The sequence below is a fragment of the Amycolatopsis sp. NPDC003731 genome (assembly GCF_053586895.1).
This window is the reverse complement of record NZ_JBSFNC010000024.1, coordinates 1-55,956: the sequence shown is the minus strand read 5'-3', so window position 1 is coordinate 55,956 and position 55,956 is coordinate 1. Positions and strand designations below refer to the sequence as shown.

Annotated in this window: 52 protein-coding genes and 2 pseudogenes (1 of these 54 only partly in view); 26 read left to right on the top strand and 28 right to left on the bottom strand. The window is 71.7% G+C overall.

Annotated elements, in window-relative coordinates:
- The 6 genes from ACWDN5_RS13070 to ACWDN5_RS13045 form a co-directional block, all read right to left on the bottom strand.
- A protein-coding gene (locus ACWDN5_RS13070) for an ABC transporter permease (RefSeq protein WP_310972325.1) crosses the window boundary here: on the bottom strand, nt 1-273 show its 5' end (the start). Its footprint begins 531 nt before the window's first position; only the first 273 of its 804 coding nucleotides appear in the window; the start codon lies at nt 271-273; its stop codon lies beyond the left edge, outside the window.
- Nucleotides 273-1,229, bottom strand: a complete 957-nt coding sequence (locus ACWDN5_RS13065) for an ABC transporter ATP-binding protein (RefSeq protein WP_310972323.1) — start codon at nt 1,227-1,229, stop codon at nt 273-275. Before ACWDN5_RS13065 ends, ACWDN5_RS13070 begins: the two co-directional genes overlap by 1 nt.
- Nucleotides 1,230-1,259: 30 nt before the next feature.
- Nucleotides 1,260-4,553, bottom strand: a complete 3,294-nt coding sequence (locus ACWDN5_RS13060; RefSeq protein WP_449676433.1) for a phosphodiester glycosidase family protein — start codon at nt 4,551-4,553, stop codon at nt 1,260-1,262.
- A 105-nt stretch (nt 4,554-4,658) separates the two neighbouring features.
- On the bottom strand, nt 4,659-5,372 hold the full coding sequence (locus ACWDN5_RS13055) for a maleylpyruvate isomerase family mycothiol-dependent enzyme (protein WP_449676432.1): 714 nt from the start codon (nt 5,370-5,372) through the stop codon (nt 4,659-4,661).
- A gap of 57 nt (nt 5,373-5,429) precedes the next feature.
- Nucleotides 5,430-5,840 (bottom strand): nucleoside-diphosphate kinase, encoded by a 411-nt coding sequence (gene ndk / locus ACWDN5_RS13050; RefSeq protein WP_310972320.1) that lies wholly within the window; start codon nt 5,838-5,840, stop codon nt 5,430-5,432.
- A gap of 58 nt (nt 5,841-5,898) precedes the next feature.
- The gene (locus ACWDN5_RS13045; protein WP_449676431.1) at nt 5,899-7,446 is read right to left on the bottom strand and encodes an alkaline phosphatase D family protein; all 1,548 of its coding nucleotides are present in this window, start codon (nt 7,444-7,446) and stop codon (nt 5,899-5,901) included.
- 124 nt (nt 7,447-7,570) lie between these two features.
- Between ACWDN5_RS13045 and ACWDN5_RS13040 the strand changes: the two are divergent.
- Nucleotides 7,571-7,939 (top strand): annotated as a pseudogene (locus ACWDN5_RS13040) (penicillin acylase family protein); the annotation flags it as partial.
- A 128-nt stretch (nt 7,940-8,067) separates the two neighbouring features.
- Nucleotides 8,068-9,927: a penicillin acylase family protein gene (locus ACWDN5_RS13035; RefSeq protein WP_449676430.1), complete on the top strand. Its 1,860-nt coding sequence runs from the start codon at nt 8,068-8,070 to the stop codon at nt 9,925-9,927.
- A gap of 21 nt (nt 9,928-9,948) precedes the next feature.
- Here ACWDN5_RS13035 and ACWDN5_RS13030 read toward each other — a convergent pair whose 3' ends face one another.
- Nucleotides 9,949-10,518 (bottom strand): TetR family transcriptional regulator, encoded by a 570-nt coding sequence (locus ACWDN5_RS13030; protein ID WP_449676429.1) that lies wholly within the window; start codon nt 10,516-10,518, stop codon nt 9,949-9,951.
- 89 nt (nt 10,519-10,607) lie between these two features.
- Here ACWDN5_RS13030 and ACWDN5_RS13025 point away from each other — a divergent pair, with 89 nt between their 5' ends.
- Genes ACWDN5_RS13025 through ACWDN5_RS13015 form a run of 3 tightly spaced genes read left to right on the top strand, consistent with a single transcriptional unit; the run spans nt 10,608 to nt 12,647 of the window.
- On the top strand, nt 10,608-11,519 hold the full coding sequence (locus tag ACWDN5_RS13025; protein ID WP_449676428.1) for an SDR family oxidoreductase: 912 nt from the start codon (nt 10,608-10,610) through the stop codon (nt 11,517-11,519).
- A gap of 7 nt (nt 11,520-11,526) precedes the next feature.
- Complete coding sequence (locus ACWDN5_RS13020) at nt 11,527-12,348, top strand: hypothetical protein (RefSeq protein WP_449676427.1); 822 nt, start codon at nt 11,527-11,529, stop codon at nt 12,346-12,348.
- Nucleotides 12,345-12,647 (top strand): ArsR/SmtB family transcription factor, encoded by a 303-nt coding sequence (locus ACWDN5_RS13015; protein ID WP_310972310.1) that lies wholly within the window; start codon nt 12,345-12,347, stop codon nt 12,645-12,647. Before ACWDN5_RS13020 ends, ACWDN5_RS13015 begins: the two co-directional genes overlap by 4 nt.
- Before the next feature lie 3 nt (nt 12,648-12,650).
- Here the strand turns inward: ACWDN5_RS13015 and ACWDN5_RS13010 are convergent, their stop codons facing one another.
- Together ACWDN5_RS13010 and folC are read right to left on the bottom strand one after the other, a co-directional pair.
- On the bottom strand, nt 12,651-13,007 hold the full coding sequence (locus ACWDN5_RS13010; protein ID WP_310972671.1) for a DUF4233 domain-containing protein: 357 nt from the start codon (nt 13,005-13,007) through the stop codon (nt 12,651-12,653).
- Between the two features lie 38 nt (nt 13,008-13,045).
- Entirely contained in the window at nt 13,046-14,701 is a 1,656-nt protein-coding gene (folC, locus tag ACWDN5_RS13005; protein ID WP_449676426.1) for a bifunctional tetrahydrofolate synthase/dihydrofolate synthase, read from the bottom strand.
- Nucleotides 14,702-14,774: 73 nt separating this feature from the next.
- On the opposite strand from folC, the gene ACWDN5_RS13000 reads away from it, so the two are divergent.
- Together ACWDN5_RS13000 and ACWDN5_RS12995 are read left to right on the top strand one after the other, a co-directional pair.
- Complete coding sequence (locus ACWDN5_RS13000) at nt 14,775-15,410, top strand: class I SAM-dependent methyltransferase (RefSeq protein ID WP_449676425.1); 636 nt, start codon at nt 14,775-14,777, stop codon at nt 15,408-15,410.
- 73 nt (nt 15,411-15,483) lie between these two features.
- Nucleotides 15,484-16,356 carry an SGNH/GDSL hydrolase family protein gene (locus ACWDN5_RS12995; RefSeq protein ID WP_449676424.1) on the top strand — a complete coding sequence of 291 codons (873 nt, stop codon included), beginning with the start codon at nt 15,484-15,486 and terminating at the stop codon, nt 16,354-16,356.
- On the opposite strand, the gene ACWDN5_RS12990 is transcribed toward ACWDN5_RS12995, so the two are convergent.
- Complete coding sequence (locus ACWDN5_RS12990; protein WP_449676422.1) at nt 16,340-17,116, bottom strand: alpha/beta fold hydrolase; 777 nt, start codon at nt 17,114-17,116, stop codon at nt 16,340-16,342. The two genes, ACWDN5_RS12995 and ACWDN5_RS12990, sit on opposite strands and share 17 nt — an antisense overlap.
- A gap of 3 nt (nt 17,117-17,119) precedes the next feature.
- Nucleotides 17,120-17,881: an alpha/beta fold hydrolase gene (locus ACWDN5_RS12985; protein ID WP_449676420.1), complete on the bottom strand. Its 762-nt coding sequence runs from the start codon at nt 17,879-17,881 to the stop codon at nt 17,120-17,122.
- 70 nt (nt 17,882-17,951) lie between these two features.
- Here ACWDN5_RS12985 and ACWDN5_RS12980 point away from each other — a divergent pair, with 70 nt between their 5' ends.
- Nucleotides 17,952-18,851: a LysR family transcriptional regulator gene (locus tag ACWDN5_RS12980; RefSeq protein WP_449676418.1), complete on the top strand. Its 900-nt coding sequence runs from the start codon at nt 17,952-17,954 to the stop codon at nt 18,849-18,851.
- Between the two features lie 82 nt (nt 18,852-18,933).
- Here the strand turns inward: ACWDN5_RS12980 and ACWDN5_RS12975 are convergent, their stop codons facing one another.
- A complete protein-coding gene (locus ACWDN5_RS12975; RefSeq protein WP_449676417.1) occupies nt 18,934-21,555 on the bottom strand; it encodes a valine--tRNA ligase in 2,622 nt (873 codons plus the stop codon).
- Between the two features lie 56 nt (nt 21,556-21,611).
- Between ACWDN5_RS12975 and ACWDN5_RS12970 the strand changes: the two genes are divergently transcribed.
- The 5 genes from ACWDN5_RS12970 to ACWDN5_RS12950 all read left to right on the top strand — a co-directional run bounded on the left by ACWDN5_RS12970 (nt 21,612) and on the right by ACWDN5_RS12950 (nt 27,154).
- Nucleotides 21,612-21,905, top strand: a complete 294-nt coding sequence (locus ACWDN5_RS12970) for a hypothetical protein (RefSeq protein ID WP_449676416.1) — start codon at nt 21,612-21,614, stop codon at nt 21,903-21,905.
- A 50-nt stretch (nt 21,906-21,955) separates the two neighbouring features.
- On the top strand, nt 21,956-22,954 hold the full coding sequence (locus ACWDN5_RS12965) for a hypothetical protein (RefSeq protein WP_449676414.1): 999 nt from the start codon (nt 21,956-21,958) through the stop codon (nt 22,952-22,954).
- A 46-nt stretch (nt 22,955-23,000) separates the two neighbouring features.
- On the top strand, nt 23,001-23,438 hold the full coding sequence (locus ACWDN5_RS12960; RefSeq protein WP_449676412.1) for a MarR family winged helix-turn-helix transcriptional regulator: 438 nt from the start codon (nt 23,001-23,003) through the stop codon (nt 23,436-23,438).
- 65 nt (nt 23,439-23,503) lie between these two features.
- Nucleotides 23,504-24,805, top strand: a complete 1,302-nt coding sequence (locus ACWDN5_RS12955; protein ID WP_449676410.1) for an MFS transporter — start codon at nt 23,504-23,506, stop codon at nt 24,803-24,805.
- Nucleotides 24,806-24,847: 42 nt separating this feature from the next.
- Nucleotides 24,848-27,154 carry an FdhF/YdeP family oxidoreductase gene (locus ACWDN5_RS12950; protein ID WP_449676408.1) on the top strand — a complete coding sequence of 769 codons (2,307 nt, stop codon included), beginning with the start codon at nt 24,848-24,850 and terminating at the stop codon, nt 27,152-27,154.
- On the opposite strand, the gene ACWDN5_RS12945 is transcribed toward ACWDN5_RS12950, so the two are convergent.
- The 5 genes from ACWDN5_RS12945 to ACWDN5_RS12925 form a co-directional block, all read right to left on the bottom strand.
- Complete coding sequence (locus tag ACWDN5_RS12945; protein ID WP_449676406.1) at nt 27,155-27,679, bottom strand: hypothetical protein; 525 nt, start codon at nt 27,677-27,679, stop codon at nt 27,155-27,157.
- 343 nt (nt 27,680-28,022) lie between these two features.
- Nucleotides 28,023-29,444, bottom strand: a complete 1,422-nt coding sequence (locus tag ACWDN5_RS12940; RefSeq protein WP_449676405.1) for an LCP family protein — start codon at nt 29,442-29,444, stop codon at nt 28,023-28,025.
- Between the two features lie 50 nt (nt 29,445-29,494).
- Nucleotides 29,495-30,247 carry an SDR family NAD(P)-dependent oxidoreductase gene (locus tag ACWDN5_RS12935; RefSeq protein ID WP_310972288.1) on the bottom strand — a complete coding sequence of 251 codons (753 nt, stop codon included), beginning with the start codon at nt 30,245-30,247 and terminating at the stop codon, nt 29,495-29,497.
- Nucleotides 30,244-30,369, bottom strand: coding sequence for an MFS transporter small subunit (locus ACWDN5_RS12930; RefSeq protein WP_279629564.1), 126 nt, complete (start codon nt 30,367-30,369; stop codon nt 30,244-30,246). The genes ACWDN5_RS12935 and ACWDN5_RS12930 overlap by 4 nt, the downstream gene beginning before the upstream one ends.
- The gene (locus ACWDN5_RS12925; RefSeq protein ID WP_310972287.1) at nt 30,369-31,718 is read right to left on the bottom strand and encodes an L-lactate MFS transporter; all 1,350 of its coding nucleotides are present in this window, start codon (nt 31,716-31,718) and stop codon (nt 30,369-30,371) included. The genes ACWDN5_RS12930 and ACWDN5_RS12925 overlap by 1 nt, the downstream gene beginning before the upstream one ends.
- Before the next feature lie 102 nt (nt 31,719-31,820).
- On the opposite strand from ACWDN5_RS12925, the gene fdhD reads away from it, so the two are divergent.
- Nucleotides 31,821-32,645, top strand: coding sequence for a formate dehydrogenase accessory sulfurtransferase FdhD (fdhD, locus tag ACWDN5_RS12920; RefSeq protein ID WP_449676404.1), 825 nt, complete (start codon nt 31,821-31,823; stop codon nt 32,643-32,645).
- 163 nt (nt 32,646-32,808) lie between these two features.
- Here the strand turns inward: fdhD and ACWDN5_RS12915 are convergent, their stop codons facing one another.
- The gene (locus ACWDN5_RS12915; protein ID WP_310972283.1) at nt 32,809-34,248 is read right to left on the bottom strand and encodes a carotenoid oxygenase family protein; all 1,440 of its coding nucleotides are present in this window, start codon (nt 34,246-34,248) and stop codon (nt 32,809-32,811) included.
- Between the two features lie 62 nt (nt 34,249-34,310).
- Here ACWDN5_RS12915 and ACWDN5_RS12910 point away from each other — a divergent pair, with 62 nt between their 5' ends.
- Both ACWDN5_RS12910 and ACWDN5_RS12905 read left to right on the top strand, forming a co-directional pair.
- A complete protein-coding gene (locus ACWDN5_RS12910; protein ID WP_449676402.1) occupies nt 34,311-35,018 on the top strand; it encodes a TetR/AcrR family transcriptional regulator in 708 nt (235 codons plus the stop codon).
- Nucleotides 35,019-35,095: 77 nt separating this feature from the next.
- On the top strand, nt 35,096-36,049 hold the full coding sequence (locus tag ACWDN5_RS12905; protein WP_449676401.1) for an alpha/beta hydrolase: 954 nt from the start codon (nt 35,096-35,098) through the stop codon (nt 36,047-36,049).
- Nucleotides 36,050-36,124: 75 nt separating this feature from the next.
- Here ACWDN5_RS12905 and ACWDN5_RS12900 read toward each other — a convergent pair whose 3' ends face one another.
- From ACWDN5_RS12900 to ACWDN5_RS12870, 7 genes are all read right to left on the bottom strand, one after another.
- Nucleotides 36,125-37,045 (bottom strand): anti-sigma factor RsbA family regulatory protein, encoded by a 921-nt coding sequence (locus ACWDN5_RS12900; RefSeq protein ID WP_449676400.1) that lies wholly within the window; start codon nt 37,043-37,045, stop codon nt 36,125-36,127.
- A 53-nt stretch (nt 37,046-37,098) separates the two neighbouring features.
- Entirely contained in the window at nt 37,099-37,509 is a 411-nt protein-coding gene (locus ACWDN5_RS12895; RefSeq protein ID WP_310972279.1) for a hypothetical protein, read from the bottom strand.
- Nucleotides 37,510-37,561: 52 nt separating this feature from the next.
- Complete coding sequence (clpX, locus tag ACWDN5_RS12890) at nt 37,562-38,857, bottom strand: ATP-dependent Clp protease ATP-binding subunit ClpX (protein ID WP_004562779.1); 1,296 nt, start codon at nt 38,855-38,857, stop codon at nt 37,562-37,564.
- A 228-nt stretch (nt 38,858-39,085) separates the two neighbouring features.
- Complete coding sequence (locus ACWDN5_RS12885) at nt 39,086-39,739, bottom strand: ATP-dependent Clp protease proteolytic subunit (protein WP_091316263.1); 654 nt, start codon at nt 39,737-39,739, stop codon at nt 39,086-39,088.
- Nucleotides 39,740-39,764: 25 nt separating this feature from the next.
- Nucleotides 39,765-40,370, bottom strand: coding sequence for a ClpP family protease (locus ACWDN5_RS12880; RefSeq protein ID WP_091320319.1), 606 nt, complete (start codon nt 40,368-40,370; stop codon nt 39,765-39,767).
- A 138-nt stretch (nt 40,371-40,508) separates the two neighbouring features.
- Entirely contained in the window at nt 40,509-41,888 is a 1,380-nt protein-coding gene (gene tig / locus ACWDN5_RS12875) for a trigger factor (protein WP_310972272.1), read from the bottom strand.
- Between the two features lie 128 nt (nt 41,889-42,016).
- Complete coding sequence (locus ACWDN5_RS12870) at nt 42,017-42,607, bottom strand: TetR family transcriptional regulator (RefSeq protein ID WP_310972270.1); 591 nt, start codon at nt 42,605-42,607, stop codon at nt 42,017-42,019.
- A gap of 138 nt (nt 42,608-42,745) precedes the next feature.
- Here ACWDN5_RS12870 and ACWDN5_RS12865 point away from each other — a divergent pair, with 138 nt between their 5' ends.
- Nucleotides 42,746-44,839, top strand: coding sequence for a fatty acid desaturase (locus ACWDN5_RS12865; protein WP_310972269.1), 2,094 nt, complete (start codon nt 42,746-42,748; stop codon nt 44,837-44,839).
- A 20-nt stretch (nt 44,840-44,859) separates the two neighbouring features.
- Here ACWDN5_RS12865 and ACWDN5_RS12860 read toward each other — a convergent pair whose 3' ends face one another.
- Entirely contained in the window at nt 44,860-45,402 is a 543-nt protein-coding gene (locus tag ACWDN5_RS12860) for a hypothetical protein (protein ID WP_449676398.1), read from the bottom strand.
- Between the two features lie 187 nt (nt 45,403-45,589).
- On the opposite strand from ACWDN5_RS12860, the gene ACWDN5_RS12855 reads away from it, so the two are divergent.
- The 3 genes from ACWDN5_RS12855 (at nt 45,590) to ACWDN5_RS12845 (ending at nt 49,661) form a co-directional block, all read left to right on the top strand.
- On the top strand, nt 45,590-47,125 hold the full coding sequence (locus tag ACWDN5_RS12855; protein ID WP_449676397.1) for a sensor histidine kinase: 1,536 nt from the start codon (nt 45,590-45,592) through the stop codon (nt 47,123-47,125).
- Between the two features lie 4 nt (nt 47,126-47,129).
- Nucleotides 47,130-48,998: an ArnT family glycosyltransferase gene (locus ACWDN5_RS12850; protein ID WP_449676396.1), complete on the top strand. Its 1,869-nt coding sequence runs from the start codon at nt 47,130-47,132 to the stop codon at nt 48,996-48,998.
- A gap of 108 nt (nt 48,999-49,106) precedes the next feature.
- Nucleotides 49,107-49,661, top strand: coding sequence for a GNAT family N-acetyltransferase (locus ACWDN5_RS12845; protein ID WP_449676394.1), 555 nt, complete (start codon nt 49,107-49,109; stop codon nt 49,659-49,661).
- Here ACWDN5_RS12845 and ACWDN5_RS12840 read toward each other — a convergent pair.
- Nucleotides 49,609-50,787 carry a hypothetical protein gene (locus ACWDN5_RS12840; RefSeq protein WP_449676392.1) on the bottom strand — a complete coding sequence of 393 codons (1,179 nt, stop codon included), beginning with the start codon at nt 50,785-50,787 and terminating at the stop codon, nt 49,609-49,611. The genes ACWDN5_RS12845 and ACWDN5_RS12840 overlap by 53 nt on opposite strands.
- Nucleotides 50,784-51,854 carry a helix-turn-helix domain-containing protein gene (locus ACWDN5_RS12835; RefSeq protein WP_449676390.1) on the bottom strand — a complete coding sequence of 357 codons (1,071 nt, stop codon included), beginning with the start codon at nt 51,852-51,854 and terminating at the stop codon, nt 50,784-50,786. Before ACWDN5_RS12835 ends, ACWDN5_RS12840 begins: the two co-directional genes overlap by 4 nt.
- 235 nt (nt 51,855-52,089) lie before the next feature.
- Between ACWDN5_RS12835 and ACWDN5_RS12830 the strand changes: the two genes are divergently transcribed.
- The 6 genes and pseudogenes from ACWDN5_RS12830 to ACWDN5_RS12805 all read left to right on the top strand — a co-directional run.
- On the top strand, nt 52,090-52,710 hold the full coding sequence (locus ACWDN5_RS12830; protein ID WP_310972258.1) for a hypothetical protein: 621 nt from the start codon (nt 52,090-52,092) through the stop codon (nt 52,708-52,710).
- A gap of 11 nt (nt 52,711-52,721) precedes the next feature.
- Complete coding sequence (locus ACWDN5_RS12825; protein WP_449676388.1) at nt 52,722-53,393, top strand: Crp/Fnr family transcriptional regulator; 672 nt, start codon at nt 52,722-52,724, stop codon at nt 53,391-53,393.
- An 80-nt stretch (nt 53,394-53,473) separates the two neighbouring features.
- Nucleotides 53,474-53,746, top strand: a complete 273-nt coding sequence (locus ACWDN5_RS12820; protein WP_449676387.1) for a hypothetical protein — start codon at nt 53,474-53,476, stop codon at nt 53,744-53,746.
- On the top strand, nt 53,743-54,366 hold the full coding sequence (locus ACWDN5_RS12815) for a hypothetical protein (protein WP_449676385.1): 624 nt from the start codon (nt 53,743-53,745) through the stop codon (nt 54,364-54,366). Before ACWDN5_RS12820 ends, ACWDN5_RS12815 begins: the two co-directional genes overlap by 4 nt.
- Before the next feature lie 92 nt (nt 54,367-54,458).
- Nucleotides 54,459-55,715 (top strand): glycosyltransferase, encoded by a 1,257-nt coding sequence (locus ACWDN5_RS12810; RefSeq protein ID WP_449676383.1) that lies wholly within the window; start codon nt 54,459-54,461, stop codon nt 55,713-55,715.
- Nucleotides 55,715-55,956, top strand: a pseudogene (locus tag ACWDN5_RS12805) (glycosyl transferase); the annotation flags it as partial. The gene ACWDN5_RS12810 and the pseudogene ACWDN5_RS12805, both read left to right, overlap by 1 nt.

The following is a 55,956-nucleotide window of genomic DNA, read 5'->3' as shown; positions in this document are numbered from 1 at the left end:
GTAGCTCGACTCGCCGAACGCCTGCTGCGCGGCCCCGGCGGCCAGCAGCGCCGGGGCGATGTACTGCAGGTACGACAGGCCGCCGGTGACCTCGCCCGGCCGCACCTGCGAGCCGAAGCCGAGCCCCATGGCGGCCAGGAAGAGCACCGGCTGCAGGCCGGTGGAGTACAAAGTGGACAGCCAGTGCCGGCGGTACCACGTCCAGCGCCCCTCGACCTGCAGCCAGGCGCCGTGCCACTTGCCGACCACCCGGCCGGTCGAGATCGTCGCCATCAGTCCACCAGGGTCCGGCCGGTGAGCCGGAGGAAGACGTCCTCCAGCGAACTGCGGCGCACCAGGCTCGACAGCGGCCGCACGCCACGGGAATGCGCTCGCTCCAACGCGTCCTCGCCGTCGTCGCTGTACAGCAGGACTCGGTCCGGCAGCACCTCCACGCGCTCCGCCAGGCCCTCCACCTGCTGGGCCGCCGACACCTGCTCCCCCGACGCGAACCGCAGCTCGACGACCTCGCGGGTCGAATACCGCCGGATCAGGTCGGCCGGCGAGCCCTCCGCGGCGATGCGGCCGTGGTCCATCACCACCAGCCTGTCGCACAGCTGCTCGGCTTCGTCCATGTAGTGCGTCGTCACGATCAGCGTCGTGCCCTGGGCCTTGAGCCGGAACAGCCGATCCCACAGCAGGTGGCGGGCCTGCGGGTCGAGGCCCGTCGTCGGCTCGTCGAGCAGCAGCAGCTCCGGGTCGTTGACCAGCGAGCGGGCGATCGTCAACCGCCGCTTCATGCCGCCCGACAGCGGGTCGACCTTGTCGCCGGCGCGGTCCGTGAGCTGCGCGAACTCCAGCAGTTCCGCGGCCTTTTCCCGCGCCGCCGCGCGCGACAGGCCGAAGTAGCGGCCGTAGACCAGCAGGTTCTCCCGGACCGTCAGCTCGACGTCCAGGTTGTCCTGCTGCGGCACCACGCCGAGGCGCGCGCGGATCCGCGGCCCGGCCACCTCCGGGTCGAGGCCGAGCACGCGGAGCTCGCCGTCCGTGCGGGGTGACACGCAGGCGATCATCCGCATGGTCGACGACTTGCCCGCGCCGTTCGGGCCGAGGAAGCCGAACGCCTCCCCGCGCCGCACCTCGACGTCGATCCCGCGCACGGCTTCGAACTCGCCGAAGCGCTTCACCAGTGCCTTGGCCTGCACCAGTGCCGGTTCCCGGTCCTCCGCATCGTCCACGCTTCGCACCATAGGACCGACCACCGACAAAAACCGAACGGATTAGCCCCGGACGGTCACCACCAGCGTCTGCGAGACGCCGTTGACCTGCACGGACAGCCGTGCGACACCCGGCCGCAACGCGGTCAGGACGCCCGAAGCCGGGTCGAACGCGACGACGCCCCGGCCGACCTGCCAGTCCGCGCTCACCGGGTAGGACACCGGCATGTCCCGCGTCCCCTGCCGCACCGAAGCCCGGACGACCGCGCGTTCGCCGCGGGCCATCGACGACGGCCCGGTCAGCGAAAGGGCGTCGACGTTCGGGCGCGTCTCGAACCACACCGGCTCGGCGCGGTCGGCCGGGTCCACGCGCAGCAGCGTCCAGCCGACGAACCCGCCGTCGCCCGGCGCGGCCGCGGGCGCCTTGCCCGAATTGCCGTTGACCAGGTACGGCACCCCGTCGACCCGCGACAGCGAGAACACGCCGGCGTGCGAGGCCACCGCGGCGGCCGGCTTGCCGGAAGCCTGCTCGAACCCGGTCAGCCACTGGGTCAGCAGGGTGGCCTCCTTCCGGTCGCCCAGCTGCGAGTTCCCGGTCGGGCTCGGGTCCTTCACCGGGTGGTGCATGGCGACGACGACCCCGCGGACCGACCGGTCGCGCGCCGCGGAGTCGAGCGCCGACCGCAGCATCCGGACCTGGTCGAACCCGCCGGCCCGCAGCGAGCCGCGCGAAGAATCGAGCAGCACCAGCCGGATGCCGCGGACGTCGACGACCTGGTGCGTCGCGCCGAAGGCCGCCTGGAAGTTCGCGAGGCCGTTGCCGCCTTCGGCCTCGTGGTTGCCCGGCACGTAGTACCAGGGCACCAGCTCGCCGAGCTCCTCGGCGATCACTTGCCGGGCCAGCACGAAGTCCGGTGCCGTGCCGCGGTCGACGAAGTCTCCGTTGATCAGCACCAGGTCCGGTTTCGCCGCGACGGCTTCGCGCAGCGCCCGGCGGGCCTGGGCGACCAGCGGCCCCGCCGGGTCGTCCGCGGTGAACTGGGCGTCGCTGACCACCGCGACCCGCAGGCCGCCGGTCAGGACGCCGTCGGTGACCAGCGCGGGGTCGTGCGGGGCGGGATCGGCGGGTACGGCCGTCGTCGGCGCCACCTCGAAGGTCAGGTCGTCGAACACCAGCCGGCCTTCGTACTGCTGGTCCGGCACGTTCTCGACGGCGTAGAAGCGCGCCAGGCGCTGGCCCGCGGGGAGCCCGGCCGGGATCGTGGCGGTGACGTACTTCCAGCCCGTCCAGTCGACGCTCAGCGAAAGATCCACAATGGACGCCACGTTCGCGGCGTCGCGCAGTTCGGCCCGCAGCCACGCACCCTTGCCGTCGCCGTCGACCCACAGCCCGATCTTCTGCGTGCCCGGTGGCACCGCCGGCGGCGACGACGGCGTCACGTAGGCCGCGCGCGTCGCGGTCGTGCCGGTCAGCCGGTAGTCCAGCGCGAGACCGGCGCCGCCGTCGCGGCCGGGTGCCGCGGACAGCGCCGCGCCGACGACCGCCGGGAACACCGTGGCCGCCCAGCCCGCCGGGCCGTCCAGCGGCGACGCCACCTGGGCCACGGTGCCGACCGACGCGGCCAGGTGCGTGGTCAGACCGGCCGCGGACGCCGTGATCGCCGAAGCGCCGGAGGACGTCAGCGCGGTCACCGCGTAGCCGTCCCCGGAGGGCTCGACCCGCACCACCGAGTTGTCGTAGTCGAGCTTGACGTCGTCGGGCTCCAGCCAGGTGCCGTAGCCGTCGGCGTCGTAGCCGTAGACCTTGAACGTGCTCCGCGCGCCCGCGCCCGACAGCGCGACCTGCTCGGTGCTCGTGCCGAGCCGGACCGGCCGGCCCAGCACCGAAAGCGCCGTCTTCCCGGACGCGCGCCCGGACCGCGCGACGACGTCGACAGCCCCCGCGTCGTGCCCGGTGACGACCCCGCGCGTCACGGTCGCCCGCCGGGGATCCGACGTGCTCCAGCGCGGCTCGGCGGCCACCGCGGCGCCCGTTTCGTCGTGGCCGTCGGCGACCAGGTGCCTGCTCAGGCCCGCCAGCACGCGGTTCGCGCCGTCCGCCGCCACGGCGGGCGCCGGGGCGAAGCCGGTGAGCCGGCCGCTGCCCGGCACGGTCGCGAAGCCGATCCCGTTGGGCACCAGGCGTTCCCCGCCGTCGGACGGCGAATTCCGGACGCTCGGCGCCGCTTCGCCCTCGTTGCGCGCGAGGAGCGTCGACGACCCGCCGCCGTCGAGGTTGATCGCGTCGTCGGCACCGAGGCTCTTCATGTGCCGCGCGAGTTCGAGCTCGGTCATCCCGCGGCTGTCGGCCTGCCGTCCGTCCACGGTGGCCAGCCACAGCTTCCGGCCGTCGGCGGAGAAGCCGACCGCGGTCCGCGGGTGCATGGCGACGTCGTCGACCGGCTGGACGACGCCGTCGCGGAGGAGGACTTCGTTGCCGCCCACGGCGACCGCGATCTTCCCGGCGTCCGAGCGCGGGACGTAGGTGACGCCGACCGCGTCCCCCGGCTGCAGCGCGGCGAGCGCGTCGGCCCCGGCTTCGCGGGCCAGCAGCACCGTCGTCCCCGCCGCGATCGGGCCGGGCGCCGGCTGCTCGCGCACGGCGGTGACCACGCCATCGCGGAGTTCGGCTTCCCGCACCCGGGACGCCCCCGCCACCGAGGTCGCGCGCCCGGAAGCACCCCACAACGGCGTGTAGACGCCGATCGCGTCGGTGCCGAGGACCGGGCTGTTGAAGTTGGTCGCCTTCACCGCGCCGCCGGGCAGCGTCACGGTGGCTTCGAGGAAGACCGACGCGAGCTGGGCTTTGCCCTCGTCGGTGATCGACGCGGTGAGGTTGTGCCCGGCGGCGGGTGCGGTCTGCAGCTGCCCGCGGTCGATGCCGACACCGATCGGCGCGCCGGTGGCGCTGATGTCGAAGAAGTCGCCGTTGACGCCGGCCACCGCGCCCGCCCGCGCGACCTGCTGCGACAGCGGCGTGCGCGCGGAGACCGTGCCGGGGCTCAGGTACGTCGGCCGGAGCACCTTGCTGCCCAGGTCGACGGCGAGGGTGTCGCCGCGGATCCAGCCGGCCGGGTCGAACCGGTCGAACTGGGTGAGGTTCAGGCCGGGCGCGACTTCGGTGGTCGCGCTGCCGGTGACCAGGCCGTCGTCGGGGTCCGCGGCGGCGAAGGCGCTCGGACCTTCGTGGGCCGACGACCCGGCGGGCGCGGCCTCGACCGGCGGCGGGCCGAGCGGCGCTTCGAGGCGGTCCGCGGGGACGGCGAAAGCCGTCGCGAACAGGGCAGCGAGCGGCAACAGGATGCGTGACTTCTTCACCGGGTACCCCAGTATCGAGTGAGAGCGATCCGGGCCAGCACAGCGCAGCGGCACGGCCGGCGGAAGACTTCCCGGTGAACGCCGCCTGAATGGTCTAGAACACCATCACGGGGTCAGCGGTGCGGTGAGGAGCGCCTCCGCGGCAGCGCCGGTGGCGCGCGGGTCCGGCCCGGTGCGTTTCCACAGGCGCAGCAGCAGAGCACGCGCGGGCGCCTCGACGGTCGCGCCGCCCGCAACGGCCGCTCCCAGCGCGGGCGGCTCGCCGGGGTGCACGGTCCAGACGTCACCGGTGTCGGTGGCGCGCACGGTGACCGGCCCGGGCAGCCGGGGCACGGCGTGCCAGCGCGTCACGCGGGGCAGCATCGCCGTGAAGACCTCGTCGACGCCGTCCGCGGCCACGGCCGGGTCGAGCGCGGGATCGCCGCCGAGATCGGCGAGGTGGACGGCGGTTTCGTGCACCTGGCGGCGGAACCAGAACGCCTTCGTCTTGCCGGTGCCGCCGAAGTGCCAGCACGGGTCCGCGGGGTCGGCGGCCTCGAGCTCGCCGAGCAGGAGCCGCGCGCTTTCGGCGTACCAGGGCACGAGGTCGGTTTCCGGGCCGGCGGTGAAGTCCTGCGGGTGCACCTCGCCGGTGCGGACGACGGTGGCGGCCCAGCGGTGCACGTTGCCCAGGTGCGTCGCGAGGTCGGCGACGGTCCAGCCGGCGCAGTCGGACACCGCGGCGGCCGGGTCGGCCGTGCGCAGCGCCTCGGCGAACCCGCCGGTCAGCCCGGCCAGCACCGGGACGTAGTCGCGCGGCCGGAAGGGCATCGTCGTCATGGGGGGGGCTCCGAAGCGGAAACCGGGGCCACGCGGACGTGGCCCCGGTTCAGGCGATCACAGGTCGGGGAACCAGAGCTTCAGCTCGCGCTCGGCCGACTCGGGCGAGTCCGAGCCGTGGACCAAGTTGTACTGGGTCTCCAGCGCGAAGTCGCCGCGGATGGTGCCCGGGGTGGCCTTCTCGACCGGGTCGGTGCCGCCGGCCAGCTGGCGGAACGCGGCGATGGCGCGGGGGCCCTCGACGGCGAGCGCGACCAGCGGGCCCGAAGTGATGAACTCCAGCAGGTCGCCGAAGAACGAACGCTCCTTGTGCTCGGCGTAGTGCTCCTCGGCCAGCGCCTGCGGAACGGTCCGCAGCTCGAGCGCGGCGAGCTTGAGGCCCTTGCGCTCGATCCGCGAGATGACTTCGCCGACGAGGCCGCGCGCGACGCCATCGGGCTTGACCAGGACCAGCGTGCGTTCAGTCACGACGGTGTTTCTCCTTGGTGCGGTGTGTTTCGGTGCGGGCGAGCCTAGCCGACCCTGCTCAACGGCCTTGCGGGTGCAGTGTCTTCGACCACAGCGACGCCCCGGTGGCGTCCCGGAGGTCGACCGTGAGGTCGCCGCTCGCGCCGTCGACGTTCAGCTCGCCGAAGTGCTGGAAGCCGTCGATCGGAGCCGTGTTCGCCGTCGGCGGGGCGTGCACGAAGACCGCCTGCGGGCCGAACGTCGGGTCCAGGGTGTTCGGCCCGAACGCTCCCGCGTTCAGCGGGCCGGACACGAACTCCCAGAACGGATCGAAGTCCTGGAAGGCCGCCCGGTCGGGTGAATAGTGGTGGGCCGCGGTGTAGTGGACGTCGGCGGTCAGCCAGACGACGTTGCGGACGCGGCGGCGCTGGATCTCCCGCAGCACCCAGGCCAGCTCGGTCTCGCGGCCGCCGGGCGCGCCCGGCAGGTTGTTCGCGACGGCTTCGATGTCGGCGCCGTCCGGGACGACCAGGCCCAGCGGCATGTCGGCCTGGACGACCTTCCAGGTCGCCGTGCTGCGGCCGAGCGCGTCGGCGAGCCAGCGGGCCTGGGCGTCACCGAGGATGTAGCCCGGCTTCGTCTGGTCCGCGGTGTTGGCGTTGCGGTAGGTCCGCATGTCCAGCACGAAGATCTCGACGCGGGAGCCGTAGCTGAAGCTGCGGTAGACCCGGCCGTCGACGGCGCGGCGCGAGTCGATCGGGTGCCACTCGTGGAACGCCTGGTACGCCCGCGGCGCGAGGACGTCGACGCGCTTCTCGGTGTAGGCCGGGTTGTCGATGATCTTGCCCGGGTACCAGTTGTTCAGGACCTCGTGGTCGTCCCACTGGACGTACGCGGGCACCTGCGCGGCGAAGCGCTTGAAGTTGTCGTCGAGGCGGTTGTAGGCGTGCTGGCCGCGGAATTCGTCGAGGGTCTCGGCGACCTTCGACTTCTCGGGCGTGACGACGTTGCGCCAGGTCCGGCCGCCGGGGAGGGTGACGGTCTCGGTCAGCGGGCCGTCGGAGTACACCGTGTCGCCGCTGTGCAGGAACAGGTCCGGGCAGCGGGCGGCCATCGCGGAGAAGATCGTCATCCCGCCGAGGCCCGGGTTGATGCCCCAGTTCTGGCCGACGACGTCGCCCGACCACAGGATGCGCGCGTCGCGGCGGCCCACCGGCGCGGTGGCGAACCGGCCGGTCAGCGGCTCGCTCGTGGCGCGCCCGTCGAGGGCTTCGGCGGTGACGCGGTAGTGGTACTCGGTGCCGGGCGCCAGCGCCGGGACGCGCACGCGGCCGGTGCCGCCGCTGTCCGGGCCCACCAGCGGACCGGGCACGCGGCGGGCGTGCCGGAACGACGGGTCCCGCGCGATCTCGACGACCAGGCGCGACGGCCGGTCCGCGCGGGACCAGACGATGGCCGAGCCCGGCGTGACGTCGCCGGACTGGACGCCGTGGGTGAGCACCGGCCGGTCGCGGCGGACGAGCGGGGTCGCGGCGAAGGCCGTGGACGGCACGACGAGGCCGGCGGCGACCGCGGAGGCGCCGGTCAGGCCGGCCTTGATGAGGGTGCGGCGGGAGTGTTCGGTCATGCGCGGTTTCTATCCCGCCGCGGCCAACGCCGGCTTGCGCGCGGATGAACGAACATTGGGGTTTTCCCCCATACCCGGTCGTCGTCGCCGTCGGTAGCTTGGTGATCACGACAAGGGGGTACGAATGGCACTCTTCAGGAAGGCGCTCGCCGGTTTCGCGGCGGTGCTTTCGGTCACCACACTCGGCGCGGGGGTCGCGAACGCGGGTGAGAACAGCGCGAAAGCCGTGCTGCGCTATACCGAACACGGCATTCCGCACATCGTCGCCAAGGACTTCGCGGGCCTCGGCTACGGGTACGGCTACGCGGCGGCGACCGACAACGTCTGCGAGCTCGCGAAGATCTACGTCACGGTGAGCGCGCAGCGGTCGCGGTACTTCGGCCCGGACGGCGAAGGCTACCCATCGCTGTCCGAGGCGAAGAACAACCTGCACAGCGACCTGTTCTTCCAGCAGCTCAACGACTCCGGCGTGGTCGACGGGCTGGTCGCCCGGCCCGCGCCGCAGGGGCCGCGGCCCGAGGTCCGGCAGATCGTTTCGGGCTACGTCAAGGGGACAACGCCTACCTGGCGCGCACCGGCCGGTCCGGGATCACCGATCCGGCCTGCCGCGGCGCGGAGTGGGTGCGGCCGATCACCGAGCAGGACTTCTACCGGCACTTCTACTCCATCGCCGTCACCGGTGGCCTGGGCTTCGTCACCGAAGGGTTGTTCGCGGCGCCGCCGTCCGGTGCGCCGTCGCCGGCCGCGGGCACGCCTGCGCAGCTGTCGGCGAGCCTGCGGGACGGGCTCGGCAAGGGTGGCCTGGGCAGCAACGGCATCGCCATCGGCGCCGACGGGACGGCGGCGGGCAAGGGCAGCGTGCTGTTGGGCAACCCGCACTACCCGTGGCACGACGGACGGCGGTTCTGGCAGAGCCAGCTGACCATCCCCGGCCGGGTCGACGTGGCCGGGGCGAGCCTGCTCGGCATGCCGTTCGTCATGATCGGGCACACCGCGGACGCGGCCTGGACGCACACGGTGTCCACTCCGGTCACGTTCGGGCTGTTCGAAGTCCCGCTGGCGGCCGGTGACCCGACGACGTACGTGGTCGACGGCAAGCCCGAGAAGATGACCTCCCGCGAGGTCGCGGTCCAGGTGCGCCAGGCCGACGGCTCAGTGAAGCCGGTCCGGCAGACGTTCTGGTCGACGCGGTACGGCCCGGTGCTGAACGACGTCGGCGGGATCCCGATGCCGTGGACGGCGAAGTCGGCGTTCGCGCTGCGGGACGCCAACGCGACCAACATGCGCGGGCTGAACACGTGGTTCGAGCTCGACCAGGCCCGCAGCACGGCCGACGTCGTCCGGGCGTTGAGCAGCACGCAGGGTGTGCCGTGGGTGAACACGATCGCCACCGACCGGGCGGGCACCGCGCTCTACGCCGACATCCAGGTCGTCCCGCACGTCACCGACGAGCTGGCCGCGAAGTGCAGCACGCCGACCGGCCGGCAAACGCTGGCCGGCGACGGACTGGCCATTTTGGACGGTTCGCGGTCGGCTTGTCAGTGGGGTTCGGACCCGGGCGCGCTGGAGCCGGGGATCTTCGCGCCTTCGCGGTTGCCGCAGCAGCAGCGCCGGGACTACGAGCTGAACGCCAACGACAGCGCGTGGCTCGCGAACGCCCGGGCGCCGCTCACCGGGTTCCCGCGGATCGTCAGCGACCAGGACACCGAGCGGTCCCCGCGCACCCGGGAAGCGCTGCTGACGGCGGAAGCGAGCAAGTTCACCACGGACTCGATGAAGAAGATGCTCTTCGCCGACCACAGCCAGTTCGCCGACCTGGCGGCGGCGGACCTGGCGAAGCTGTGCGCGTCGTTCCCGGGCGGACTGGCGCCGTCGTCGTCCGGCCCGGTCCCGGTCGGGCCGGCGTGCACGGCACTGGCCAACTGGGACCACACGTACTCGTTGGACAGCCGCGGTTCCCTGTTGTTCCAACGGTTCGCCACCCGGCTCGCCAACGTCGACCGGTTCTCCGTGCCGTTCGATCCGAAGGCACCGCTGACCACGCCGCGCACGCTCAACGTCGGCAACGCGGACGTCCGGAAGGCGTTCGGTGACGCCCTCGTGGAGCTGCGCACCGCGGGCTTGGCCCCGGACACGCGACTGCGCGACGGCCAAGCCGTCACCCGCAACGGCGACCGCATCCCGATCCACGGCGCGCAGGGCTTCCTGGGCGTGCTGAACGTGATGACGACGGTGTGGGACCCGGCCCGCGGCAACACCGAGGTCGCGCACGGGTCCAGCTACATCCAGGTGGTCGGGTTCAGCGGGCGCGGGTGCCCGGACTCCTCGACGTTGCTGACGTACTCGCAGTCGGCCAACCCGAACTCGCCCTACTTCAGTGACCAGACGAAGTTGTACAGCCGTGGCGAGTGGGTGAAGGGCCGGTTCTGCGAGGCCGACATCCTGCGCTCCCCGGCGCTGCGGGTGGTGGTGCTGCACTGACTCCTCGGCGGAGGCGGACGTTCAGCCGTCCGTCTCCGCCGCCAGTGTCCGCAAGTCCGCGTATGCCTCGTCGAGGTGTTCGTCCAGGCTGCGGGCGGACTCCCGGATCCAGGCGCCCGCCGCGAGGTGGAACGCGCCCCAGCCGACCTGGGCGGCCAGCGCGGCCCGCCGGTCGCCGACACCCCGATCGCGCAGCGCCTCGGCGAGGGCGTCGGCCATCGCCGCGGCCTTGGCCAGGTCGCGCTCCCGCAGCGCCGGGGTCGCGGCGATGACCGCCAGCCGGGGTTCGGCGAAGGGGCGGTTCGCCGCCAGGATCCGGCCGGCCTTGCGGAAGGCGCGGCGGAGGACTTCGAGCGGCGGCAGCCCTTCGGGCGCGTCGGCCACCGACTGGATCAGCTGCGCGCGCAGGGCTTCTTCTCCGTCGAACAACACTTCGCGCTTGTCCGGGAAGTGCCGGAAGAACGTGCGCTCGGTGACCCCCGCCCTCGCCGCGATCTCGGCCGTCGTGGTCCGGTCGAAGCCGCGTTCCGCGTACAGCTCCAGGGCCGCCTGCTGGAGGCGGCGGCGCGCTTCTTCTCCGCTTCGGGGCACCGCGTCAGCTTACCGGTAGCGACAGCGACTGACACTACGCGGTAAGGTCGGTAGTGTCAGTCACTGTCACAACGCCGGAAGAGGGTCCCATGCACGTCTTCGTCACCGGCGGTTCCGGCCTGACCGGGCCCGCCGTCGTCGCCGAGCTGATCGCGGCCGGCCACACCGTCACCGGCCTGGCGCGCTCGGACGCGGCCGCCGCCCGGCTGACCTCGCTGGGCGCCACCCCGCACCCCGGCTCACTGGACGATCTCGACAGCCTCCGCGCGGGCGCCGCAGCCGCCGACGGCGTGCTGCACATGGCCTTCGGGGGCGATTTCGCCGATCCGGACGACATGATGCGGCGCGACCGGGCCGCGATCGAGGCCCTCGGCGGCGCGCTGGAGCACACGGGCAAGCCGTTCGTGAGCACGTCCGGCACCCTGGTCATGCCCGCCGGCCGGGAAAGCAGCGAGCGGGACGAACCCGACGCGGCCGGGCTCGCCGCGTTCCGGATCGCGGGCGAGCGGGCCTGCCTCGGCTTCGCGGGCCGGGGCGTGCGCGCGACCGTGGTCCGGCTCGCCCCGACCGTGCACGGTCCCGGCGACTACGGCTTCATCGGCATGCTCGCCGACACCGCCCGCAAGACCGGCAAGTCCGCCTACGTCGGCGACGGCGGCAACCGCTGGCCCGCGGTGCACCGGCTCGACGCGGCCGTGCTCTTCCGGCTGGCCCTGGAGGCCGCGCCGGCCGGCAGCGTGCTGCACGGGGCCGCGGAGAACGTCCCGTTCCGGAGCATCGCCGAGACGATCGGGCGCGGCCTGGACCTGCCCGTCGTCTCGCTCACCCCGGACGAGGCCGCCGGGCACTACGCGACCCCGTTCATGGCCACGGTCTACGGCTTCGACGCGCCCGCCTCCAGCGCGTTGACGCGGGAACTGCTCGGCTGGTCACCCCGCCACCCGTCGCTGCTCGACGACATCGAGCACGGGGATTACCTATATCCGGATATCCGGATATAGTGCTGACATGCGTGTTCTCGTGGTGGGACAGGGGCCGGTGGCCCGGGTGCTGGCGACGTCGCTGGCCGAGGAGCACCCGGCCGGGCTGGTGGTGCGCGCCCGGACCACGGACTCCCGGGTCATCGAAACCCGCCGGCGGCGCACCGTCGACCTGGTGACACCCGGCGAGCGGCCGTCGGGCTGGGACGTGGTGATCAGCACGGCCTCGCCCGCCTCGCCGGGCGTCGCCGAGCTGTTCGCGGGGGCAACGGTTGTCACGGCGGTCACGCAGGTGCCGTCGGAGGTGGAGCTGCTTCGCGAGCTGGCCGGCGACCGGCCGTGGGGCCTGGTGGTACCCGGGTTCTTCGCCGGCGGCGCCGATCCGACGTGGTTCTGGCCGCGGGCACGGTTCACGATCGCCGGTCCGGCCACCGACCTGCTCCGGCCGTTGTTCGCCCGCCGGCAGCCGACCGCCCCGCTCGCCGCTCCCCTGGTGTCCGCGGCGACGACGATGCCCGTGGTGGCGGGGCTGCACGCCGTGGGCTTCGACCTCGCGGCCGCCCGCCGGTCCGCGCGGCAGCTCGCGGCGGCGGCGACGCAGGCGCGCACCGCGGTCGCGGCCGGATACGACGTGCCGCGCCCGCGCCCGGTGAGCGCACCCGCCGTGCGTGCGGCGCTGACGGTGCTACCACGGCTGGCGCCGTTCGACGTGCCGCAGTACCTGCGCGACCACTTCGGCGGGCACGGGCCGCAGACGGTCCGGATGCTGCGGGACTGGGTGGACCTGGGCCGGCGGCACGGCCGTCCGACGAGTGCGCTCGAAGAGCTGCTGGAGCGGGTGCCCGCATGATCCAGGACGCGCTGAGCACCGCGCTGCCCGTGCTGCGGGCACTCGGCGAAGCGACCCGGGTGCAGATCATCGGGGTGTTCCTCGATCGCGGCGGATCCGCCACGGTCGGCGAGGTGCAAGCGGCGCTGGAGCTGCCGCAGTCCACGGTGTCACGGCACCTGCGGATCCTGCTCGACGCCCGCCTGCTGGCGGTGACCAGGTCGGGCCCGCACCGGATCTACCGCCTCGACGTGCCGGCCGATGCGTTGGACGCGCTCGACGCGCTCACCACCGAGGTGCGGGCCTGCCAGCACCCGTGAGGATCACGGCTGGGGCTGCTGGCTGGCCAGCGTCCCGGCCGCCATCCGCCGCGCGACGTCGCGGCGCAGCCACAGGAGCCACAGCCAGACCGCCAGGAAGATCACGCCCAGCACCGCGATCGCCGGCAGCCAGAACACCAGCGCGATCAGCACCACCTGCAACACCAGGATCAGCGGCACCGCCCACGCGCGCTTGACGAAGCCGCACGTCACGATCAGCAGCACCGCCACCGCGATGACCGTCCAGCCGGTGCCCGTGGAGATCCCGCCGCCCAGCTTGTTCACCACCGGGAGCGCGAGGGCGACCGTGATCGCCTCCATGATCAGCGTTCCCGACATCACGCCGCGGAAGCCCTTCATCGGGTCCTTCGGCTTCGGCGCCTCCTGCGACGACGTGGTCACGCCGGCTCCTTCCCGAACAGCGTGCGCGCCTCGCCCGCGGTGACCACCGAGCCCGTCACCAGCACGCCGCCGCCCGCCAGGGGTTCCTCCGGGTCGTCGTTGGTCTCCACCAGCGCGATCGCCGTCTCGATCGCCGTCTCCAGGTCGGTTTCGGCGACGACGCGGTCTTCGCCGAACACCGAGATCGCCAGCTCGTTCAGCTCCTCCAGCGGCATCGAGCGGGGCGACGAATTGCGCGTCACCACGATGTCCGACACCACCGGCTCCAGCGCGTCGAGGATGCCGTGGGCGTCCTTCTCGGCCATCACGCCGACCACCGCGACCAGGCGGCGGAAGGCGAACTCCTCGGACACCGTCGTGGCGAGCGCGCGGGCTCCGTGCGGGTTGTGCGCCGCGTCGAGCAGCACCGTCGGGGCCGAGCGGACGCGCTCGAGCCGGCCCGGGGTCTCGACCTCGGCGAACGCCTCGCGCACCGCCTCGACGACCAGCTGCTTGTCCTTGCCCGCACCGAAGAACGCCTCGACCGCGGCCAGCGCCAGCGCGGCGTTCGCGGCCTGGTGGGCGCCGTGCAGCGGCAGGAAGATCTGGTCGTACACCCCGCCGAGGCCCTGGAGCTTCAGCAGCTGCCCGCCGACGGCGACCTCCTTCTCGAGCACGCCGAACTCGCTGCCCGCGCGCGCCACCGCGGCGTCGACCTCGACCGCGCGCTCCAGCAGCACCTTCAGCACCTCGGGGTCCTGCTCGGCGATCACCGCGACCGAGCCGGGCTTGATGATGCCCGCCTTCTCCCGCGCCGCGCTCACCGCGTCGGGCCCCAGGTACTCGACGTGGTCGAGGCCGATCGGGGTGATCACGGCGACGTCGGCGTCCGCGACGTTCGTGGCGTCCCAGGCCCCGCCCAGGCCCGCTTCGAGGACCGCGGCCTCCACCGGCGCGTCGGCGAACGCGGCGAACGCCATCCCGGTGAGGATCTCGAACTTGCTCATCTCGACGCCGTCCGCGGAGGCACCGTCCACCATGGACACGTACGGCGCGATGTCGTTCCACAGCTCGGCGTAGCGCGCGGCGGAGATCGGCCGGCCGTCGAGCGCGATCCGCTCGGTCACCAGCTGCAGGTGCGGGCTCGTGTAGCGGCCGACGCGCAGGCCCATCCGGGTCAGCAGCGCGTCGATCATCCGGGCCGTGGAGCCCTTGCCGTTCGTGCCGGCCACGTGCAGCACCGGGTAGCCGCGGTTCGGCTCGCCCAGCAGCTGCGTCAGCGCCGAAATGCGGGTCAGCGACGGCTCGATCTTCGTCTCCGGCCAGCGCTGGTTCAGCTCGGCCTCGACGGCCATCAGCTCACGCCGCGCCTCGGGGCCGTTCGGGTCGCCGTACTCGACCTGGTCGCCCTGGTCGTCGAGCTCGTGCAGCTCGGCGTCCTCGGGCACGCTCAGGTCGGGCACCGGGCCGGTGGCGAGGTTGTCCCCCAGCTGGCCGACCCCGCCGATCCCGCCGCGCGAGCCGCCGCCGGCTTCGAACGCGGTGTCGCGGACGTCCAGTTCCGGGTCGTGGTCGTCGGACTCCTCGTACCCCGACGTCCCCAGTTCGTCGACGCCCGCGAAGCTGTCCAGATCCGACAGGTCCGGCTTGCGACCTGTCTCATCCTGCGGCACTGAATCTCCTCCGGCCTGGGGTTTCGCACTTGCCTTGCGAGTCTACGTGCGTGACGGGTGGCACTCTCGACGCATGCCGTTCAACCACAACGACCACTACCACCCGCTGCTGCTGGACCTGCTGCCGCCGGGTCCGGGGATCGCGCTGGACGTCGGGTGCGGCACCGGCCGGTTCGCCCGGCGGCTGGCCGCGACCGGCATGGCGGTGGAGGCCGTCGACGTCTCGGCGGCGATGGTCGAGGCGGCGGCCGGGCTGGGGTCGCCGGGGCCCGGCCAGATCGTCTACCGGCAGGCCGACGTCACCACCGACCCGCTGCCCGAGGCGCACTACGACTACATCTCGTGCCTGGCGTCGCTGCACCACATGCCGTTCGAGACGGTCGCCAAGCTGCGCCGCGCGCTGGTGCCGGGCGGCGTGCTCGTGGTGCTCGGCCTGGCGAAACCGAGCACGCCCGCGGACTGGGCGAAGGCGATCGCGGCGGTCCCGGTCAACGCGCTCGCGCGCCTGGTCGTCTACGCCGGCGAACGGCTGAACGGCGGCCCCGAAGCGGGCCCGACGGCTCCCGTCGTCGACAACTACCCGACGCTGGCCGAGCTGCGCCGCGAATCGGCGCGGTTGCTGCCCGGGAGCACGGTCCGGCCGTTGCTCTTCTGGCGCACCTTGATCACTTACCGTGAGCACGGCGACGGTGACCTGACTGGCGGGTGAAGTTCTTCCCCGTCGGCCGCCGGTACTCGCTAGATGTGGTGGCAGCGGTTCCACCAGCGAGAACGGGGTCTTCATGCGCATCACCCGGCTGCTCGTCGCTGTCCTTTCGGCGGCCGTCCTGCTCACCGCCACCGCGGCCGCCGCGTCGGCGGCCGGGACCATCCACCACTACGTCGCCCTCGGCGATTCCTACACCTCCGGGCCGTTCATCCCGCTGCAGCGGTCCGACCCGCTCGGGTGCGGGCGGTCGACGGCGAACTACCCGTCGGTCCTCGCGGCGGCGCTGAAACCCGGCGTGTTCACCGACGTCAGCTGCGCCGGCGCGACCACGGGCTCGATGACCGCGCCGCAGCCGGTGGCGTTCAACGCCACGAACCCCCCGCAGCTGAACGCCCTGCGCCTCGACACGGACCTGGTCACCCTCGGCATCGGCGGCAACGACTTCGACCTCTTCGGCCGGCTGCTGGCGACCTGCCCGGGACTGCGCGCGGGCGCCCCGGCCGGCAACCCCTGCGAGCAGCACTTCACGGTCAACGGCGTCGAGACGGTGCCGATGGCCGTCACCGCCATCCAGCCGCGGATCGAGGCCGTTCTGGCCGCGATCCACCAGCGCTCGCCCGGGGCCCGGGTGATCGTCGTCGGCTACCCGCGGATCGCCCCGGACACCGGGTCGTGCCCGGACGTCCTCCCGTTCGCCGACGGCGACTACGCCTGGCTCAACCGCGTCGAGAGCGACCTCAACGCGGCCCTCTCGGCCGCGGCGGCGAACACCGCCGCGGAGTACGTCGACACCTTCGGGCCGTCGACCGGCCACGACGCCTGCGCCCGCGGCGGCGCGGCGTGGATCAACGGCAAGGACCAGAACATCTTCGCGGCGGCCGCCTACCACCCGTTCCAGGCCGGGATGGCCGGCGCCGCCGCGGCCGTGCTCAAGGCGCTGACCTGACGAAGTCCAGCACGAGCCGGGCGAACTCGTCCGGCAGTTCGGCCGGGGCACCGTGCCCCGCGTCGATCTCGGCGGCGCGCGCGTCCGGGATCGCGGCGACCAGCTCGCGCTGCTGGTCCGCCGTGACGATCCGGTCGTGCGCGCTGCCGAGCACCAGGACCGGCGCGGTGATCCGGCCGAGCACCGGCCGCAGGTCGACGGCGCGGTCGGCCTCGATCTGGCGGTCCGCACCCGGCTGGATCACCGTTTCCAAGGTCTTGACGAGCTGGTCGTTGCTTTCCGCGGTGGCCTGTTCCCAGTAGCGCGGCCCGAAGGCCATCAGCGGGAGCATCCGGGCGAAGGTGCCGGTGCCGAGCAGGTCCAGCCAGTAGCGGAACTCGGCGTCCTGCCGGACGTCGGTGGCGGGCCAGGCGGCGTGCAGGACGGCGGTCCGGACGCGGTCCGGGCGGGTGCCAGCCAGGTGTGCGGCCACGACCGCGCCGAGCGAGTGCCCGACGACGTGGGCGGTCTCGAAGCCGGCGTCGTCCAGGACGGCGGCGGCCTGGGCGGCGAGGGCTTCGACGGTGATCGGGCCGCCGCTGTCGGTGGTCAGGCCGGAGCCGGGGAAGTCGGGCGCGAGGACGGTGAAGCCGTCGGCTTGCCCGGTCAGCGGTCCCCATTGTTCGCGGGACGCGGCGGTGCCGTGCAGCAGGAGCAGAGCGGGGCCGTCGCCGGTCCGGTCGTAGTGGACGACGGCGTCTCCGAGGGTCACTTCCGGCATCGTTCAGGCGATCTCTCGGAGGGCGGCGGTGAACGCGCGCGGGTTTTCCTGGTGCGGCACGTGCCCGCAGCCGGCGAGCACGTGCACGCGGGCGCCGGGCGTCTCCGCGGCGCAGCTGCGCGGCACTTCGAGCGGGATCTGGGCGTCGAGCTCGCCGTGCAGGTAGGTGATCGGGGTCTCCAGGTCCTTCAGCCGCGGCCGCGGGTCGTAGGTGGTGCACTCGGTGAACAGTTCGTCGATGTAGGGGCCGGAGTCGAGCAGCTGGCGGACGGTCCAGTCGACGAGCCCGCGCGCGGCACCCGGGGCGAACCAGCCCGGCACCCAGCCTTCGAGGGTGCCGGCCCGGTCGTCGACGAGCTGTTCGCGCAGGTCGCGGACCTGGTCGAGCATGCCGGTGCTCGGCCAGTACCCGGGACTGTCGACGGCGACGACGCGCTCGACGAGGTCCGGCCGCGCGAGCGCCAGCTCGGTGGCGAAGACGCCGCCGATGCTCGACCCGACGACGGTGGGCTTGATCTTCAGCGTCTCGACGAGCTGGGCGAGGTCGGCGACGACGGTGCCGATGGTGTTGCCGTCGGCGGGGTGGTCCGAGCGGCCGCACCCGCGCCAGTCGGGCGTGACGACGCGGTGATCGCGCACGAGATCGGGCAGGCACGAGGACCAGACGCGGCCGCTGGTGCCCCAGCCGTGCAGGAGCAGCAGCGCGGGGCCGGCGCCGGCGTCTTCGTAGTGGAGACGGGTTCCGTTGATTTCCAGTTCGGGCATGCGCCGAGCCTGCCCCGCGGGCGCGGGCGTTGCGATGGTCAAGTCACTCGTACACTGATCACGGAAGCTGATGAATGGGGTCCCGGTGGAGCTGCGGCAGCTGAGGTACTTCGTGACGGTGGCGGAGGAGCTGCACTTCGGCCGCGCGGCGGAGCGCCTGCACATCGTCCAGCCGGCGGTGAGCCAGCAGATCCGGCGGCTGGAGCGAGCACTGGGCGTGTCGTTGCTGTCGCGGACGACGCGTTCGGTGGCGCTGACGGAGGCGGGACAGCGGTTCTTGCCGGAGGCGCGAGCGGTGCTGGCGGCGGCCCGGCGGGCGGAGGACGCGGTCGCGTCGTTCCGGGACGTCCGGCTGCTGCGGCTCGGCACGAGCGAGGGTTTGGGCGACCGGCTGGGCGGCCTCTTGGGCGCGTTCGCGCGGCTCGCGCCGTCGGCCTCTCTGGAACTGGTGCACGCGCCGACTCTTCAGCGGCTGGAGCGCGTTCGGGACGGGTCGCTGGATGCGACCATCGTGCGGGGTTCGTGGCCTTCTTCGGGGCTGGACTTCACTCCTTTGTGGATGGACGAGGTCCTGGTGGCCCTGCCGGCCTCGCACCCGCTGGCTTCGTTGCCCGTCGTCGACTTCGCTTCGCTGGCTTCGCTTCCGGCGCGGTTGAGCCCGCCTTCGCGGAACCAGCCGTTGTACGACTTGGTCGTTTCGTGTTGCCGGGAGGCGGGCTTCGAACCTTTGCCGGGTCCGGATTTCACGACGGCGCAGGATACGTTGGGGACGTTGGGTTTCGGTCGTCCACACTGGACGGTCTTCTACCGGGCGCACGCGAACCTGCTGCCGGTGCCGGGCGTGGCGTTCCGGCCGCTTCGGGACCCGACCCCGCGGATGCAGACGTACCTGGCCACGCCGTCCGACCGGCGGGTGACGCCCGAGGCGGTGGCGCTGATCGAAGCCGCACGGTCGACCGAAGCCGGCTGAGCAGCCCCCGATTTCACGCTACCCGAGGGGTACGACAAAGCCCGGCGCTCCGCAAACCGAGCACCGGGCTTTGTCCACGACCTCAGGAAGCCGGAAGAGCCGCCAGCCGCGCCGTGATGCGGTCGATGTCCGCCGCCGCCGTCTCCTTGCGGGTTTTGATCTTGGCCACCACCTGCTCCGGGGCCTTGGCGATGAACGCCTCGTTGCCGAGCTTCGCCTCCGTCTGCGACAGCTCCTTCTCCGCCGCCGCGAGGTCCTTCTGGAGACGCTTGCGCTCGGCCGCCACGTCGACCGTTCCCGACAGGTCCAGCTCCACCGTCACCACCCCGGCCGCCAGGGCCACCTCCAGCGAGGCGCTCGCCGCGAACTCGGGCGACGGCTCGGTCAAGCGGACCAGCGAACGGATCGCCGGTTCGTGGCCGCCCTCGTAACCCGCCAAGCGGGCCGCCACCTTCTGGCCCGGCTTCAGGCCCTGGTCCGCCCGGAAGCGGCGGATCTCCGTCACCAGCTTCTGGACGTCGGCGATCCGCGCGTCGGCCACCGCGTCGGCGTAACCCCGCGATGCAGAAGGCCACGAAGCGACCACCAGCGACTCGCCACCGGTCAGTGCCGTCCAGAGCTTCTCCGTGATGAACGGGATGAACGGGTGCAGCAGCCTGAGCACCGTGTCCAGCACATGCCCGAGGACAGCGCGTGTCGCGGAAACCCGGGAGGGGTCTCCTTGGTACAGCTGGACCTTCGCCAGCTCCAGGTACCAGTCGCACAGCTCGTTCCAGGTGAACTGGTAGAGCGCGCCCGCCACCTTCGCGAACTGGAAGTCCTCGAACAGGCCGTCCACTTCGGACACCAGCGCGGCCAGGCGGCCCAGGATCCAGCGGTCCGCCTCCGTCAGGTCGGCAGCGGCAGGCAGCGGCGAAGCGACCGAAGCGCCGTTCATCATCGCGAACTTCGTCGCGTTCCACAGCTTCGTGCAGAAGTTGCGGGAGCCCGCCGCCCATTCGTCGGCCAGGGCCATGTCCGCGCCCGGGTTCGCGCCGCGGGCCAGGGTGAACCTGGTGGCGTCCGCGCCGTACGCGTCCATCCACTCCAGCGGGTCGATCACGTTCCCGCGCGACTTCGACATCTTCTTGCCCTGCGCGTCGCGGATCAGGCCGTGCAGGTACACGTGGTCGAACGGCTGCGCACCTTGCATCTGGTGCACGCCGAACATCATCATCCGGACCACCCAGAAGAACAGGATGTCGTAGCCCGTCGACAGCACGCTCGTCGGGTAGAACTTGGCCAGGTCTTCCGAAGAAGACGGCCAGCCCAGCGTCGACATCGGCCACAGGCCCGACGAGAACCACGTGTCCAGCACGTCCGGGTCCTGCGTCCAGCCCTCACCGGCCGGCGGCTGCTCGTCCGGGCCCACGCACACGACCTCGCCGTCCGGCCCGTAGTACACCGGGATGCGGTGGCCCCACCACAGCTGGCGCGAGATCGTCCAGTCGTGCATGTTGTCGACCCAGTCGAAGTAACGCTTGCCCAGCTCCGGCGGGTGGATCTTGGTGCGGCCGTCGCGGACCGCGTCGCCCGCCAGCTTGGCCAGCTCCTCGACCTTGACCCACCACTGCAGCGACAGCCGCGGCTCGACGACCGTGTCACAGCGGGAGCAGTGCCCGACCGCGTGCACGTACGGCCGCTTCTCCGCGACGATCCGGCCGGCCTCCCGCAGCGCGGCGACGACCGCCGGGCGCGCCTCGAAGCGGTCGAGGCCCTCGAACGGCCCGGCCGCGGTGATCTCCGCGCGCTCGTTCATGATCGTCAGCATCGGCAGGTCGTGCCGGCGGCCGATCTCGAAGTCGTTCGGGTCGTGCGCCGGGGTGACCTTCACCGCACCCGTCCCGAACTCCGGGTCGACGTGCTTGTCGGCCACGATCGGGATGCGGCGGCCGGTCAGCGGCAGCTCGACCTCGGTGCCCACCAGGTGCGCGTACCGCTCGTCGTCCGGGTGGACGGCGACCGCGGTGTCGCCCAGCATCGTCTCCGCGCGGGTGGTCGCGACCACGATCGCGCTGTCGCCGTCGCCGTAGCGGATCGACACGAGTTCGCCGTCGTCGTCGTTGTGGTCGACCTCGATGTCCGACAGCGCCGTCTGGCAGCGCGGGCACCAGTTGATGATCCGCTCGGCCCGGTAGATCAGGCCCTCGTCGTAGAAGTTCTTGAACACCGTCTGGACGGCCTTCGACAGGTTCTCGTCCATGGTGAACCGCTCGCGCGACCAGTCGACGCCGTCGCCGAGGCGCTTCATCTGGCCGAGGATCTTGCCGCCGTACTCGGCCTTCCACTCCCAGACGCGCTCGACGAACTTCTCGCGGCCCAGGTCGTGGCGGGAAAGGCCCTCGCCGGCCAGCTGGCGCTCGACGACGTTCTGCGTCGCGATGCCGGCGTGGTCCATGCCCGGCAGCCACAGCACCTCGTAGCCCTGCATCCGGCGGCGGCGGCTCATCGCGTCCATCAACGTGTGGTTGAGGGCGTGGCCCATGTGCAGCGAACCGGTTACGTTCGGCGGCGGCAGTACGATCGAGAACGGCGGCTTCCCCGACGAGGCGTCGGCCGTGAAGTACCCGGCCGCTACCCAGCGGTCGTACATCGGTGCTTCCTCGGCGGCCGGGTCCCAGGCACCCGGAAGGTCGGTGGTCTGCTGCGGAGCGTTCTCGGTCACAATGGACAAGTCTACGAACCCGTCACGGCGGGTCACCCAGGGGGAAGGCACTCGGGATGGCAGAGCCTCAGCAGCCGCAGGATCCGGACGACCGGCGCCTCGAGACGCACCCGGACCTGATGAACCCGGACTGGCAGAAGTACGCCGCCCGGGACGCCTGGCTGGGCGCGAAGAAGGACCTCAAGAAGCGCCGCAAGCGCGAGCGCCGGACGGGCGGGTACCAGCAGCCGGGGCAGAGCCGCTGGCCGGGCGTGCTCGCCCTGCTCATCGTGGTCGGGCTGGTCGCCGCGGCGATCATCGTGCACCAGCTGCAGGGCGTCGGCGTCAACGAATTCGCGTATTTCGGGTAACACCCGTCCCCCGGCGTCGATGATCAGACGTCGACCTTGGGGGGACGCACGTGGACGAGGACAACCTGCTCGAATCGCACCCGGACCTGATGGACCCGGACTGGCGCAAGCACGCGCGGACCGACGCGTGGCTGGGCGCCAAGAAAGACCGCAAGCAGTTTCGCAAGCAGCAGAAACGCGCCTCGCGCGGCCCACGCCGCCGCTGGTGGGTCTTCGCCGCGTTCCTGCTCATCCTCGCCGTGACCACCACGGCCATCGTGCTGCTCGGCCGCCGGCCCGCCCACGACGCCGGGCCGCCGGACCCGACGTCGGTGCCGGACGTCGCCCCGGTCGACCTGGCCCGGCCGTACGCGCACACCCCCGCCGACGTCTGGCCCACGGGTGTGGACGGCATCACGTCCCCCGCCGCGGCCGCCGTCGGTGCCTTCAAGGCCGACGCGGTCGGTGCCGCGTACGCCAAGGTCAAGCAGGCCATCACCGCCGCGCACCTCGACCCGGCGGTCCTGACCGGGCACGACGGCAAGGCGTATGCGGCCTTGTTCGCGCCCGACGACCGCGACCAGATCCTCCCGGAGCTGGCCAAGAAGCCGGACAAGGACAAGGGCGGCTTCGCGGCGTACCTCACCGAGATCGCCGACGGGTACCACCTGCTCGACGCGGGCCCCCGCACCTTCGGCACGCTCGCCGCGCGCGCCGGTGCCAAGCCCGGTGAGCTGGTCGTCGAGGCGAAGTACACGGTCGCCTACGCCTTCGACCACGCCCACCCCAAGGAGCTCATGAGCCCCGCCGAGATCGTGACGTTCGAACGCCGTGACGAGACGTACGTCGTCCGGAGCGGTTCGTCGTTCGAGCAGGGCAGTCACGGGCTGTGGCTCGACAGCGGCTCCATCGCGTACTCGTCGGTGGGCTGCGCCGCCGCCAAGGAGGGCTACCTGGCGCCCGGCTACGCGAACCCGCCGTCGCCCGTTCCCGCGTCCGGCCACCAGGACGCGCCCGGCTACTACGACCCGAAGTACCCGGTCCCGACCATCGACGGCTGCCCCGACTGAGCCGAGCCAAGATGCACAGTCCGGACTGCACAGTTAAACTGTGTACATGGGCGAAGTACCTCCGCACGTCGCCGAGAGCGCCGGCTGGATCCGCGGGGTCGTCGGGCAGCTGCACCGGCGGCTCCGCCACGTCGACAACGCCGGGGTCCTGACACCGTCGCAGTCCGCCGTGCTCCACCGGCTCCTCCGCGAAGGGCCGGCCACGCAGGGCGAGCTCGCCGCCGCCGAGCACGTGCGGCAGCAGTCGATGGCCGCCACCCTCGGCGTCCTCGACGAGCTCGGCTACCTCACCCGCGCACCCGATCCGGCCGACCGGCGGCGGGTGGTGATCAGCCTGTCCGACGCCGGGCGCGACACCGTGCGCGGCATCCAGCAGCACCGCGACGAGTGGCTGGCCCAGGCCCTGCTGGACGAGCTGTCCCCCGCCGAGCTCGACGCCGTCACGCGCGCCCTGCCGCTGCTGCAGCGCGTCGCCGAACACTGAAGGAGTTCCTCACGAGCACCGTCACCGCCCCCGCCAAGTTCGGCGCCCGCCTGGTCACCCCGCTGGTGGCCGGCGCGGTGCTCAACCCGATCAACTCCACGCTCATCGCCGTCGCGCTCGTGCCGATCGGCCAGAGCTTCGGCGCCGGCCCCGGCCAGACCGCCTGGCTGATCTCCGCGCTCTACCTGGCCACCGCGGTCGGCCAGCCGGTGGTCGGCCTGCTGGTCGACCGACACGGCGCCCGCCGCGTCCTGCTCGGCGGCGCGACCCTGGTGATCATCGCCGGGATCGCGGGCCTGATCCCGCTCTCCGTCGGCTGGCTGACCGGCGTGCGCGTGGTCCTCGGCCTGGGCACGTGTGCCGGGTTCCCGGCCGCGATGGCCGTGCTGCGCCACCACGCCGAAGCGAGCGGCCAGGGCGTCCCCGCCCGGGTGCTGTCGGTGCTGTCGATGTCCGCGCAGACGGTGATGGTGATCGGCCCGACGCTGGGCGGCGTGCTGATCGGGCTCTTCGGCTGGCCGGCGATCTTCGCCGTGAACATCCCGCTGGCCGGGTTGTCGCTGGTCCTGGCGCTGCTGTGGGTGCCGAAGGACGACCGCGGCGAGCGCACGGCCACCCGGATCGACGTGCTCGGCATCGTGCTGTTCTCCGCGACCCTGCTCGCGCTCCTGTTCTTCCTGATGGACCCGGGCGCCGAGGTCTGGCTGCTCGCCGTGGTCGCCGCCTTCGGGACCGCCTTCACGCTGGTCGAGCTCCGGCGCGACACGCCGTTTCTCGACCTGCGGATGCTCGCGGCCAACAGCGCGATCCTGCGGACGTACCTGCGGCAGGCGCTGAGCTTCATGGCCATCTACGCGATCATGTTCGGGTACGTCCAGTGGCTGGAGACCGCCCGGCAGCTGTCGGAGGAGGCCGCCGGGCTGATGCTGCTGCCGATGTCGGGCACCGCCGTCTGCGCCGCGGCGTTCTCCGGGCGCGCGTCCGGCATCAAGGCGCGGCTGGTCACCGTCGCGGTGGCCCTGGCCGGCGGCTCGGCGCTGCTGCTGCTCGTCCACGACGGCACCTGGGTCGGCGCGCTGCTCGCCCTGGCCGCCCTGTTCGGCCTCGCCCAGGGCCTGACCAGCGTCGCGAACCAGACGACGCTCTACCGCGAGGCACCCGCCGAGCAGATGGGTACCGCGAGCGGGTTGTTCCGCACGGCCCAGTACCTCGGCGCGATCGTGGCCTCGACGCTCATCGCGCTCTGCTATGGCCCGCACGCGGACTCGGCCGGGTTGCACCGGCTGGCCGTCGCGCTGGTCGTCATCAGCGCGCTGCTGCTGGTGGTCACCGTCGCCGACCGCGGGTTGCGTGCGGCCGAACGCTGACCCCTGTTAGCGCGCGCGATCATCGAGGCGCACGATGGGTGCATGACCCGTGAAGCGCCGGCGCAGGACGTGGACGAAACCCGCCTCGAGGTGGGCAAGCCGAAGGGCTGGGCGGCCGGGATACCCGGTGTCGCCGTGTCGCTCGCGCGCAGCGTCGAGCAGATGGGCACCGGCCGGACGATCAAGGCGCTGCGGCTGCTGAACCAGCGGGAAGGCTTCGACTGCCCGGGCTGCGCGTGGCCGGAACCGCGCGAGGTCGACGGCGAGAAGCGCAAGCTGGCCGAATTCTGCGAGAACGGCGCCAAGGCCGTCGCGGAGGAAGCCACGAAACGGCGGGTGGACCGCGAGTTCTTCGCCCGGCACCCGATCGGCGAGCTGGAGACCAAGACCGACTACTGGCTGGGCCAGCAGGGCCGGATCACCGAGCCGTTCGTGCTGCGCGCCGGCGCCACGCACTACGAGCCGATCTCCTGGGAGGCCGCGTTCGAACTGGTCGCGGGCGAGCTCAAGGCGCTGACCGACCCGAACGAGGCGATCTTCTACACCTCCGGCCGCACCAGCAACGAGGCCGCGTTCCTCTACCAGCTGCTGGTGCGTTCCTTCGGCACCAACAACCTCCCCGACTGCTCCAACATGTGCCACGAGTCCTCGGGCGCGGCGCTGTCGGCCACCACCGGCGTCGGCAAGGGCTCGGTGAGCCTGGCCGACATCCACAAGGCCGACCTGATCGTCGTCGTCGGGCAGAACCCGGGCACCAACCACCCGCGGATGCTCTCGGCCCTCGAAGAGGCCAAGGGCAACGGCGCGAAGATCATCGCGGTGAACCCGCTGCCCGAAGCCGGGCTGATGCGGTTCAAGAACCCGCAGAACGTCCGCGGCGTCGTCGGCAAGGGCACCCCGCTGGCCGACGAGTTCGCCCAGGTCCGCCTCGGCGGCGACCTGGCGCTGTTCCAGGCCGTCGGGCACCTGCTGCTGGCCTGGGACGCCGAAGCGCCCGGCGCGATCGTCGACCGCGAGTTCGTCGACCGGGTCACCGAGGGCTTCGACGACTACGCGAAGCACCTGCGGGAGATCGACTGGCCGGAGATCGAGCGCGCGACCGGCCTCCCCCGCGCGCAGATCGAGCGCGTCGCCCGGATGATCGCCTCTTCCGAGCGCACCATCTACTGCTGGGCGATGGGCCTGACGCAGCACAAACACGCGGTGCCGACGATCTCCGAGATCGCGAACCTCGCCCTGATGCGCGGCATGATCGGCAAGCCCGGCGCCGGCCTGTGCCCGGTGCGCGGGCACTCGAACGTCCAGGGCGACCGGACGATGGGCATCTGGGAGAAGATGCCGCAGTCCTTCATGGACGCCCTGGCCGGCGAGTTCGGCATCGAGGTCCCGCGCGAGCACGGCTTCGACACCGTCGACGCGATCCGGGCGATGCGCGACGGCCGCGGCAAGGTGTTCTTCGCCGTCGGCGGCAACTTCGCCTCCGCGACGCCGGACTCGGAACTGACCGAGAAGGCGCTGCGGTCGTGCGCGCTGACCGTGCACGTCTCGACGAAGCTGAACCGCTCCCACGTCGTCCACGGCCGCACCGCGCTGATCCTGCCGACGCTCGGCCGCACCGAGCGGGACGTCCAGGCGAGCGGCGAGCAGTTCGTCACGGTCGAGGACTCGATGTCGCAGGTGCACACCTCGCGCGGGCGGCTCAAGCCGGCGAGCGAGCACCTGCTCTCGGAGGTCGCCATCGTCTGCCGGCTGGCCGAGACGCTGTTCGGCGCGGGGCACGCGGTGCCGTGGCGGACGTTCGAGACCGACTACGACCTGATCCGCGACCGGATCTCGCGGGTGGTGCCGGGCTGCCAGGACTACAACCGCCGCGTCCGCGAGCCGGACGGCTTCGTGCTGCCGCACGCCCCGCGCGACTCCCGCGAGTTCACCGGGACCGCCAACGGCAAGGGCAACTTCACCGTCTCGGAGCTGGAGTACCCGCAGGCGCCGGAGGGCCGCCTGCTGCTGCAGACCATGCGCAGCCACGACCAGTACAACACCACGATCTACGGGCTCTCGGACCGCTACCGCGGGATCGAGAACGCCCGCCGCGTGGTGCTGGTCAACCCGGACGACCTCGCGGCGCTCGGCCTGGCCGACGGCGCCGAGGTCGACCTGGTCTCCGAGTGGCGGGACGGTGACCGCCGGGCGCCGGCGTTCCGGGTCGTCGCGTACCCGACCGCGCGCGGCTGCGCGGCGGCGTACTTCCCGGAGGCGAACGCGCTGGTGCCGCTGGACTCGGTGGCGGACAAGTCGAACACGCCGGTGTCGAAGGCGATCGTGGTGCGGCTCGAACCCCGGCCCTGATCAGCCCTGGAAGTCCTTCTGCAGGGTGCCGGTCATGTCCGTGACCACGGCCTGCACGCTGTCCAGCGTCGCGGGCGGGATCAGCGCGGCCTCGGTCCCGCCGTCGGCGATGGCCAGGCCCAGCACGACGTTCCCGGTCCGCACGGCGGCCCACTGCTCGGAGAAGCCGGCCTCGTCACCGACCCCGGTGACGAGCCGGACGCCCGAGTGGTCGCCGAGCGCGTCGGTCATCAGCTGGCTGGCCTTGGCGGAAGCCTCGTCCGCGTCGGACTGCGTGAACCGCACGACGGCGATCGTGATCACCCGGTAGTCCTGCAGGTTCGGCTTGCCGCCGCCGAGGTCGCGCGCGTACAGCTTGCGGCAGGTGGTGACCTCGTTGTCCTCGCTGGCGTGGTCTTCGGGGATGACCTTGGACTCGGCGGCCTTCACCGAGTCGACCGGGATCTCGACGGTTCCCGGCGCGAGCTGCTGCTCCGCGTTCGGGCCGGGCAGCCGGCAGGCGTCGATCGCGCCCGGGTAGTGCACCGAAGCGGACGCCGACTGGCACCCGGCACAAAGAACGGCTGAAGCGAGGACGGGCAAGATCCACCCGCCCCGGGCGACGCTGCTGCGCATAAATTCCGGACTTTCCGTATTCCCTGACATCGGTTTTCCAAGATCACCCACCGATCGGGTGAGCTTTCCGCCGTCACGAGGTCCTGTCCGCCGACGGTCACCGCACCCTGCCTCACCAGCGCGGCAGCGTCAAGACCACTGACCCGGGTGGTCCACCGTGGTCCAGTCGAACCGTGATCTCGGGAATTCTTCGCGTATTTCAGGGATTCGACGGAAAATACGACACTTCGCCGTCGATCAATTCACCGGTGGCTCAATCCACGCAGACGACGCCGTTCGACGTGATGGGCTCGTCCGAGGCGCCCCCGGGCGCGCCGCCGCCCGCGGCCGCGCCGGGACCGGAGTAGACCGACCCGAGGACCACCTCGATGTGGCCGGCCGGCACCGACGCCGCCTGCTGCGTCGTCAGCCCGCCCAGCGCCTTCGCCACCTCGGCGCCACGCCCGGCCAGGTCGGGACCGAACCGGACCAGCGACGTCCGCCGGGAGGCGGCGTTGCCCGCCGGGCTCGCCGTGAACCCCTTCTCGCGCAGCACGCCCGCCACGCGGGCCGCGAGGCCTTCCTTCGAGCTCGCGTTGGAGACGTCGACGGTGACCGCCACGGCCGGCGCCGACGTCCCCGGGGCGGTGGGCGCGGCGCTTCCGATCAGGCTCGCCGCGAAGGCCTTCACCGCGGCCGGGTCGACCTGGACCGCCGTCGCCCGCGGGTTGGCGGAGTCGTACCGGTAGTCGACGTTGACGACCGGGATCGTCGCGAACTGGATCCCGCCGCCGCTGACCCCGCGCATCTGCCCGACGAAGTCGAGCAGGTTCCACGCGTCGTCCAGCACCACCGAGCGCTTCACGGCCTCGATCAGGCCGGACAGCTTGCCCGGATCGGCCAGCGTGCCCGCCGAGAGCACCTGCCGGGCCAGCCCGGCGAGGAAGACCTGCTGACGCCGGACGCGGGCCAAGTCGGTGCCCGGGAGGCCGTCGCGCTGCCGGACGAAGGCGAGCGCGTCCGCGCCGGCGACACGCTGCGGGCCGGCCGGGAAGTCCGCGCCCGAGTTCTTGTCCTTGGTGGCTTCCTTGAGGCAGACGTCGACGCCGCCGATGGCCTTGCTGATCTCGTAGAAGCTCAGCAGGTTGACCTCGGCGAAGTGGTCGATCTTCACCCCGGTGAGGCCCTCGACCGCCTGGCGGGTCGCCCGCCGGGCGGCGGTGAGCGCGGCCTGGTCGATCTTCTTCTTGTCGGTCTCCCCCGCCTTGCGCAGCCGCCCCACTTCGGCGGCCTTCGCCCGCCCGAACGCGGCGTTGATCTTGCCCTTCCCGCCCGGCATCGAGACGTAGCTGTCCCGCGGGATGGAGAACGCTTTCACCTCTTTCGTGCCGTTCGGGATCCGCAGCACGATCAGGGTGTCGGTGAGGTCGTCGCCGTTGGCGCCGGCCCGCAGCTCGCGCAGCACTTCCGGGGCCAGCGGATTGCCCTGGTTGTCGCTGCGGGAGTCCCGGCCGACCAGCAGGATGTCGAGCGAGCCGTCGGCGGGCTGCTCACCCGGCTTCGTCTCGCCGTCCGCGTCGATGACGCTGTCGCGCGACACCTCGTCGAGGGCGCGGAGGTTCACGTAGCCGTACGCCGTGCCGCCGAACACGACGAGGGCCAGCCCGGCGACGGCGATCTTCCCCAGTACATGCACGCCCCCTGGACGCCCGGGCCTCGGACACCGCTGCACGGGTGAGAGCCAGGTCACATCCGCAGGTGTGAGGCTCCGTTGAGGTCGAGGATCGTGCCGGACGCCCAGGTCGCTTCGGCCGAGGCCAGGTAGACGACGGCCGCGGCGACCTCCTCGGGCGTGCCGACCCGCCCGAACGGGCTTTGCGCGCGCAGCGTGTCGTCGATCCGGTCGGCGACCCGCTCGGTGGCGGTGAAACCGGGCGCCACCGACGTCACGGAGATGCCGTGGGGCGCGAGGGAGACGGCGAGCGACTGGCCGAGCGCGTGCAGCGCGGCCTTGCTCGCCCCGTACGCGGGGTGGTCGGGTTCGCCCTTGAACGCCCCGCGCGACCCGATGTTGACGATCCGGCCCGGCGCCCCGCGCCCGATGAGGTGCCGGGCGACGCAGTAGCTGAGGTTCGCGGCCCCGGCGAGGTTGACGTCGAGGGTGCGCCGCCAGATCCGCTGCCAGTCCGCATAGGACACACCGGCGACCGGGTGCGCGGTCTCGGCCGACGTCGCGACGGCGGCGTTGTTGACCAGGACGTCGACGCCGCCGAGCCCGGCTTCGGCCGCGTCGGCGATCTTGCGGACCGCCTCGGGATCGGCCAGGTCACCGCCGATCAGCACGTGCCCTTCGCCGGGGAGCGCTTTCAGTGTCTCCTCGGCATCCGCGGCGCGGTGTCCGTAGTGGACGGCCACCCGGTCACCGCGCGCCGCGAACGCCGTGGCCACCGCGCGCCCGATTCCGCGGGACGCGCCGGTGACGAGAACTCCCCTGCTCATCCGAACAGCTGGACCAGCTTAAGGAACAGCTGGTAGACGCCGTAGCCGAAGGGGATCACCACCCACGCCCAGGCCAGCACGATCAGCGGCATCCGGTTGGGGTTCGCCGACGGTTCGCTCATCACGCCTCACTCCTCGCGGCCGCGGGGACCGGCTCGTGGAACTTTTCCTTGACCGGGCGGACCAGCTCGTTGGCCACGAAACCGACCACGAGCAGGCCGATCATGATGTAGAACGACGTCGTGTAGAGGTCCGGGCCGGACTTGCCCGCCGCCTTCTCGCTGTCGGCGATGCGGTTGACGATCAGCGGGCCGAGCACGCCCGCCACCGACCACGCGGTGAGCAGCCGGCCGTGGATCGCGCCCACCTGGTAGGTGCCGAAGAGGTCCTTCAGGTACGCCGGGACCGTCGCGAACCCGCCGCCGTAGAACGACAGGATCACCATCGCGCACAGGATGAACACGAGCTTCGACGAGTTCTGCGTCAGCGCGATCACCAGGTACAGCAGTGCGCCGACACCGAGGTACGTGCGGTAGATGTTCTTGCGCCCGACCAGGTCCGAAGTGGACGACCAGACGAACCGGCCGAGCATGTTGCACAGCGACAGCAGCGCGACGAACCCGGCCGCCGCGGCCGTGCCGACCGGGGTGGAGGTGCTCTTGAAGAAGTCCACGATCATCGGGGACGCCTTCTCCAGGATCCCGATGCCCGCGGTGACGTTGAAGCACAGGACGACCCAGAGGCACCAGAACTGCGGCGTCTTGATCGCGTTGGCGGCCGAGACGTTCGCCGTGCTGATCATCGCCTTGCCGTGGTCGGTCTTCGGCTCCCAGCCCGCGGGCTTCCAGTCGTCGGCGGGCACCCGCACGAGCAGCCAGCCCATCGACATGAAGACCGCGTAGACGACGCCGTGGACCAGGAACGCCGTCGCGATGGTGCTCGTGGTCGGCGCGGTGCCGAGCATCGACGACGACCACGGCGAGGCGATCAGCGCGCCACCGCCGAAGCCCATGATCGCGATGCCGGTGGCCATGCCCGGCCGGTCCGGGAACCACTTGATCAGCGTCGACACCGGCGAGATGTAGCCGATGCCGAGCCCGATGCCGCCGACGCCGCCGTAGCCGGCGACCACCAGCCAGAACTGCCCGGTCGCCACGCCGAGCGCGGAGATGAGGAAGCCGCTGGCGAAGCAGCACATCGACACGAACATCGCCCAGCGCGGGCCGTTCTTTTCGACGAGCGTGCCGCCGAACGCGGCGGACAGGCCGAGCATGACGATGCCGAGCTGGAACGGCAGCGAGCTCTGCGTGCCGTTGAGGTGCATCGTCTTCTCGAGCGGGGTCTTGAAGACGCTCCACGCGTAGGCCTGCCCGATCGACAGGTGTACCGACAGGGCCGCCGGCGGCACCAGCCAGCGCGTCCAGCTCGGCGGTGCCACGATCCGGGATCGGTCCAGGAAGCCGAGAGCCATCGGTTCCCTCCGTATTCTGGGGATGATGGTGGGAATGTATTACTAAATCACCGGTGTTGCACCATACGAGTGTCGAACTTTCGGGCAGCGAAGGGTGTGCTGATGGGCAGGGTGACCGTGCGCAGGCCGGTGCGGCGGATTTCCGCGACCGGGGACCGGCGCCGCCCCGACGCGCTGGCCGCCGAAGAGCCCCTGGAGCTGCGGGTCGGCGGCCGGGCGCTGGCCGTCACCATGCGCACCCCCGGGCACGACGTCGAGCTGGCCCACGGCTTCCTGCTGTCCGAGGGCGTGATCGGCGGGCGTTCGGACGTGGCCGTCGCCCGCTACTGCGACGGCGTCGACGACCAGGGCCGCAATACTTACAACGTGCTGGACGTCGCGCTGGCCGACGGCGTCCCGCCGCCGGACACCGGGGTCGAGCGCAACTTCTACACGACGTCGTCCTGCGGGGTCTGCGGCAAGGCGGCGCTGGACGCGGTCAAGCTCCGCACGCGCTTCTCCCCCGCGTCGGCGGCGTTCACGGTGAAGAGCTCGGTGCTCGCTGGCCTACCCGACTCGCTGCGCGCCCGCCAGAAGGTGTTCGCCAGCACGGGCGGCCTCCACGCGGCGGCGCTGTTCACCCCGGACGGCTCGCTGGCCGTCGTCCGCGAAGACGTCGGCCGGCACAACGCGGTCGACAAGGTGCTGGGCTGGGCGGTCCTCGAGGGCCGGATCCCGGCGCCGGACCACGGCCTCCTGGTGTCCGGCCGGGCATCGTTCGAGCTGGTCCAGAAGGCGGCGATGGCGGGCATCGGCCTGCTGGCCGCGGTGTCGGCCCCGTCGTCACTGGCGGTGGAGCTGGCCGAGGAGAACGGCATGACCCTGGTCGGCTTCCTCCGCGGAGACTCGATGAACCTCTACACGGGCGACCACCGCATCCTGACCTGAGCCTCGCCGTGTCGTCTCTCCAATCACGCGTGTCGACCCTTCAATCACGTGTGTCGGCTCTTCGATCACGGGGTTCCGCGGCTCGGTGGGCCGAGCGTCGTGCGCGGAAGGTCGACACGCGTGATCAGGAGGTCGACACGCGTGATTGAAGGGTCGACACGGTTCAGGCCGAGGGCACCCAGTTGCCGTGGAAGCCGTTGGGGACGCGGTCCGGCAGGTGGATCGCCGCCACTGTCTCCAGTGTCTCGGCGTCCAGGATCGTCAGGTCGCTGCGCTGAGTGGCCGGGTCGAAGACGAAGCCCAGCAGGACGCCGTCGTCCTCCGGTGCGTCGTCGTGGCGGGGGACGAACACGAACTCGCCCGGCTGGCGGCCCGCTCCGAACGCGCGCTCGTCGCGGGCGCCCGTGTGGAAGTCGTGCTTGAACAGGGAGCCGCCGGGGTCGGCGCCGCCGTCGGCCGACATCGCGTAGCCGTAGCGGTGGCGGCGGCCGACCAGGCGCTCGTCGACGCGCGGGAACTCCTGGCCCCGGTCGTCGAGGCGCTCCTCTAGGACCTTGCCCGCCGCCAGGTCGACCGTCCAGCGGTCCAGGGTCGGGCCGCCCTCGTCCGGGCCGTGCAGCTGCGTGGCGAACATCTTCGGGTGGCGGACGACGTCCAGCACGACGCTGTCGCCGTCGTCGTAGGCGTTGAGCGGGTGGAAGACGTAGCACGGCTCGACGTCGAACCAGCGGACGTCCCGGCTGCCGCCCTCCCGCGGCATGATCCCGATCCGTGCCGGGTACTTCGGGTTCCAGCGGTACGGCAGGCCGCCGTTCGCGCCGATCTTGCCCGCCATCATCGCGGTCACCGGGTCCGGCACGCGGACCTTGCCGACCATGGCCGACACCACCAGCTTCGCCGGCGTGCGCAGCACCGCCGGCACGCTGGCGGCCACCGCCATCTCGGCGTCGAACGTCACCGGCAGGTCGTAGAAGACGACGTGGTGCTCGGTCAGCGAGAAGTCGTGCATCATCGGCGAGCCGGTGACCTCGACGTCGACCGTGCGGCGGGCGCGCCCGGCCGGGTCGATCACCGAGTACTGGACCTTGTTCCCCATGCCGAAGAAGTACGAGACGGCGTGCAGCTCACCGGTGCGCGGGTCGCGCTTGGGGTGGGCGGTGTAGCCGCCCGGGAGCGTGCCGTCGAAGTCGCAGCGGGCGACGGTGTCGAGCTCGTCGGTCAGCTCGTAGATCGGCGCGCCCGCCTCGACCAGGGCGAGGGTCTTGCCCGCGTGGCCGATGACGTTGGTGTTCGCGCTGAGCGCGTCCAGCCCGCAGAACCGGCTCGCGTCCTCGCCGTTCAGCGTCGCCGCGACGGCGGGGTTGCGGACCCACCGGTTGCGGTACCACTCGGCCTTCCCGTCGCGCAGGCGCACGCCGTGGACCATGCCGTCGCCCATGAACCAGTGGTAGGCCGCCGGGTCCACTTCGGACAGCGGGTTGGGGCCGTTGCGCAGGTACCGGCCGTCGAGGAACTCCGGTATCCGGCCGGTGACGGCGAGGTCGGTGATCGTGTGCTCCCGGCTGACGGGGGCGAAGTTGCCCTCGAGGAACTTGTTGCCCATACGACCCCTCCATAACTTGGTTATGATTTCAGGTATAACAGGGTTATGGGATACTGGCAAGCATGAGCCCCAAACCGCGCGCGACCGACGTCAAGGTCCGCCTCGTCGAGGCCGCCATCCGCCTGCTCGACGAGAACGGCCCCGAAGCACTGCAGGCCCGCAAGCTGGCGGCCGAGGTCGGCGTCTCGACGATGGCCGTCTACACCCACTTCGGCGGGATGTCGGCGCTGGTCGACGAGGTCGCGCGGGCCGGGTTCCTGCGGCTGTCGGAATGGCTGGCCCAGGTCGAGGAGACCGACGACCCGGTGGCGGACATCTTCAGCATGGCCCGCACCTACCGGCAGGCGGTCGCCGAGCAGCCGCAGCTGTTCGCGGTGACGTTCGGCCAGTCCGCGCCCGGCGGCAAGCGGGCGACGCTGTCCGACCTCACCACCGAGGAAGGCCGCGAAGCCGCTCAGGAGGGGCTGGAGGCGTTCACCCACATCGTCCGGGCGACCGCGCGGGCGATCGCGGCCGGCCGGTTCCGGCCCGTCGACGAGTACCAGGCCGCCGCCCAGCTCTGGAGCGCGCTGCACGGATTCGTCACACTGGAGGCGTCGGGTCACTTCGGCCCCGGTGAACAGGGCATAAACCACATTTTGATCCCCCTCGGGATCACCATGGCGGTGGGTCTCGGGGACACTGTGGACCGGGCCGGGCGCTCGGCCGAAGCCGCGAAGGCGGCTTGGCGGGCGAAGACCGGAAACGCCGGGCAGGGTGATAACGAATAACCCGGTGAACGGGGCGCGAGGGAACGCGGAGCGGGTGCGCGGCGTCCTTATCGAGGGGCCAGGGGGACGGAGACAGGGTGAACGAGCACAACGGGGACGCGGAGCCGGCCGGAGCGGTCGTCGAGGCGGTCCAGGGCGCCCGGCGGTGGATGGGCCGCCGGTCGGTACTGATCGCGGGCGCGTCCGGGCTGGCCGTGACCGGGCTGGCCGTCGGCACCGCGACCGGCAAGCTGCCGTTCAGCCAGGCCCTGCAGCGGACGCTCGGCGTGACGTCGTCGAACCCGACGACCCAGCTGGGCAGCACGCGGGTCGAGCGCGTCTACTCCGCCGCACGCGGCCGGATGGTCGACCTGGTGTTCATCCTGCCGTCGAAGACCCCGCCGAAGGGTCTGCCGATGTCGCTGGCGCTGCACGGCCTGCACGGCAACGCTCGCAGCGCCGTGCCCACCGGCACGCTCAAGCAGCTCGCCAGCGACGTCGCCCGCAAGGCGGTCCCGGCGTTCGGCTTCGTGGCCGTCGACGGCGGCGACAACTACTGGCACCAGGTGCACCCGGGCGACGACCCGATGGCCATGCTGCTGGAGGAGGTTCCGCAGTGGCTGCGTGCCCGCGGCTTCGCCGGCCCGACCGGCCAGCCGTTCGCCTGCACGGGCATGTCGATGGGCGGGTTCGGCGCGCTGGTGTACACCCGCCGCCGGGTCGAGCGGCGCCAGCCGCCCGCCGCCGTCGCGACGCTGGCCCCGGCGCTGATCACGTCGTGGCCGGAGATGGCCAAGCGCCACATCTTCACCGGCATCCAGGACTGGACGGCGCTGGACCCGCTGCGCCACATCGACGAGACCAAGGGCGTGGCCAACGGCATCTGGTGCGGCACGGAGGACTCGTTCATCACCGGCGTCCGCCGCTACATCGAGGCCGCCCACCCGGCGGTCGCCCACACCGCCCACGGCAAGCACGGCGACCCGTTCAACCGCACGGTGGTACCCAGCTTGATCAGCTTCCTCGGCAGGCACGTCCCCCGCGCCGCCTGACGCCGTACCCGGCCGGACGACACGCGTACCCCGACGGACGACACGCGTACTCAGCCGGACGACACGGCTGTCCGTTCAGCGGGTGAAGTGGATGCGGGTGGTCGTGCGGCCCGGGACCCAGTACGTGCGGACCAGGTCGGCCAGGCGGTTGACCAGCAGGAGGCCCCGGCCGCCCAGGGTCGCCGCCGGGGGTGGGATGCGGCCGGTCAGGGGTTCGGCGATCGTGCCGGTGTCGCTCACCTCGCCGACCACCTGGGTCGCGTCCGCCCACAACCGCAGCACTCCGGTGCCGCCGCCGTAGAGGACGCTGTTCGTCGTCAGCTCGGCGATCGCCAGGGCGAAGTCGTCGCGGCGGGGCCTGCGAAGGCCGTGGCGGGCGGCCCAGATCTCCGCGAAGCCGCGCAGCGACGCCAGGTGCCCGAGGTCGAACCCACGCTCGACCGCACCCGCCGGCGGTTCGAGCGGCCGGGTGAAGTCCGCGCGGACGCCGTCGGGGTCGAAGCGCGGGCTGATGAACGGGCCGGCCAGGCCCCACAGCTCCGGGTGGGTGCGCTCGGCGTCGGCCAGGACCGGCGGGGGCAGCGCCCCGACGTCGTACGGACAGAGCACCGCCAGGTCACGGCCCGCGAAGGCGTTGTTGATCAGGGCTTCGTGCACCACGCAGGCCGGGTACTCGGTGTCCGTGCGACCGGCCCAGATCGGCTCGCCCACGATGCGCACCGGGCCGTCGTGCTCCTCCGCGAAGGCGTGCAGCACCGACGGCAGGATCGCGCCCGGGTTGCGGCCCGCGCGGTGCATGTCGATGAAACGCACTTCGCCGGCCCGGTCTTCCAGGGCCTTCTCGATCAGCAGCAGGTTCCCGCCGGGAACGGCGACGGCCGCGGGCTCACCTCGGTCGAGACCTTCGAGCAGGAAGGGAATGACACCATCCAGGTACTCGGTGTCACCGCGATAGAAGAGTGCCGGATGCCGGAACGGTCTGAGGGCATCTACCACCCGAGTGGCTTACCCCACCGCCGAGGGCCTCAAACCCTCCGGATGTCGGGACTTCACTCCACCCAACGGCCGACGACCGAGATCAGCCAGAAGCCGACCAGCGTCGCCAGGGCGAACAGCAGCACCCAGTTGAACAGCTGACGCCGCTCCGTCACGCCGCGGGCCTGCCGCAGCCCGTAGGCCGCGACGACGAACAACGGCACCGGGATCAGCGGCAACGGCGACAGCCGGGACACGACGGCGACGACGCACGTGCCGGTGAACACGGCCAGCATGCCCATCAGCACGCGGTGCAGCCACGGGTACCGGTCGGCGACGGACGCGATCACGCGCTCGCTCAGCTCACGGAACCCCAGCACCGGCCCGGCCGGGGTGGTCCCGGCGGGTTCCGGGGCCGGCGGCGCCGGCGCTTGCACGCCGCCGCCGGTTGCGGCCCCGGAACCCGGGAAGGAGTCAGCAGTCATTCAGCTTTCCTGTCGGGTCTCCGGGCCGGGCGGCCCGGAGACGCCCGGCCTGTCAGGCCGACTTCTCGCCGCGCTCGCTGCGCGCGCGCCGCGTCGGCTGCCGGGCGACGATCGTCGGGTTCACGTTCTCCCGGACGGTCTGCTCGGTGATGACGACCTTCGCCACGTCGTCGCGGCTCGGGATGTCGTACATCACCGGCTGGAGCACTTCTTCCATGATCGCACGCAGCCCGCGGGCACCGGTCCCGCGCAGGACCGCCTGGTCGGCGATGGCCTCGAGCGCGGTCTTGGTGAACTCGAGCTCGACGTTGTCCATCTCGAAGAGCTTCTTGTACTGCTTCACCAGGGCGTTGCGTGGCTGGGTGAGGATGTTGACCAGCGAGTCCTTGTCCAGGTGGTTCACCGTCGCCACGACCGGGAGGCGGCCGATGAACTCCGGGATCAGCCCGAACTTGATCAGGTCCTCCGGCATCGTGTCGGAGAAGACGTCGCTCTCCTCGATCTCGGACTTCGTGCGGATCTCCGCGCCGAAGCCGAGGCCTCGCTTGCCGACCCGCTCGTTGATGATCTTCTCCAGCCCGGCGAACGCGCCGGCCACGATGAACAGCACGTTCGTCGTGTCGATCTGGATGAACTCCTGGTGCGGGTGCTTGCGGCCGCCCTGCGGCGGGACCGAGGCGGTGGTGCCCTCGAGGATCTTCAGCAGCGCCTGCTGGACGCCCTCGCCGGAGACGTCCCGGGTGATCGAGGGGTTCTCGCTCTTGCGGGCGATCTTGTCGACCTCGTCGATGTAGATGATCCCGGTCTCGGCCCGCTTGACGTCGTAGTCCGCCGCCTGGATGAGCTTGAGCAGGATGTTTTCGACGTCTTCGCCGACGTAGCCCGCTTCGGTCAGCGCCGTGGCGTCCGCGATGGCGAACGGCACGTTCAGCAGCTTCGCGAGCGTCTGCGCCAGGTAGGTCTTGCCACACCCGGTGGGACCGAGCATCAGGATGTTCGACTTGGCGAGCTCGACCGACTCCTCCTTGGAGTCCTTCGGCCCGGCCTTGTCATCCGCCTGGATGCGCTTGTAGTGGTTGTAGACCGCCACCGCGAGCGTCCGCTTGGCGTCTTCCTGGCCGATGATGTACTGCTCGAGGAACTCGTGGATGTCGGCGGGCTTGGGCAGCTCGTCGAGCTTGACGTCGCCGGCCTCGGCCAGCTCCTCCTCGATGATCTCATTGCAGAGGTCGATGCACTCATCGCAGATGTAGACCCCGGGGCCGGCAATGAGCTTCTTCACCTGCTTCTGGCTCTTCCCGCAGAAAGAACACTTCAGCAGGTCTCCGCCGTCACCGATCCGTGCCATGGCCGTTGACCTCGTCCCCTCCGGCGCGGGTTTCCGCGCCTGACGTGTGTTGCGACGGTGCGACCCCCCGGCGCGTGACCGGGTGCGAGCCTCACGCATTGCCACTGACGGTACCCGTCCGATGCCGCGAGCGGGAACACCCACGAGCTCCGGGAGCACGTCAGAGGACGACCCTAAACCAGGATGCCGGTGTGTGTCGTCTTCTCGGCACACACCGGCCTGGCGGATCTACAGAGCCGACGCCTTACGGTACGGCAGCACCTCGTCGATGATGCCGTACGCCTTGGCCTCTTCGGCCGTGAGGATCTTGTCGCGCTCGATGTCGGTCCGGATCTGGTCCGGGTCCTTGTTCGTGTGCTTGGCCAGGATGACCTCCATCTGGCGCCGCACCCGCTGGATCTCGTTGGCCTGGATCTCCAGGTCGGAGACCTGGCCGTAGGTGCCCTCGGTGGCCGGCTGGTGGATCAGCACGCGGGAGTTCGGCAGCGCGTAGCGCTTGCCGGGCGTGCCGGCCGACAGCAGCACGGCGGCGGCCGAGGCGGCCTGGCCGAGGCAGTACGTCTGGATGTCCGGGCGGACGAACTGCATGGTGTCGTAGATCGCCATCAGCGAGGTGAACGAGCCACCCGGCGAGTTGATGTAGACCAGGATGTCGCGGTCCGGGTCCTCGTGCTCGAGGTGCAGCAGCTGGGCCATCACGTCGTTGGCCGACGCGTCGTCCACCTGCACGCCGAGGAAGATGACCCGCTCTTCGTACAGCTTGTTGTACGGGTTCGACTCCTTGACGCCGTAGCTGGTCCGCTCCACGTACGACGGCAGGATGTACCGCGACTGGGGGATGCTCGGGCCCTGGAAGTCACCCGGGAGCCTGAAATTGCTCATCGAAAGTCTCCTTGGTGCTTCGGGCTCAGCGGGAGCCCGGACGGGCGATGTCGGCGGTGAGGACGTGGTCCACGAAGCCGTAGTCCTTCGCCTCCTGGGCGGTGAACCAGCGGTCGCGGTCGCCGTCCTTGATGATCTGCTCGACCGTCTGCCCGGTCTGGTCCGCGGTGATCCGGGCCAGCTCCTGCTTCCACTTGTTGAACAGGTCCGCCTGGATCGCGATGTCCGACGCCGTGCCGCCGACCCCGGCCGAGGGCTGGTGCATCAGGATGCGGGCGTGCGGGAGCGCGTAGCGCTTGCCCGGGGTGCCCGAGGAGAGCAGGAACTGCCCCATCGAGGCCGCCATGCCCATCGCGTAGGTCGCGACGTCCGGGCGGATCAGCTGCATGGTGTCGTAGATGGCGAACCCGGCGGTGACCGAGCCACCCGGCGAGTTGATGTAGAAGCGGATGTCGGACTCGGCGTCGTCGGCGTCGAGCAGCAACAGCTGCGCGGTGATCCGGTTGGCGACCTCGTCGTTGACCTCGGAACCGAGGACGACGATGCGCTCCTGGAGCAACCGCTCGAACACCGAGTCGGTGAGGTTGAGCCCTGCGGTGCCGGTCCGCGCCTCGGGCGTGTGCTGCGTCACGTCTGCCTGCCTTTTCGCCGGCGGTGGCCCGGTGCTGACGGCCACCGCTGTCGTTTCAGATGCTTGAGATCTTGTATCCGACCCTAACGAACTTGGGCGGTGCAGAATGCCTGACACCGCCCAAGTTCGCTCACAGCTTCACTCCGCCGGAGTCTTCGCCGTTTCGTCGGTGACCTGCGTCTCCTCGGCTGCCGGCTCGTCGCTGCCGAACAGCTCCGAGAGGTCGACCTCGGCGCCGGAGCCGTCGGTGACGGCCGCCTTGCGGACCACCGAGGCGAGGGCCTTGCCGCGGCGCACGTCGGCGTAGATCGCGGTCAGCTGGCCGGACTGCTGGGCGCGCTGGACGTACTCGTCCGGGCTGATCCCGAAGCGCTGGGCCTGGTAGATGATCCGCTCGGTGAGCTCGCCGTCGTTGACCGAGACCTCTTCCTTGTCGGCGATGGTGTCCAGCAGCAGCTGCGTGCGGACGGCCTTCTCCGACTCGGTGCGGGTCTCCGCGTCGAACTCTTCCAGCGTGCGGCCTTCGGCCTCGAGGGCCTTCGCGAACTGGGCCTCGTCGTGGTCGAACGGGTGGATCGCGTCGTGCTTGCGGTTCTCGATCTCGGCGTCGAGGACCTTCTCCGGGATCGGCACCTCGGTGCGCTCCAGGAGCTCGTCGAGCACCTTGTCGCGGGCCTGGACGCCCTGCTGCATCTTCTTGACGCGGCCGAGCCGCTCGCGCAGGTCGTTCTTGAGCTCTTCGATCGTGTCGAACTCGCTGGCCATCTGGGCGAACTCGTCGTCGGCCTCGGGCAGCTCGCGGGTCTTGACCGACTGGACGGTCACGGTCACCTCGGCGTCCTTGCCGGCGTGCTCCCCGGCGACGAGCTGGGTGGTGAACGTCTTGGTCTCGCCGGCGTTCGCGCCGACGATCGCCTCGTCGATGCCGTCGACGAGCTGGCCGGAGCCGATCTCGTAGGACAGCCCGCTGGTGCTGGCCTCCTCGACGGCCTCGCCGTCGACGGTGGCGGACAGGTCGATCGAGACGAAGTCGCCGTTCTCGGCCGGGCGCTCGACGCCGGTCAGCGTGCCGAAGCGGGCGCGCAGCTCGTCGAGCTGCTCGTCGACCTCCGCGTCGGTCAGCTCGACGTCGTCGACGGTGATCGCGAAGCCGTCCAGGTCGGGCAGCTCGATCTCCGGGCGCACGTCCACCTCGGCGGTGAACTCGAGCACGTCGCGGTCCTCGAGCTTGGTCACGTCGAACTCGGGGTTGCCGAGCGTGCGGACCTCGTTGGCGCGGACGGCCTCGATGTACTTGGCCGGGATGGCCTCGTTGACGACCTCGTCGAGCACCGGGCCGCGCCCGATCCGGCTTTCCAGGACGCGAGCGGGCGCCTTGCCGGGCCGGAAGCCCGGGATGCGCACCTGCTGGGCGATCTTGCGGTAGGCGCGGTCGAAGTTCGGCTTGAGCTCGTCGAACGGCACCTCGACATTGATCTTGACTCGCGTCGGGCTGAGCTGCTCGACGGTGCTCTTCAAGGTCTTCTCCTCGAGCGGTAACGATTGTGGTGGACAATCCTGCGGAAATGGCCCCGGTCAGGTACAGGCCGGGACGTCCGAGTCTAGGCCAGTGGCCTTCGCCACCGGGCCGGGGGCCACCTGCGAGGTCAGGCGCCCAGCATCCGGCCGATCACCCAGCGCATCCGCCCGCTCGCCTGCGCCACCGAGCCGCTCGGCTGCACGAGGTGGGAGAGCAGCAGCCGGACCATCGCCTCGACCGCGACCGTCCACTCCGAGAGGGTCAACCCGGTCTCCGGGTAGCACCGCGCGAGCAGGGCCGCGATCGTGCCGACCGAGCGCTCGAGCACGCCTTCGGGCCGGGTCGTCAGCAGCGGGAGGAAGTCGTCGCCGCCGCCCTTCGGGCAGCCGAGCGCGATGACGATGAGCGGGTTGACCCGGGCGGCTTCGAGGGTCTGGCGGAACGCGGCGGTGATGCCGTCGACGGGGGCGCCCGGGTGGGCGGTGACGACCTCGGTCACGCGCTCGGCGAAGCGCTCGGTTTCCCGGAGCACCAACGCCTCCGCCAGCTCGGCCTTGGAGCCGAGTTCGTTGTAGACGGTCTGCCTGCTGACGCCGACGTGCGCGGCCAGCTTGCCCATCGTCACCGCGGCCCAGCCGTCGCCGGCGATCAGGTCGGCGGCCGCGTCCAGCAGCCGGTCGCGGGTGCGCGCGGGGGCGGGATGGGTGACGGCCTTCACAAGGGCAGCTTACCCAGCGCTTGCGTTCGGCTGGCCCAGACCTTTTTTCGAAGCGTGGTGCAACGTTTACAAACCCCGGCGGGTTGTCTACGGTGACTCCCGCCTCGCCAGGAGCTTCTCGACCGAGGAGACCGCTCGATGCCCGTCGTCGATACCCCGCCGCGTGGCTCCCGGACGCCCGGAACCCCGGCGGAGACGGCTCCGCGTTCGGTGCCCTCGCCCCGCATCCCGCTGCCCCGCCTCTCGGTGCCCACGCTCCTGTTGTTCACCGGCGGCGCCGCGCTGTGGGCCACCGCGACCTGGTTGCTGCTGGCCGGGATCGCACCGCCGGTGTACACCGTGCCGCTGCACGCGATCGTCACCTTCACGATGTTCACGGTGGTGCACGAATCCGTCCACCACGCCGCAGGAAAGCTGACATGGGTCAACGAGGTGCTCGGCCGGCTGGCGATGCCGTTCGTCGCGGCGTACGCGTCGTTCCCGCTGCTCCGGTTCATCCACAGTGAACACCACCGCAACACGAATGCGGACTCCCACACGGATCCCGACGCGTGGACGTCGCAGGGAGCCTGGTGGTCGCTGCCGTTCCGCTGGCTCACCATCGACTTCTGGTACGCCCGCTTCTACACCGCCCGGGTGCGCACCCGGCCGGCCCCGGAACGGGCCGAGACGATCGTGCTGCTGTCGCTGGCGTTCGTCGCGGCCGCGACACTGATCGCCTGCGGCCACGGCCGCGAGCTGCTGCTCGGATACCTGCTGCCGCAGCGGATCGGGCTGGCCGTGCTGGCGTGGTGGTTCGACTGGCTGCCTCACCACGGCCTGCCGGAGGCGAAGCCGCGCGACAAGTTCGGCACCACGCGGGTGCGGGTGGGGCTGGAGTGGCTGATGACACCGATGATGCTGTTCCAGAACTACCACCTGGTGCACCACCTCCACCCGGCCGTGCCGTTCTACCGCTACCTGCGGGCGTGGCGGGACAACCGGGACGCCTACCTCGCCCGCGACGTCCCGATCATCACCGCGTGGGGCCGCGAGCTGACCCCGGCGGAGTACCGCGCGTGGCGGCGGCTGGCCGACGACCTCGGCGACGACGAGCCCGGCCCCGAGCCGCCGCCGCTCGGGCCGAGCCGGTTCCACCGGCTGCGGGTGCGCGAGGTCCGGCCGCTGACCGCGGACGCCGTCGCGATCACCTTCGAGGTCCCGCCGCACCTGGCCCCGGAGTTCCGCTTCTCGCCGGGCCAGCACGTCGCGGTCCGCGCGGTGGTCGACGGCCGGCCCGTGCGGCGGACGTACTCGATCTGCGCGCGGGCGGACTCGGGCGAGCTGCGGATCGCGGTGAAACGACGTCCCGGCGGGGCGTTCTCCGGCTTCGCGACCACAACGCTGGCCGCCGGCGACTTCCTGGACGTCTTGCCGCCTTCGGGCGCGTTCACGCTCACCCCGGACCCGGCGCGGACCGCGCACTACGTGGCACTGGCCGCGGGCAGCGGCATCACGCCGGTGCTGTCCATCCTGGTCAGCACACTCGCCGCGGAGCCGCACAGCCGGGCGACGCTGCTGTACGTCAACACCTCGGGCGCGACGACGTTGTTCGCGGCGGAGCTGAGCGCGCTCGCCGAGGGCTTCGGCGGGCGGCTGCACGTCGTCCACTACCGCACCGACGAGCGCGACCCCGACCTGCACGCGCACCGGCCGCGGCAGTTCGACACGATCGGCGAGGCCCTCGCCATTTCGCACGAGCGCTACCAGCGCGGCCGGCTCGACGGGACGCGCCTGCGCGCGCTGCTGCAGAACCGGCTGCACCCGGCGAAGGTCGACGAATGGTTCCTGTGCGGGCCGCGCGGCTTGCTGGACATCGCCCGCCGCACCCTGGCCGACGCGGACGTCCCGGAGGAGAACGTCCACTTCGAACTGTTCCGCGGCGCGGCACCCCTGCGCGACCCCGCGGGCACGCCGGCCAGGGTGGCGGTGACGCTGGGCGGCACGACGACGTGCGTCACGGCCGAAGCCGGGGAGACGGTCCTGGACGCGGCCTTGCGGGCCGGGTACGAGGTGCCGTACTCGTGCACGGGCGGGGCGTGCGGCACCTGCCGGGCGACGCTGCGGCACGGCCAGGTGGACATGGACGTCCGGTACGCGCTGACGGAGGACGACGTGGCGGCCGGCCGGATCCTGACCTGCCGCTCGCGCGCGACGACCCCGGAGGTCGCGGTCGACTACGACCGCCGCTGACCTCCGGGACCGCCTCCGGATCAGCCGGTCCGGGTCGGGGCGCCCGAAGGCGGGGTGCCCGGGCCCTGCGGTCCCGACTCGCCGTCCGTCACCGACGTCGCCGTCGCCGTGCTGCCGGACTCCGTGGCCACCACCGTGACCGTGTCGCCGGTCGCCAGGCCGGTCGCCTGCGCCGAGGTGATCGTGTAGGTCTTCGAGAAGCCGTCGTCGCTCTTGGCGGTCAGGGAGGTCGCGCTCAGCTCGGTCACCTCGCCCGTCTGCATGATCTTGGTGACGTAGCCGCCGTTGCCGTCGGAGGCCACGTACTCGCCGTGCAACGCGCCGCCCAGTCCGCCGCCCGGCATGCCACCGGGGCCACTCGCCATCCCACCCGGCCCGGCCTGGGTGTCGGTGGCCGCGGACGACGAGGCGGCCCAGACCGCCGCTCCCCCGCCGGCCACGATCACCGCCGCGACGGCGCCCGCCGCGATTTTCTTGCCCGGCGACCAGGCCTGCTTCGGGGCGGGTGCGGGCGTCGCGCCCCACGTCTGGTCCGGAGTGGACGGTGCCTGCGGTGTGGTCATGGTGCTGCTCCTCAACGTGGTCGTTCGGTGGGATCCACGGTGGCGCCGCTCGCTGTGCACCGACTGTGCTTGCCGTCAGCTGTTCCTGTGACGGCCGATCGGACATCCGGCGACGGGCCGGTCACCGCACAGCCGCTTCACAGGCAGCGCACAACCCGCACACACGGCGCGGACCGACATTGGAGCCATGGCCGCGCGAACCGTCCCGTCAGCTCCCCGCCGGGGGCGGCTTTCGCTGCGCGCGAAACTGACCGGCTCGATGGTCGTGCTGCTCACCGTGGTGTGCCTGATCGTCGGCGTGGTCAGCGAGTTCGCGCTCGACCTCTTCCTCACCCGCCAGATCGACCAGCAGCTCTCGGCCGCGGCGAACCGCTCGCTGGTGTTCGCGAGCAACGTCCGGCCCCAGGACGGCGGTCCGCCGCCGCAGTACCCGGGCCAGCACCCGCTGGGGCAGAACGTCGGCACGGTGAGCGGCACCTTCGACGGGCCGGAGCTCGTCCACGACGACAGCATCTCCGAACACGGCGGACGGCTGCAGCTGACCGCGGACCAGCAGGCCCTCATGCGGTCGGTGCCCGCCGACGGCAAGCCGCACACGCTGTCCTTCGACGACCTCGGCGAGTACCGCCTGATGGCGCTGCCCGTCCCCGGGACGTCCGAGGTGGTGGTGACCGGCCTGCCCATGAAGCCGGTCAACGACACGCTGCTCACCGTCGGGCTGATCCTCTTCGGCGTGGCCGCCGCCGGCGTGCTCGGCGCCGCCTTCCTCGGCGCCTTCGCGGTCCGCCGCACGCTGCGCCCGCTCGACCGCGTCGCGGCCACCGCCGGCCGCGTCACCGAACTGCCGCTCGACCGCGGCCAGGTGGCGCTGTCCATCCGCGTCCCGGAGGGCGACACCGACCCGCGCACCGAGGTCGGCCAGGTCGGCTCGGCGCTGAACCTGATGCTCGGCCACGTCGCCCAGGCCCTCGAAGCGCGGCACGACAGCGAAATCCGCGTCCGGCAGTTCGTCGCGGACGCCAGCCACGAGCTGCGCACGCCGCTGGCCGCGATCCGCGGGTACGCCGAGCTGGCTGCCCGCGGCAGCGCGCTGGTGCCACCGGACGTCGCGCACTCGATGGGCCGGATCCAGTCCGAGGCCGTCCGGATGACGGCACTGGTCGAGGACCTGCTGCTGCTCGCCCGGCTCGACGCGGGCCGGCCGCTCGACGTCCGCGACGTCGACCTCACCCGGCTGGTCGCCGACGCCGTCGGGGACGCCCGGGTCGCCGGGCGGCAGCACCGCTGGCTGCTGGAGCTGCCGCCGGACCCGGTCCTCGTGTTCGGCGACGTCCAGCGGCTGCACCAGGTGCTGGCGAACCTGCTGGCCAACGCCCGCACGCACACCCCGCCCGGCACCACGGTCGTGACGTCGCTGGCCCGCTCGGCCGACGGCAGCGCGGTGCTGACGGTGACCGACGACGGCCCCGGCATCGCGCCGGACCTGCTGCCGGACGTCTTCGAGCGGTTCGCCCGCGGCGACTCGTCCCGCTCCCGGAACGCCGGCAGCACCGGCCTGGGGATGGCCATCGCGTCCGCCGTCGTCGTCGCCCACCACGGCTCGATCGAGGTGCACAGCCGGCCCGGCCGGACGGAGTTCGCGGTGCGGCTCCCCGTGGCCGTTCCCGCACAGCGAGTGCACAGCATCGGCACAACCCGGCCCCAGCTGGAGACCGGAAGCTGAGCTCATGACCGTTCTCGAGTCACGCCAACCCGTCGTGGCCCCTTCAGCCCCCTCCCGCCGCACCTGGCACCGGCCGCTCCTGGCCGTCCTCCTGCTCGGCACCGCCGTGCTCTACCTCTGGGGCCTCGGCGCGTCCGGCTGGGCCAACGCCTTCTACTCAGCAGCGGCGCAGGCGGGCTCGCAGAGCTGGAAGGCGCTGTTCTTCGGCTCCAGCGACGCGGCCAACGCGATCACGGTCGACAAGACCCCGGCCGCGCTGTGGGTGATGGGCCTGTCCGCGCGGCTGTTCGGCGTCAACGCGTGGAGCGTCCTGGTGCCGCAGGCGCTGATGGGCGTGGGCTCGGTCTGGCTGCTGCACGCGGCCGTCCGCCGCACGTCCGGCCCGGCGGCCGGGCTGGTCGCGGGCCTGGTGCTGGCCCTGACGCCGGCCGCGGCGCTGATGTTCCGGTTCAACAACCCGGACGCCCTGCTCGTCCTGCTGCTGGGGGCGGGTGCGTACTGCGTGGTGCGCGCCTGCGAGAAGGCGAGCCCGCGCTGGCTCGCGCTGGCCGGGGTCGCGGTTGGCTTCGGCTTCCTGGCGAAGATGCTGCAGGCGTTCCTGGTGCTGCCCGCGTTCGCCGTCGCCTACCTCGTCGCCGCCCCGGTGTCGGTCGGGAAGCGGCTGCTGCACCTGCTCGGCGCGCTCGTCTCGGTGCTGGTGGCGGCGGGCTGGTACCTGGTGGTCGTGGCCCTCTGGCCGGCGGCATCGCGGCCGTACATCGGCGGCTCGCAGACGAACTCGCTGTGGGAGCTGGTGTTCGGTTATAACGGCTTCGGCCGCATCACCGGCGACGAGGTCGGCAGCGTCGGCGGCGGCGCGGGCCGCGGCTGGGGTTCGACGGGCCTGACCCGGCTGTTCGGCAGCGAAATGGCGGGCGGCATCGCCTGGCTACTGCCGGCGGCGCTGCTGGCACTGGGCGCCGGGCTGTGGTTCACCCGCCGGGCCCCGCGCACGGACGCGTCCCGGGCGGCCCTGTTGCTATGGGGCGGCTGGCTGCTGGTGACGGCGCTGGTGTTCAGCTATATGAGCGGAATCATCCACCCGTACTACACGGTGGCGTTGGCCCCGGCGGTGGCGGCCCTGGTCGGCACGGCGGCGGTCCAGCTGTGGCGCCTGCGCGCCCACCCGGTGGCCTCGGGGCTGCTCAGCGGCGGCGTCGCGGTGACGGCGCTGACGGCGTACCTGCTGCTGGATTCGTCGTGGCAGCCATGGCTGGCCCCGACGGTCCTGGTGGGCGGCCTCCTGGCGGCGGTGGCCCTGTTCTTCGCCACCCACCTGACCCGCGGAGCGGCCACGGTCGTGGCGGCGTTCGCACTGGTGGTGGCGTTGTCCGGCACGGGCGCGTACACCCTGGCGACGGCGGCGACGACCCACAGCGGCGCAATCCCGTCGGCCGGGCCATCGTCGGGCTTCGGTGGCCGCGGTCCCGGCGGCTTCGGAGGCCGCGGCGGGTTCGGTGGCGGCCCGGGTGCCCTGCTGTCGACAACGCTGCCGGGCGCGTCCTTGACGGCGTTGCTCCAGAAGGACGCTTCGCAGTACACCTGGACGGCGGCCACGGTGCTGTCGAACGCAGCCGCGGGCTACCAGCTGGCGAGCGGAGCCCCGGTGCTGGCGGTGGGCGGTTTCAACGGAACGGACCCCTATCCGACGCTGGCCCAGTTCCAGCAGTACGTGGCGAACGGGCAGATCCACTACTTCCTGGGCGAGGGCATGACGATGCAGGGTTCGAGCGGCTCGGACGCGGCCCAGCAGATCGCCGAGTGGGTCGCCGCGCACCACGAAGCCTCCACTGTGGACGGCGTAACGGTCTACGACCTGACGACGACCGTCTGAGACACGACCAAAGCAGGGTGTGACGCCGGTCCCGGCCCGGGCAACCTGGTCAAGGACCGGCTCACTCCGGCACACTGGTGGTGCCCAGGCGAACAGGAGTTCCTGCTGATGACCGAGCCCTCCGTACGGCTGGCTGACTCGGCAGACCTGGATTCGTTCGCCACCGCCCTCGGTGACCGCGCATTCTTCGTCGATCGCTTCGAACGGCAGCGGAACGGGCTGGGCGAGCTGTTCCTCGCCTGGCTGGGCGGCCGGGCCGCCGGAGCCGTCTACCTGTGGCTCGAGGAGGCCGAGGAACTGCCCATCCTCCAGCACCTGCCCGGCATCCCGCTGATCACGCACCTCGAGGTGCACCCCGACCTGCGGAACCTCGGCGTCGGCACGGCGCTGGTCGGCGCGGTCGAACGCCGCCTCTTCAAGACGGGCCGCTACCGGGTCGCGCTCGCGGTGCGGACGGACAACCACGACGCCGCCCGCCTGTACGACAGCCTCGGTTATCGCGACTGGGGCCACGGCGAGGTCACCTGCTACGCGCGGACGACCTCGCCGGACGGCACCCTCGTGCTCGAAGCGGAAGAGTGCCACGTACTGGTCAAGGACCTGGTGCCGATCACACCGGCGCCACGGACGGAAGCACGGCCGATCGGCGCTTCGCGGCCCTAGGCGACCGCAGATCGCCTCCGGTCCGGGCCAGCAACGGGATGCCCAGCGCCTCGACGGCGTGCTCGACGCCCGACCCGCCGTGGTGGTCGCGCCGCAGCTCGGTGATCCGCTGCCGCCAGCTCACGCAGTCCTGCTGCCACGCGCGGAGGTAGCGCACGCACAGGTCCGGGGTGATCAGTTCGCTGCGGCCGACCGCGGCCTTGAGCGCGTCGACCATCCGGGCCTGCTGGGCCGCCTCGATCGGTGACGCCTGCACCAGCTTGATCGTGTCCCGGATGATCCGGCGGCGGTCGGCGAGGAAGTCCCGCCAGTACGCTTTGGTCGCCTGCGCCAGTCCGAGGTGGCTGTCGAACAGGCCGAACACGCCTTCGGCCAGGGTGTCGCCCAGTTCTTCGCCACGGGCGCGGCGGGCGTCCCGGTAGGGGTCGTACGGTTTCTGGATCGCCGTGCCGGTGGTCGCGGACGGCCGCAGCTTCATGCCGTCCATCAGGAAGAACCAGTCTTCGTTGTAGATGTTCGGGAAGAACGAGCTGAACGCCGCTTCGCCGACCGCGAGCGCGCCGCCGCCGATGAAGGTGTCCTGCTTCTGTCCCGCGTCCCGGATCGCGTGGCACACCACGGAGTTGTCCGGCATGCCTTCGTTGGCCAGTCCGACCACCGGGTACTCGTCGAGCAGGCCGGCCGCGACGCCGAGGTCCGCCGGGTTCGGCAGCTCGATGTCGTCGTCGAGGAAGAGGATCCGCTTCCAGCCGGCGAGCACCGCGATGAGCAGCCCCAGGTTGCGCTTGTAGCTCGTGTCGGTCTGCCGGCGAAACCGCGTGAAGCGCAGGATCTCGTCCGTGGCGAACGTGGGCACGAGGCCGGGGTTGAGCAGGTCGGTGTCGATCGCGAGCGCGCGGACGCCGGCGCTCTTGGCCTCCAGGGCGGCAGCCGACGCCGTGGACCGCAGGCTGCACAGCAGGAGGAGGAAAACTCCGCGTTCCTTGGCCACGGCGATGGCCTGCCGCAGATAGGCGGCCGGGCGGCCGGTGGGCACGATGATCGCGTCCATCGCCGCGCCGGAGACGTCCAGGGTGTCGAAGTGCGCCAGGAGGTCCTGGTGCGACTCGTGCTGCCGCGCGTTCACTCGGCAGCCTCGGGCCACTCGTGCAACCGGTTCTCCTCGAGGGTCCAGTCGGGGGTCAGCCCCTGTCCCCCGACGACAGGCACGCGGCTGATGATGCTGAAGGATTCCACATCGCCGAACCGGTCTTGCACGTACGCGGTGTTACGGTCGCGGAAACGCGCGTCGGTCAGCGCGCGAACCGCGCCGAGCGTGCCACGACCGTACATACCATTGCATACGGTCACGGTCCTCTTTCGGTTGAACGGACTTTCGCCGCGGTAGAAGTGGGCGACGTCCTCCAGGAGGTGTTCCTGCCGGTCGAGCTTGGGCTCGAACAATTTCGGACGCCCGTCCTGCTGGACCCGGAACCCGCCGTGTTCGGCGTCGTCCACCCGGCCGACCTGCTCGACCGGGAGGTCCACGCGCTCGATCACGTCCCGGGTTACCGAGTTCCAGTCCACGCCGCCGAGCAGCACCAGGTGGCTCGTGTAGTCGTCGGCCGCCAGTTCCTCGCTGGTGCAGAACTTGACGTTGTTGTCCGGGTTGCGCGAGCGGATGTGCCCGAACAGCTCGATCAGCGCGTCCGGGTCGGCGTAGGTGTACAGCGAGACGAAGTCGGCGCTCTCCGGGTCCGCATAGGACAGGTGCCGCCGGTACTTCTCCGGCAGCGGCGCGCACACGATCGTGATGTTCTGGTCCTGCTCGAAGGTCCAGATGTCGGCCACCGGGGCCGGCGGCGCGACGAGCTGCCGGCCTTCGCGCAGCCGCAGCAGCTCGTCGAGGAGCCGGCTGCGCCGCGCCCGCTCCTCGTCCGTCAGTTGTCCGATGGGGAGGACGCGCAGCGTGCCGCTGTCCAGCGACCGCCGGGTCGCGAACAGCGTCGCGTAGGCGTCGAGCCGCCTGGTCGGCGGCGTGACCGGCTTTTCGGTGTTCTCCCACGACGAGATGAGGGAGATGCTGAGGGACTTGTTCCCGCCGAGCGCCTTGGCGAGCTGGGCCTGGGTGATCCCGGCGTCGGGCCACTGGGTCTCGCGCAGCGCGCGCAGGCGGTGAGCGAGCGCGGACCACTGTGGCTGGGCTGGGGACACGACTCGAGCCGCCCTTCAGGAAATTTCAGTACTCCCGATGAGGGCGCCAATACTACTCCCCGTCACTAGAGGCTTGGTCGGCGCCCCGCCGAACCTGGGACTGAAACGTTACGCTCAGCGGAACTTCCCCGCACCGAACAGATAACACCGATTCATCTCAGTTGATCCCGGGTACTTCACGCCTTACAGTCTCCTTGACTGAACTTCAGTTTCGACCTGAAGGCAGGAGCAGGCCATGAGTACTCCAGCGCAACACGTCCCCCTCCACCGGGCCATGGTGGCGGTCGACATCGAAGGCTCGACGACGCGGACCAACCCCGCCAGGGCCCGGCTCCGCACCGTCCTGTTCGAGCTGCTGGACGAGGCCTTCCTGGCCGGCGGGATCACCAAGAAGTTCCGCGACGGCTTCGTCGACCGGGGCGACGGCGCGCTGTGCCTGGTCCGGCCGGTCGACCAGGCACCGAAGCCGGTGCTGCTGACCACCGTCGTCCCGACCCTGGCCGAGCTGCTGGACAAGCACGCCGAAAGCCACCCCGAGCTCGCCTTCCGGCTCCGGGTCGCCGTGCACGCCGGCGAAGTGCACTACGACAGCCGCGGTCCGTACGGCGAGGACGTCGACATCGCCTGCCGCTTCGTCGACGCGAAGGAACTCCGGCGGCAGCTGGGTATCACGGCCGCCCCGCTCGTGCTCGTCATTTCACCGGAGATGCACCGCTCGGTCGTCCGGCACGGCTACCCGGGGATCGACCACACCACGTACTTCCAGACGGTGCCGATCAAAGTCGGCACCCAGCGGCTCCGCGGGTGGCTCCACATCCCGGAAGCCGCCCGGCGCCCGGAGGACATGACCGCATAGCGCGAAACGAGGTGGGGACCTTGGAACCGACGGGCTTCTGGGCCGAGCTGGCCCCGGCCGATCGCCGCAAGGTGGCGGAATCCGCCACGCGGCGCTCCCACCGGCGCGGGCAGGCCGTGTGCCGGGAAGGCGACCTCTCCAGTGTCGTACTGGTGCTGCTGTCCGGGCACGTGCGGATCGTCCACGGCACGCCCGACGGGCGGGACGTCGTCGTCGGGGTGCGCGGGGCCGGGGACGTCATCGGCGAACTCGCCGCGATCGACGACCTGCCGCGCTCGGCGACCGTCGAGGCGCTGGACGACCTGGAGGTGCTCGAGATCCCCGGCGACCGGTTCGCCGCGCTGTGCCGCACCCGGCCGCTGATCTCCTGGGCGCTGCTGCTCGTGCTCTCGGCCCGCCTCCGGTCCGTCGCCCGGCAGTGGCTGGACGTCGGCGGCGGGGCCGCGGCGCGGCGGGTGGCGGCGCAGCTCATGCAACTGGCCGTCCAACACGGCGTGCCGCTCGGGGACGACATCCGGATCGTCGTCCCCGCCACCCAGGCGGAGCTGGCGATGACCGCGGCGATGTCCCGCGAGTCCTGGGCGCGCGCGACGCGCGACCTGCGCCGCCAAGGGGTGATCAGCACCGGCAGAAGACAGGTGACGATCCACCGCATGGCCGAACTTCGGCGACTGGCGAGCTGAATCCCGCGCTCTGTGTCAGCTGACACAGAGGACTCGGCGGGCCGGAGGTTTCCTGGATCCACGGGCAGAGGAGGGCTTTCATGGACCCCTACACCACCCCACCGCGCCGCAGCCGCTGGCGCCGTGGCGTCTACGCGGCCGGTCTCGTCATCCCCTTCACCGCGTCCCAGGTGTGGGCGCTGCTGGTGCTGCTGCGGCTCGCCCCGCTCGACGGGCTGGTGGGGCAGGCCTTCGTCCTCGTCCTGCTCGGTTCCGCCGTCGCGATCTGGGCCGGCTGGCGGTGGACCTGGCAGCTGGGCCGCGACCGTGACGTCAAACCCGAGCCCGCCCCCAAGACCCGGATCCCGACATGACGTCCGGGCCGGTCATCGTCGCCGCCCTCGTGCTGGCCGCCGGTGCCGGACGTCTCCTGCGCCACCTCGGCGGCTCCCTCGGCCGCCGTCCCACCGAAAGGAGCACGGAAATGACCCGCTCGACTCCGACCTTCCCGCTGCGGATCTACCACTGGCGCTGGGAAATTCTGGCGGTGACCCTGCTCCCCTACGCCGTGGTGACCTTCGCGCTGTGGGCCGGCCCGCTCTGGGCGTCGGCGGTCCTCGCCACCGCACTCGGCGTGGCGGTGCTGCGCCGCCGCCAGGTGCAGGCCCGGATCCACGCGATCCGCCTGCAGCACCGGCTGCGGGCGGTGTTCCCCCACCTGCGCCTCCCCGGCGGCCGCCTCCCGGCCATCCTGTGGAGCCGTCCCCGCGGCGGCGACATCGTGGTGTCCCTGTACGGGCGCGAGGCGTTCGAGCACCTGCACCGCCACCGCACGGTCCTCGCGGCGGCGTGCGCGGTGCCCGAGGTGTACGTCGACCGCCACCCGAGGTACGCGAGCCTGGTGACGCTGACGATCAGCCCGACGGCCCCGAAGCGTGAGCCGAGCCGTGCTTCCCTGCCGAGCAACGTGGTGCCGCTGCGCGCTCACAGTTAGCCCGCCGGTGCCCGGCGGCGAGCCGGGCACCACACAGGAACCGCACAGAGAGAACACACGATCACCAAAGCGGCGGCCGCGATCGTGAGGGCATGACAGCCACCGCCCCCGCATCGCGGCCCGGGACCGGCCCGGTCGACCTGGCCGGCCCGCAGCCCGTTCTCGACGTCGTCATCCCGGTCTACAACGAAGAGACCGACCTCGAACCGTGCATCCGGCGGCTGCACGCGCACCTGGCCGAGCACGTCTCCTACCCGTACCGGATCACCGTCGCCGACAACGCGAGCACCGACGCGACGCTGCAGGTGGCCGAAAGACTGGCCCGGGAGTTCCCGGAGGTGGCCGTCCACCACCTCGACGAGAAGGGCCGCGGCCGCGCGCTCAACGCCGTGTGGCGGGCCTCCGACGCCGCCGTGCTCGCCTACATGGACGTCGACCTCTCCACCGATCTCGCCGCGCTCGGGCCGCTCGTCGCGCCGTTGCTGTCCGGGCACTCCGATCTCGCCATCGGCAGCAGGCTCGCCCGGGGGGCGCGAGTGGTGCGCGGGCCGAAGCGCGAGTTCATCTCCCGTTGCTACAACCTGATCCTCCGCTCGACGCTCGCCGCGAAGTTCAGCGACGCCCAATGCGGCTTCAAGGCCATCCGCGCCGATGTCGCCCGCGAGCTGCTGCCGCACGTCGTGGACACCGGCTGGTTCTTCGACACCGAGCTGCTCGTCCTGGCCCAGCGCGCCGGGCTGCGGATCCACGAAGTGCCGGTCGACTGGGTCGACGACCCGGATTCGTCGGTCAACATCCTGCGCACCGCCACCGAAGACCTCAAGGGCATCGCCCGCGTCACCAAGGCCACCTTCACCGGGGAAATCCCGGTCAGCAGGCTGCGCGAGCAACTCGGGCGGCAGCCGATCGGCGTCGACGCGCCGGGCGTGCCGCCGCGGCTGGTGACGCAGCTGGTGCGGTTCGCCGCCATCGGCGTCAGCAGCACGCTCGCCTACCTCGTGCTGTTCCTGCTGCTGCGCACGGTTGTCGGCGCGCAGGCGGCGAACTTCACCTCGCTGCTGGTGACGGCGATCGGGAACACCGCGCTGAACCGGCGGCTCACGTTCGGCATCCGCGGCCGCACCGGTGCCGGAAGGCACCAGTTCGAAGGGCTGCTCGTCTTCGGCCTCGGGCTCGCGCTCACCAGCGGCGCCCTGGCCCTGCTCAACGGATCCACCACCCCCGGCCTGGTCCTGGAGATCACCGTGCTGGTGCTGGCGAACCTCGCCGCCACGGTGCTCCGGTTCCTGCTCCTGCGCGGCTGGGTGTTCAACCCGCGCCGCCAGGCCACCACCCAGAAGGAGTACTGATGACCGCCGTCCTGCCCGCCCCGGTTTCCGAACCCCGGCACCGCAAGGAATCCGCCGCGCACGCACCACCGCGCTGGGTCCGCCCGGCGGTGTTCGGGCTGCTGGCCGCGACCGCGGTGCTGTACTTCTGGAACCTCACCGCGTCCGGCTACGGCAACTCGTTCTACGCCGCCGCCGTCCAGTCCGGCACGCAGAGCTGGAAGGCCTGGCTGTTCGCCTCACTCGACTCGGGGAACGTGCT

Bases quoted from the DNA above. Each gene is read 5' to 3' on its own strand.
- ACWDN5_RS13065 (WP_310972323.1), bottom strand. From the start codon at position 1,229: ATGGTGCGAAGCGTGGACGATGCGGAGGACCGGGAACCGGCACTGGTG.
- ACWDN5_RS13055 (WP_449676432.1), bottom strand. From the start codon at position 5,372: ATGACGACGATGCCCTTCCGGCCGCGCGACTACGTCCCGGTGCTGGCC.
- ACWDN5_RS13045 (WP_449676431.1), bottom strand. From the start codon at position 7,446: ATGACCGAACACTCCCGCCGCACCCTCATCAAGGCCGGCCTGACCGGC.
- ACWDN5_RS13025 (WP_449676428.1), top strand. From the start codon at position 10,608: ATGCACGTCTTCGTCACCGGCGGTTCCGGCCTGACCGGGCCCGCCGTC.
- ACWDN5_RS13020 (WP_449676427.1), top strand. From the start codon at position 11,527: ATGCGTGTTCTCGTGGTGGGACAGGGGCCGGTGGCCCGGGTGCTGGCG.
- ACWDN5_RS13015 (WP_310972310.1), top strand. From the start codon at position 12,345: ATGATCCAGGACGCGCTGAGCACCGCGCTGCCCGTGCTGCGGGCACTC.
- ACWDN5_RS13010 (WP_310972671.1), bottom strand. From the start codon at position 13,007: ATGAAGGGCTTCCGCGGCGTGATGTCGGGAACGCTGATCATGGAGGCG.
- ACWDN5_RS13000 (WP_449676425.1), top strand. From the start codon at position 14,775: ATGCCGTTCAACCACAACGACCACTACCACCCGCTGCTGCTGGACCTG.
- ACWDN5_RS12995 (WP_449676424.1), top strand. From the start codon at position 15,484: ATGCGCATCACCCGGCTGCTCGTCGCTGTCCTTTCGGCGGCCGTCCTG.
- ACWDN5_RS12990 (WP_449676422.1), bottom strand. From the start codon at position 17,116: ATGCCGGAAGTGACCCTCGGAGACGCCGTCGTCCACTACGACCGGACC.
- ACWDN5_RS12985 (WP_449676420.1), bottom strand. From the start codon at position 17,881: ATGCCCGAACTGGAAATCAACGGAACCCGTCTCCACTACGAAGACGCC.
- ACWDN5_RS12980 (WP_449676418.1), top strand. From the start codon at position 17,952: ATGAATGGGGTCCCGGTGGAGCTGCGGCAGCTGAGGTACTTCGTGACG.
- ACWDN5_RS12970 (WP_449676416.1), top strand. From the start codon at position 21,612: ATGGCAGAGCCTCAGCAGCCGCAGGATCCGGACGACCGGCGCCTCGAG.
- ACWDN5_RS12960 (WP_449676412.1), top strand. From the start codon at position 23,001: ATGGGCGAAGTACCTCCGCACGTCGCCGAGAGCGCCGGCTGGATCCGC.
- ACWDN5_RS12950 (WP_449676408.1), top strand. From the start codon at position 24,848: ATGACCCGTGAAGCGCCGGCGCAGGACGTGGACGAAACCCGCCTCGAG.
- ACWDN5_RS12935 (WP_310972288.1), bottom strand. From the start codon at position 30,247: ATGAGCAGGGGAGTTCTCGTCACCGGCGCGTCCCGCGGAATCGGGCGC.
- ACWDN5_RS12930 (WP_279629564.1), bottom strand. From the start codon at position 30,369: ATGAGCGAACCGTCGGCGAACCCCAACCGGATGCCGCTGATCGTGCTG.
- ACWDN5_RS12925 (WP_310972287.1), bottom strand. From the start codon at position 31,718: ATGGCTCTCGGCTTCCTGGACCGATCCCGGATCGTGGCACCGCCGAGC.
- fdhD (WP_449676404.1), top strand. From the start codon at position 31,821: ATGGGCAGGGTGACCGTGCGCAGGCCGGTGCGGCGGATTTCCGCGACC.
- ACWDN5_RS12915 (WP_310972283.1), bottom strand. From the start codon at position 34,248: ATGGGCAACAAGTTCCTCGAGGGCAACTTCGCCCCCGTCAGCCGGGAG.
- ACWDN5_RS12910 (WP_449676402.1), top strand. From the start codon at position 34,311: ATGAGCCCCAAACCGCGCGCGACCGACGTCAAGGTCCGCCTCGTCGAG.
- ACWDN5_RS12895 (WP_310972279.1), bottom strand. From the start codon at position 37,509: ATGACTGCTGACTCCTTCCCGGGTTCCGGGGCCGCAACCGGCGGCGGC.
- clpX (WP_004562779.1), bottom strand. From the start codon at position 38,857: ATGGCACGGATCGGTGACGGCGGAGACCTGCTGAAGTGTTCTTTCTGC.
- ACWDN5_RS12885 (WP_091316263.1), bottom strand. From the start codon at position 39,739: ATGAGCAATTTCAGGCTCCCGGGTGACTTCCAGGGCCCGAGCATCCCC.
- ACWDN5_RS12865 (WP_310972269.1), top strand. From the start codon at position 42,746: ATGCCCGTCGTCGATACCCCGCCGCGTGGCTCCCGGACGCCCGGAACC.
- ACWDN5_RS12860 (WP_449676398.1), bottom strand. From the start codon at position 45,402: ATGACCACACCGCAGGCACCGTCCACTCCGGACCAGACGTGGGGCGCG.
- ACWDN5_RS12855 (WP_449676397.1), top strand. From the start codon at position 45,590: ATGGCCGCGCGAACCGTCCCGTCAGCTCCCCGCCGGGGGCGGCTTTCG.
- ACWDN5_RS12850 (WP_449676396.1), top strand. From the start codon at position 47,130: ATGACCGTTCTCGAGTCACGCCAACCCGTCGTGGCCCCTTCAGCCCCC.
- ACWDN5_RS12845 (WP_449676394.1), top strand. From the start codon at position 49,107: ATGACCGAGCCCTCCGTACGGCTGGCTGACTCGGCAGACCTGGATTCG.
- ACWDN5_RS12830 (WP_310972258.1), top strand. From the start codon at position 52,090: ATGAGTACTCCAGCGCAACACGTCCCCCTCCACCGGGCCATGGTGGCG.
- ACWDN5_RS12820 (WP_449676387.1), top strand. From the start codon at position 53,474: ATGGACCCCTACACCACCCCACCGCGCCGCAGCCGCTGGCGCCGTGGC.
- ACWDN5_RS12815 (WP_449676385.1), top strand. From the start codon at position 53,743: ATGACGTCCGGGCCGGTCATCGTCGCCGCCCTCGTGCTGGCCGCCGGT.
- ACWDN5_RS12810 (WP_449676383.1), top strand. From the start codon at position 54,459: ATGACAGCCACCGCCCCCGCATCGCGGCCCGGGACCGGCCCGGTCGAC.